This window comes from Mycobacterium sp. 852002-51057_SCH5723018 (genome assembly GCF_001667035.1).
In the GTDB taxonomy this organism is placed as follows: domain Bacteria; phylum Actinomycetota; class Actinomycetes; order Mycobacteriales; family Mycobacteriaceae; genus Mycobacterium.
Window position 1 is genome coordinate 1 of the sequence record NZ_LZIR01000108.1, and the last position, 57,671, is coordinate 57,671.

The window sequence follows — 57,671 nt, forward strand, 5'->3', positions numbered from 1 at the left end:
ACGATTTTCTAGGTGGCCTCGCGGGTCTGGGTGGTGCCGCTGTTCTTGGTGGGCTGGGAGTTCTGGGTGCGGGCGCTGGTGTTGGTGGTCAGGCCGGCTTGGGTGGCGGCGCTGGTCTGGGTGGTCAGGTTGGTCTGGCTGGTCAAGCGGGGTTGGGCGGCAGCGCTGGTGTTGGTGGTCAGGCCGGCCTGGGTGGCGGCGCTGGTGTTGGCGGTCAGGCCGGGTTGGGTGGCAGCGCTGGTGTTGGTGGTCAGGCCGGCCTGGGTGGCGGCGCTGGTCTTGGTGGTCAGGTTGGTCTTGCTGGTCAGGCCGGGTTGGGTGGCAGCGCTGGTGTTGGTGGTCAGGCCGGCTTGGGTGGAGCCGCCGGCGTTGGCGGTCAAGGCGCGCTTGGCGGTGAGGCTGGTCTTGGCGGTGGGGCCGCATTGGGCGCTGGCGCCGGCCTCGGTGGCGGCGCAGGGTTGGCTGGAGGAGGCGGCTTTGGCGGCGGCGCTGGCGCGCAGGCAGGCGTCGGTTTGGCGGGTGCGGTCGGCGGCCGCGCCGGCGGTGGCTTGGGCGGTCAGGCTGGCGGCGGCGCGGGACTCGGAGGCAGCGCCGCAGCCGGCGCCCAAGCAGGCTTCGGCGGCCAGGCCGGCATTGGTGCCGGCGGCCAGGCGGGCCTTGGTGCGCAGGCCGGCGGCGCATTCGGCGCCGGTGCTGGTAGCCAGGTCGGTTTGGGTGGCCAAGCCGGTCTGGGCACTGAGGCCGGATTAGCCGGCCAGGCGGGTCTCGCGGGCCAGGCGGGTCTTGCCGGCCAGGCGGGTCTCGCCGCCCAGGGCGGCTTCGGCGCTGGCGGCGGCGGCGCCGGCGGTGGCGGTGTGGGTGGTCAGGCCGGTCTTGCCGCGGGCGCTGGGCTGGCCGGCGCGGGCAACGTCGGCGGCCTTGCAGCCGGTGGGAGCAACGCGGCGCTCGCGGCCGGGACGAGCGGCCAAGCGGGACTGATCGCCAGCGAAGGTGCCGCCTTGAACGGTGCCGCCACCCCACACGTGGCCGGCCCGCTCGCAGGCGTCGGCGTTGGCGGTCAGTCCGGCGCCAGCGCCGCGGGTGCCGCCGGACTGGGCGTCGGCGGCGAGCGCAGCAATGCCATCCTGAGCGGCGACACGACCGCCCTGGGCGGCGGCCACGTGTCGACCCAAACGGCCACCCCGTCCGTCGCCGGTGGGGCAGGCGTAGGCGGACACGCCACCGGCGGCGGCACCGCGGCGGGTGCCTTCGCCGCCCCAACCCCCACCGGGGGCGCAGGTCTCGACAGCCACGCCGGCGGCGGCGCCACGGCGGGTGGGTTCGGCGCCCCGGCTCCGGCCACGGCCGCTGGCCCTGGTCTCGATGGCCACGCCGGCGGCGGGACCGCGGCCGGCGGCTTCGGCGGCCCCGCCCCGACTCGCGGCCCCGCCCCGACTGGCGGTCCCGCCCCGACCGGCGGTCCCGAGACGGCCGGCGGCCCTGGTGCCTTGGCCGGAGGAGCCGGCGGCGGTGCTCACGGCCAGATCCTCGGGCAGGAGGGCGCCACGCTCGGCGCTAGCGGCCCGGTCAACGCTGGGGGCGTCCCCGCCCAGCACACCCCGGCGGCTCCCGGGGCACAAGGCCCGGTTATTCAGGGCGGCGGCGGTGCCGGCGGCACGGTTCCCGGGCACGCGACGCCTCCGTCCAACCCCGGGCCTGTCATCCAGAGCCCCGGCGGTGGCCCCGTCAACCACGGCGGCACCGGCACACCGGTGATCCAGCAGCCGGCGCACTCGCCGGCTCCGGCCGACCACTCGCCCGCGCCGGTGCAGCACGCGCCCGCACCGGTGCAGCACGCGCCGGCGCCGGTCCAGCACGCGCCCGCACCGGTTCAGCACGCGCCGGCCCCGGTCGAGCACGCGCCCGCCCCGGTTCCGCACACGCCGGCCCCGGTCGAGCACTCGCCGGCCCCGCCCCCGCACAGCCCGTCGGTGTTCGAGGGCACCCCGCACGCGCCCGCGCCGGTGCACGCTCCGGTGCCGGCCCCGCACCCAGCGCCCGCGCACCCGGTTGGGCCACACGGTTAACGATCCGATCGCATGGCGAGACGGCGGGGGCTTTTTGGTCCCCGCCGCTTCGCGAATACCGTGATGTCAGTGCATCGCAGCGAGAAAGTGGGGCAGCACGGTGACCCAACCCGACGACCCGCGGCGGATCAACGTCATCGTCGAGTTGATCGACCACACCATCGCCATTGCCGAACTCAACGACCGCGCTGACCTGGCCGAGCGGCTGACCCGATGCCGCGAGCGCATACTCGACCCGCAGATCCGGGTGGTGATCGCCGGGCAGCTCAAGCAGGGCAAGAGCCAACTGCTCAACTCGCTGCTGAACTTGCCGGTGGCGCGAGTCGGCGACGACGAGGCGACCGTGGTGATCACCGTCGTCAGCTATGGGGACCCGCCGTCGGCCCGGCTGGTCGTCGCCGCCGGACCCCACGGCGAGCCGGCGGCCATCGACATCCCAGTCGACGACATCAGCACCGACCTGCGCCGAGCCCCCCAAGCCGGCAACCGGGAAGTGCTGCGCGTCGAGATCGGCGCGCCCAGCCCGCTGCTGCAGGGAGGGCTGGCCTTCATCGACACGCCCGGCGTGGGCGGCCACGGGCAGCCGCACTTGTCAGCGACGCTCGGCCTGTTGCCGGACGCCGACGCCCTGCTGATGGTCAGCGACACCAGCCAGGAACTGACCGAACCGGAGATGCGGTTCATCGGCCAGGCCTATCAAATTTGCCCGGTCGCGGTGTTGGTGGCCACCAAGACCGACCTCTACCCGCACTGGCGCGACATCGTCAACGCGAACACCGCACACTTGAACCGCGCCCGCGTGCCGATCCCGATCCTGCCGGTCTCGTCGCTCTTGCGCAGCCACGCCGTCACGCTCAACGACAAAGAACTCAACGACGAGTCCAACTTCCCGTCGATCGTCAAGTTCCTCAGCGAGCAGGTGCTCTCCCGCCAGTCCGACCGGGTACGCGATCAGGTCCTGTCCGAAATCCGTTCGGCCGCAGAGCAATTGACGATGGCCGCCGGCGCCGAGCTGGCCGTCATCGACGACCCGGACTTCCGGGACCGCCTCGGCAGCGACCTGGAGCGCCGCAAGCGCGAAGCGCAGGACGCCCTCGACCAGTCCGCGCTGTGGCAACAGGTGCTCAACGACGGATTCACCGACCTGTACGCCGACGTCGACCACGACCTGCGCGCCCGCTTCCGCGCCCTCACCGAGGACATCGAGCGCCAGATCGATACCTGCGACCCGACCCGGCACTGGGCCGAGATCGGCTCGGAAGTGGAGGACGCGGTCGCCGCGGCCGTCGGGGACAACTTCGTCTGGGCCTACCAGCGGGCCGAAGCCCTGGCCGACGAGGTGGCCCGCTCGTTCGCCGACGCGGGCGTGGACTCGGTGATGTCTCCCGAACTGACCGGTCGCCTGATGGGCGGCGAGTTCGGCCGGCTCAGCTCGGTGGCCGAGCTGGAGTCCAAGCCGGCGGGCAAGGCCCAGAAGGTGGTGACCGGGCTGCGCGGCTCCTACGGCGGCGTGGTGATGATCGGCATGCTGTCATCGGTGGCCGGGCTGGGGCTGTTCAACCCGCTGTCGGTGGGCGCCGGGCTGGTATTGGGCCGGATGGCCTACAAGGAGGACAGGGAGCACCGGCTGCTGCGGGCGCGGGCCGAGGCCAAGACCAACGTGCGGCGCTTCGTCGACGACGTCTCGTTCGTGGTCGGCAAGGAACAGCGGGATCGGCTCAAGACGATCCAACGCCGGCTGCGCGACCACTACCGCGACATCGCCACCGAACTCACCCGGTCGCTCAACGAGTCCTTGCAGGTCACGATCACCGCCGCGCACATCGAGGAAACTGAGCGTCACAATAGGGTCCGTGAGCTGGAGCGGCAGTTGAACATCCTGGGCCAGGTCATCGACAACGTGGACAAGCTGACGCCCCCGCTGACCGTAGGACGGTCGTGACCACCAGCGATCAGGTCCGCGCGATTCTGGGCGGAACCATCCAGGCCTATCGGGGCGAACCGTCGTATCGGCAGCGCCCCGACGTCTTCCACGAATTGGACCGCATCGGCGCCCGGCTCAACGAACCCATCCGCATCGCGCTGGCCGGCACCCTCAAGGCCGGAAAGTCCACTCTGCTCAACGCTTTGGTGGGCGAAGACATCGCGCCGACGGATGCCACCGAGGCCACCCGGATCGTGACATGGTTCCGGCACGGCCCGACGCCCAAGGTCACCGCCAACCACTGGCGCGGACGGCACTCCAACGTCCCGATCAACCGCAACGGCGGCCTGACCTTCGACTTCCGGACACTAAACCCCGCCGAGGTGGCCGACCTGGACGTCGAGTGGCCGGCCGAAGAACTGGTCCATACCACCATCATCGACACCCCGGGAACGTCGTCGCTGACGCGCGAAATCTCCGAACGGACGCTGCAGCTGCTGCTCCCGCCCGATGGGGTGCCGCGGGTGGACGCGGTGGTGTTCCTGTTGCGCACTCTCAACGCCGCCGACGTCGCGCTGCTCAAACAGATCGGCCACCTCGTCGGCGGCGCCGCCGGAGCGCTGGGCATCATCGGTGTGGCGTCGCGGGCCGACGAGATCGGCGCGGGCCGCATCGACGCGATGCTCTCGGCCGCCGACGTGGCCAAGCGCTTCACCCGGGAGATGAATCAGACCGGCATCTGCCAGGCGGTGGTACCGGTGTCCGGGCTGCTCGCGCTGACCGCGCGCACGCTACGCCAGAGCGAATTCATCGCGCTGCAGAAGCTCGCCGGCGCCGACCACGCCACGCTCAGCAAGGCCATGCTGAGCGTGGACCGCTTCGTGCGCGCCGACAGCCCGCTGCCCGTCGACGCGGCGACCCGCGCGCAGCTGTTGGAGCGGTTCGGCATGTTCGGCATCCGGATTTCGCTCGCCGTGCTGGCCGCCGGGGTCACCGACGCGGCGGGACTGGCCGCCGAACTGCTGGAGCGCAGCGGGCTGGTGGCGCTGCGCCGCGTCATCGACCAGCAATTCGCGCAGCGCTCCGACCTGCTCAAGGCGCACACCGCGCTGGTGTCGTTGCGCAGGTTCGTCGAGGCGTTTCCGATCGTGGCGACGCCGTACATCCTCGCTGATATCGACCCGCTGCTGGCCGATACTCACGCCTTCGAGGAGCTTCGGCTACTCAGCCAATTGCATTGCCGCCCAACAACTTTGAACGACGACGAGATGGCCTCACTGCGCCGCATCATCGGGGGGTCGGGCACCGACCCGGCGGCCAGGTTGGGGCTGAACCCCCACGATCCCTACGGGCAGGAGGGTCCGCGCGCGGCATTCGCCGCGGCCCAGCGCTGGCGCCGCCGCGCCGAGCACCCGCTCAACGACCCGTTCACCACCCGGGCCTGCCGCGCGGCGGTGCGCAGCGCCGAGGCGATGGTCGCCGATTTCGCCGCGCGCGGCTACGACATGTCCAACGTGCAGCCGCGTTAGCCCCCCGGGACCACCGGTTGCGGCACGATCGGTGGCAGGGGTAGCAGCCTTGGCCGGGAGGTCGTCGCAGGCGCGGTGGTGGTCGCCGGCACGTCGGTGGTCCGGGCGCCGGTGGTGGTGGGCGCGGCGGTCGTGGTCGGCGCCGCCGTCGTGGTCGGAGGCGGCGAGTTGGTTGGCGTCGGGGGCGGCGGCTGCGCGGACGACGGCGGTGGTGGCGGCGGCGGGAGCACCGTCACGGTGGTGCTGTCGTTCGGCCCCGTGATGGTCACGGTCTGCGATGTTTGCGGTGCCGGCGGCTCGTTCGGTGGGGTGGTGTTGACCGGGTTGGTCTTGGTGTGGCCCAGGGTCAGCGCCAGCACGACGGCGACCAGCACGGCCGCGAGCGCGCCGACCACGCTCAAGACCAGCGCCGTGCGCTTGTACCACGGCAGGGGCGCGCTCGCGGCGGCGTGGCGCCCACTGTCATCGAAATCCGTTGTCTCACGGGTGTATTCGCCGGTGGCGTCGCGGCCGATGTAGGGCACCGGTTCGGCCGCCTCGTCGGCGTCCTGCGACCACGCCAGCGGTGCGACGCCCGGGGCGACGCGGGCGGTCTGGACCAGTTCGGTGGGGGTCTCGACGACGGGGCTGGCGGCGGTGGCGACTCCCGTCGCGCCTTGCCGCTGACCGAGCACCGCGGCGCCGGCGGCGGCGCTGACCGCGGGCTGGGGCGCGGTATGGATCGGGACCTGCAGGCGGTCCGACAGGCGCGCGGCGAGCAGCGGGATGCTGGCACCGCCGCCGACCGCCGCCACGGCCGCCAGGTTGGAGCGGGTGATCCCGTTGCGCTGCAACGTTTCTTCCAGGCGGGTGAGGAAGCGGTCCAGCGGTTCGGCGATGAGTTGGTCAAACTCGCTGCGGGACAACCGGAGGTGCCCGGACCCCATCGCGACCGACGTCACCGCGGCCGTCGAGAGTTGCTCCTTGGCGCGCCGGCATTCGCTGAGTAGGCGCGACTGTGAGCCGATTCGTGCGGTGCTGCCCAGGTCGGTGCTGGTGGCATCGGAGGCGCCGGACCGCACGTAGTCACCGATGAGCTGATCGATTGCGTCGCCGGAGAATTCCGAGTGTCGCACCGTCGGACCGATCTGCTGAAAGTTCGACGCGCCGTTCGCCAGGGTGACGCTGGTGCCGCTGGCGCCGAAGTCGCACAACGCGACGACGCCGCCCGTCGGGAATCCCGGGGTGCCATGCAGCGCCGCGAGGGCGGCCGTGGCGTCGGAGATCAGCACGGGTGATACACCGTCGCGCTTGAGATCGGGCTGGGCGAAGAACTCGTCGCGCAGGGCGTTGGCCTGCGCCTCGGACCAGTAGGCAGGGACCGCGACGGTGACCGGCGACCCGTAGCCGACCGTGCGCGCCATCGCTTCGATCGCTTCGACCGTCAGGACCTCGCCCAAGTACTTCGTCCCGTCGGCCGCCACCAAGGGGGCCCGGTCACCGACCCGCTCGACGAAACCGCGCAACACCAGGCCCGGCTCAGTGAGATTGGGGTTTTCCTCCGGTAGGCCGATTTCGGTTGGCCGGTGTTCGAACAGCGTCAGCACGGAACTGCGGATCACCGGGGCGCTACCCGCGCGGGCAGCAACCAGGTTGGCCGCGCCGATCGACAACCCGAGCGCCTCGCTCATATCGCATACCCCCGTGTTCGTCGGCGCACTGGCGATGGCGCGGCGGTCGGCACCAAAACGGTCATGGACTCCAGCGAGTCTAGGAGCGCGGGCCGGGTCACCGGCCGGGCGGCAGCGTGATCGCCGGTAGCGACGGCAGCGTGATCACCGAAGGCATGTGTGGGAAAGCCCCGCGCGACGGCGCCTTGGTCGTCGTGGCCGTGTCGATGGTGGTCGTTGGCGTGGTCGACGGATTGGTGCTGTCCGTCGACGAGGGCGTGGTGGTGGCGGTCGTAGTGGTGGCGGTGGTAGCCGGCGGAGCCGTCGTTGTGGTGGTCACCGCCGTCGGAGTCGCGCGGTCGTGGACCAGCTGGTTGACACCCCAGACGATCACCCCGACAAGAAACGCGATCAGCACACCCCAACCGACCAGCGCGATCGGTTTGCGCCAACCCGGGACGTCCTCCATGACCGCCGAGGGTATCGGCGAGGGCCGCGCGCACATCGTCGCCACGCACGCCGCTACCTATCAGCCGTCAAAGCTTGATCCGATCGCAACCGGCGCGCTAGGACAGGCCCGGCGGCAGCGTGATCACGGTCGGCACCTCGGGGATGGTGATCACCGACGGCAGCGGCGGCATGTGATGACGATGCGTGGGCTGCTGCTGGGTCGGCTGGCGCGTCGGCTGCTGGGTGGGTTGCTGTGCCGGTGGCTCGGACGCGCTGCTGGGGGGCGGTTCGGTCGTCGTCGACGGCCCGGTGCTGGTGGTGGCCGGCGGTGTGGTGGTGCTGGTGGTGCTCGGCGCGGTCGTGCTGGTGCTCGGGGTGTGGCCGGTGCCTTGGTCACCCCCGATCAGCTCCATGAGGCCGTAGACGATCAACGCGATCAGGACCAGGACCGCGACCACCCACGCGATGATTCCGACGGGCCTGCGGTACCAGGGTGTGGGCTCGGTTTCCTCGTCGAACGGGTCGGGGGCTCCGGGCGGCCACGCCTCTTCAGTCGGAGGTTCCGCAGGCGGCGGCGCGTTCGGCGGGGGTCCGCCCGAAGGCGGCGGTCCGCCGTAATCGCGGTACTGCGTCTGCTGATTGCGGAAGTTGTCCGGTGGGCCGTTGGGTGCCACGGCACCGATGGTACTGACGCGACCTGTGGCAGTTCAGAACGTGTTGACCTTCTCGACGCTGACGAACATGCCGTGGTGGGTGCGGTCGTTGGTGAACCGGGTTCCCTCGGCGGTGGCGCTGATGGTCCAGCCCTGTGCCGCATACGTCTTGTAATCGATGGTGACCGTCGGGATCGCGCCGAGGTTACCCAGCACCCACTGCACGTTGCCGCCCGCGCTGATGCTGACGCCGTTGGCGTGCTCACCGTCCTGCAGGGGCGAGTTGGTGAACGGGGCCTCGCACCCGACGGTGTCCTTGTTGATCTGGCAGCGGGTTATGCCCGACTTGGTCTCGATGAAGACGTAGCCGTTGTGGTCGGGCGGCAACGGGATGGCGCCGGCCGGCGCGGTGGGCGTCGGCGGTCCGGAAGGGCCGGTGGTCGGGGCCGGACTCGGGCTGGTGCTCGGCGCCGGGTTCGTCGTGCTCGGTCGCGGCGTGGGAAAGGTGGGTTCGGTGGGGCCGGCACCGGGGGTGGCGACCGGCTTGCCCTCGATGATGGAGCTGCAGCCCGATACCAGCACCAGGCCGGCCAGCGCGGCCGAGAGCAGCATCGAGCCACCGGGCAGACCCCGCCGCGCCTTCTCCGATAACTGCACGCCCAACTCCCGAGAAATCAGAAATATCAGGGCTTAGAGTACGCGCGGGCCAGCGAAAGTTACTGCAATCAGGCAGGTATCGATGCAGAGCCGATGGCGCGGGGTTACCGAGGCGTGACCGCCGAGGAGCGCATCGCCTCGGCGGCCCGGTGCGCGGCGGCAACGATGCCCTGATAACCGGTGCAGCGGCAGAAGTTTCCCGACAGTCCCTCGCGGATCTCCGCGTCGCTGGGATTCGGATTGTCGCGCAGCAGTGCGGTCAGCGAAGTCACGAAACCCGGCGTGCAGAAGCCACATTGCAGCCCGTGGCACTCCCGCAGCGCCGACTGCACGGGCGACAGGGTGCCATCCGGCGACGCGATGCCCTCGACCGTCGTCACCTCCGTGCCCTCGGCCTGCACGGCGAACATCAGGCACGAACGCACGGCCGCGCCGTCCAGCAGCACCGTGCATGCCCCGCACGCCCCGTGCTCGCAGCCGAGATGGGTGCCGGTCAGTCCGCACTTGTCCCGCAGGAAGTCCGCGAGCGTCATGCGCGGTTCGACGGTGGCCGCGATCGGAGTCCCGTTGACCGACAACTGGACCGGTTGTTCATGCATTGCTTGCCCCCGCGACGGCTTCGGCTACGGCCTCATCAATGGCCTCTTGAATGGCCTCGTTCCAGGCGCGCGCGACCATCGTCGCGCCCACCTTGGTGCGATACGACGCCGACCCCTGGAGGTCGGACGGAACGTCATCGAGTCCGGTCATCGCGGCCCGTCCGATCTCCTCGGGCACCAGATCGCCGACCGGCTTGCCGACGGCCGCGGCCTCGGCCGCCCTCGCGCGCCGGACCGTCGACCCCAGTCCGAGCAGCCCGATCGCGCAGCGAGAGACCGCGTCGTTGTCGTCGAGCTGAACGGCGACCAGCGCCCCCGCGATCGCGAAGTCGCCGTGCCGGCGCGCGAACTCTTCCACCGCGAATCCGGATCTACCCGGCCACACCGGAAACCGGACCCCGGTCAGCACCTCGTCGGGTTCCATCGTGGTCTCCCACACGCCGGCGAAGAAGTCGGCGGCGGCGATCTCGCGCGGCCCGCGCGGCGACAGCACCTCCATCACCGCGTCCAGCGTCAGCGCCACCGCCGGGTATTCGCCGGCCGCGTCGGCGTGGGCGACCGACCCGCCGAGGGTGCCGCGGTTGCGGATCTGGAAGTGCCCGACGAACGGCGTCACCCGGGTCAACAGCGGAACTGCCTGGCGCACTTGGTCATCGGCGCCCACCGTAGTCTCGGTGGTTCCCGCGCCGATCCGCAGTTCCTGACCCCGGCGCTCGATGCCCTGCAGCTCGCCCAGCCGGGAAATGTCGATGAGGTGGTCGAAGTAGGCCAGCCGCATCGCCAGCATCGGCACCAGGCTCTGGCCGCCGGCCAGAATCTTCGCGTCGTCGCCCAGCTCGGCCAGCAGGGCCACGGCGTCCTCGATGGTGTCGGGGCGGTGGTAGTCGAACGATGCGGGCTTCACCGGTCCGCCTCGCTCAGCAGCGCCGCGATCGACGCCGGGCTGGCCGGTAGCCGGGTGATCGTCACGCCCAGCGGCGCGAGCGCGTCGTTGATCGCGTTGATCACGGCGGGCACCGAGCCGATGGCCCCGCCTTCGCCGGCGCCCTTGTAGCCGCCGGGCCCGGGACCCGGGATCTCGACGTGACCGAACTCGATGGGCGGCACCTCGGTGGCCGTCGGCAGCAGGTAGTCGACGAATGTGGTGGCCAGCGGGTTGCCGTCGTCGTCGTAGGCCAGGTCCTCCATCAGCGCGCCGCCGATGCCCTGCACCGTCCCGCCCGCGATCTGTCCCTCCACGATGGTCGGGTTGATCATGGGCCCGACGTCCTCGCTGACGATGTAGCGCAGCAGCGTGACTTTGCCTGTGGCGACATCGACTTCGCAAGTGCATGCGTGCGTCGCGTTGGACCACAGGATGGGCGCCGTGGCGACGTAGCGGGCGGTGGCCTCCAGGTCCAATGACATCCCGGGGGGCAGCGCCTGCGGCGAGTAGTAGGCGAGGTAGGCGAGCTGTCCGAAGCTCACCTGCCTGGACGGGTCGCCGCGCACCGCCGCGGCCGAATGTGCCAGCTCCACTTCGGATTCGGCCACCTTGAGGTGGTGGGCGGCCAGCGCGACGATCTTGTCGCGCAGGATCTTTCCCGCCTCGCCGACGGCCCCGGCGGTCATCGGGCCGCTGCGGCTTCCCTGCGTCCCGGCCCCGTACGGCGTGACGGCGGTGTCGCCCTGGATGGTGGCCACGTCGTCGATGTCGGCGCCCAGCGCGTCGGCGGTCAGCTGAACGACGGTGGTTTCCAAGCTGTTTCCGCTCGAGCCGCCGTTGACGTAGACGTTGATCTTGCCCGTCGGCTCCATCCGGATGGTGCAGCCCTCGGCGCCCAGGTGGCCCGTCGCCGCGCCGGTCGGCTCGATGTATGCCGAGAAGCCCAGGCCCAGGTAGCGTCCCTGCGCCAGCGCTTCGGCCTGCTCCTTGCGAAACCCTTCGTGGTCAAGGATTTTCACCGCCTGCTCGAACGTCTCGATCGGGGCGACGTGGTCGTACGGCATGCCGTTGGGGTTGAAGTACGGCATCTCGTCGCGGCGCAACAGGTTGCGGCGGCGCAGCTCGACCGGGTCCAGCTCGAGCTTGCGCGCGGCGATGTCGAGCAGGACTTCGCGCGCCAGCGTTTCGTACTGCCACGGACCGCGGTAGGCGGCCAGCCCGCTGGTGTTGGAGAAGACCGTCTGGTAGTTGAAGCTGGCCTTGGGCACTCGGTAAGGCCCGGGGAAGAACATGCCGATGGCGGCCGTGGTCAGCACCGGGTAGGGCGTCGGGTAGGCGCCGACGTCCTGAACGAAGTCGATGTCTGCCGCGAGGATGGTGCCGTCGTCGTCGAACGCCATCCGGCCGGTGCCGTCGACGTGCCGGGCCTGCCCGGCCGACATCAGGTTCTCGCGCCGGTCCTCGATCCACTTCAGCGCCGCCGGCACCTTGCGGGCGGCCAGCATGATGCACATGTCCTCGCGCATCGGCACCACCTTCTGGCCGAAGCCGCCGCCCGTGTCGCGCATGATGACCCGAACCCGTTGCGCCGCAATGCCTAACAGTCGCGCGCAGAAGGCACGCAACTCGTGCGGCGTCTGGGTGGACGCCCACAGGGTCAGCTCCCCGGAGGCCGCCGACCACTCGACCACCAGCCCGCGCGTCTCGATCGGCACCGGCGCGTAGATCTGTTGGTATATCTGCTCTTTCACCACACACGGCGCCGAGGCGAACAGCTCTTCGTCCGGCGGCGCCCCGCCCATGCCGCCCGCGACGTTGTTCGCGTAGCTGTCGTGCACCAGCACGTCCGAGGCCTGCGCTGCGGTGAAGTCGGTGATGGCGGGCAGCGGCTCGTAGTCGACGTCGATCAGCTCGAGGGCGTCCTCGGCGACATACCGGCTCTCGGCGACGATCAGCGCGACCGGGTCGCCGACGAACTTCGCCTCGCCCTCGGCCAGCGGCGGGCGCGGGGTGTCGGGGACGTCCTTGCCCGCGACGGCGTGCCACGCCTCCTTGACGTCGGGATTGAGGTCGGCGGCGGTGAACACCGCGCGCACGCCGGGCAGCTCCAGGGCCGCCGAGGCGTCGATCCCGTTGATCCGGGCCCGCGCGAACGGGCTGCGCACGAAGCAGGCATGCAGCATGCCGGGCCTCGCAACGTCGTCGACGAAGCCGCCCCGTCCGGTCAGCAGGCGGCCGTCCTCCACCCGTTGGACGCGGGTCCCGGCGTAGCGGGGGGCCGGCCCGGAAGACACCGCCGGGCCCTCGTGGACGTCCTGAGTCATCGCGCTCCATTGCCGTCGCCGAATGAGAAGCTCAATGTCATCATAGGAGAGTGCCGTTATCACAGTCGAGAGGCCCGGTGCCGCGACACGTCGGGGTCCTGCTCGCCGCGGGCGCCGGCCGGCGCTACGGCAAGCCGAAGGTGCTGGTGGACGGCTGGCTGGACGCCGCGGTCGGCGCCCTGCGCGACGGCGGGTGCGACGACGTCGTCGTGGTCCTCGGCGCGGCCGAGGTCCCGGTCCCGCCAGGGGTCAGCGCGGTCGTCGCACCGGACTGGGATCGGGGGCTGAGCGCATCCGTGCGCGCCGGGCTGGCCGAGGCCGACCGCCTGCGGGCCGACTATGCGGTGCTGCACGTCATCGACACCCCCGGCACGGGTCCCGACGTGGTGGCGCGGCTGCTGGCCCGCGCGGCGGCGTCGCCCGGCGGCCTGGCGCGTGCGTACTTTGGCGACCGGCCCGGACACCCGGTGGTGCTGGCGCGCCAACACTGGCCGGCGGTGCTGGCCCAGCTATCCGGGGATCAGGGCGCGGGCGCCTATCTGAGCGGCAGGGACGACGTCGAGAGGGTCGACTGCGGCGACCTGGCCGATGGCCGCGACATCGACGCGCCCTAGGCCGCCACCGGCGGGTCGGTGGAGGGGGTGGGCTCCGCGGTTTCCTCGGCGATGGCCCTGACCCGGTGCCGGACCAGGAACCAACCGCCGGTGAGCGCCGGAACGCCGACGATCATCGCGCCCAGCAGCCAGGGGCCCTGCACCTTGTCGAACAGCATCAGCACCACGACGCCCACCAGGAACGCCAGCGTGAGATAGCCGCTATAGGGGGCCAGCGGCATCCGGAAGTCGGGCCGTTGCACCCTGCCGGCCTTGGCCAGCCGGTAGAGCTGCAGCTGGCTCGCCACGATCGTTCCCCAGGCGAACACGATGCCCACCGCGGCGATGTGCAGCACGATTTCGAACGCCTGGCTGGGTTTGACCGCGTTGAGCACGATGCCCAGCAGGCCGACCGCGGCGGTGAGTAGGATCCCGCCGTACGGCACGCCGTTGCGCGACATCGGCTCGGTGAACTTCGGGCCGCTGCCGTTGATCGACATCGACCGCAGGATGCGGCCAGTCGAATACAGCCCGGCGTTCAAGCTCGACAGCGCGGCGGTGAGGACCACCAGGTTCATCAGGCTGCCCGCTCCGCCGAAACCGATCTTGGAGAAGAAGGTCACGAACGGGCTGACGTGATCCCGGTAGGCGGTGTAGGGCAGCAGCAGGCCGAGCAAAATGGTCGACCCGATGTAGAAGACCGTGATGCGGAAGACCACCGAGTTGATCGCGCGCGGCATGATCTTCTCGGGGTTTTCCGTCTCCCCGGCGGCGATGCCCACCAGTTCGATGGCGGCGTAGGCGAACACCACGCCCGAGGTGACGAGCACGAGGGGCAACAGGCCGGTCGGTAGCAGCCCCCCGTGGGTGTCCCACAGCCCGGTACCGGTGTTGTGACCGTCGACCTTGAAGCGCCCGATCAGAAAGACCGAGCCGACGACCAGGAACGTCACCAGTGCCAGCACCTTGACCAGCGACGCCCAGAACTCCAGCTCGCCGAAGAGCTTGACCGAGATCAGGTTCATCGACAACACCACCACCAGCGCGATCAACGCCAGCGTCCACTGCGGGATGACGTGGAACGCCGGCCAGTAGTGGCAGTAATGCGCGATCGCGGTGGTGTCCACGATTCCGGTCATCGACCAGTTCAGGACGTACATCCAGCCCGCCACGAAAGCCAGCTTCTCCCCGAAGAATTCGCGGGCGTAGGACACGAACGATCCCGACGACGGGCGGTGCAGCACGAGCTCGCCGAGCGCGCGCAGGATCAGGAAGACGAAGATGCCGCAGATCGCGAAGACCAGGAACAGCCCCGGCCCCGCCGATGCGAGCCGGCCACCGGCACCGAGGAAAAGGCCGGTTCCGATCGCGCCGCCCAGCGCGATCATCTGGACCTGGCGGTTCTTCAGGCCCTTGTGATAGCCCGTGTCTTCGCGTGTGAGCCGCGCGGCGGCGCTGTCTAGCGGTGGCATCGAGCTCCTGCCGTGGTGCTCCGGGAAAGCTCAGGCTAACCCATCGATTCACCACATGCTGGCTAACAACCGGCTAACTTCGTATGCCCAGCAACCGCTCGGCGTTGCGGTGGCTGATGAGCGCGCGATCGTCGTCGCCGAGGGCGAGATTGTCGAGGAACGCGCGCGCCGCCTTCATCGACCAGAAGGGGTAGTCGGCCGAAAAGCACACCCGGTCGACACCGACCTGGGCGACCAGGTTGGCATAGGTGGCCTCGTCGTTGAAGCTGGCGAAGGTGTAGTGCAGGTTTCGCCGCAAGTAGGTGCTGACGGGGTGTTGCAGACCGGTCAGTTCGGGTGTGAGCGTGGCGTCGAACCGCGGCAGCATGAAGGGGATCCCCTCGCCCATGTGCCCGATGACGAATTGCAGCGACGGGTGGCGGTCGAACACACCGCCGACGATCAGGCGCAGCACGTGCGTGGCGGTGTTGATGTGCCAGCCCCAGCCCACGGTGGCCAGCGCGAACGTGACCTTGTCGGCAAATCCCGCGTAGCTGGATTCGATGACGCCCGCCGGCGGGATGGTCGGGTGCAGATAGATGGGGACCTGCAGCTCCGCCGCGTGCGCCAGGACGGGGTCGAAGAACGGATCGTCCAGGTAGCGCCCCTGGCTGTGGCCGTTGATGACCGCGCCGAGAAAGCCGTGCCGGCGCACCGTGCGGTCGAGCTCCGCGGCCGCCTCGTCGGGCGCGCTGACGGGCAACGTGGCGAACCCGGCCAGCCGGTCCGGGTACCGCCCGACCGCCGCGGCGAGCTCGTCGTTGCAGTTGCGCGCCAGCCCGACCGCCTCCCGCCCGTCCAGCTGTTCGACGCCGGGTGCCGCCAGCGACAGCACCGCCAGGTCGACGCCGGCTTCGTCCATCGCCGCGATGCGGCCGTCACCGAGGTCGCTGATCGGTTCGACGATGCCGGCGCGCGACGCCAGCCAGCGGCCCGGACCGTTCAGGAATTCGGTTGTGGCGTAATGCTCTTCGAGGGCGATGGTCCGCATGTCGCGCCTAGCCCGCCAGCACCCTGGCTGCGGCGCTCCAGTACGGCAGCTCGTCGCGCTTGGCGGCCAGCCGGATGGTCTTGGTGTAGCCGTACTCCGCCAGCGTCTCCTGGGCGTGCTCCCGCCCGAAACCGCTGTGGCCGACGCCGCCGAACCCCGTGCCGATGGAGATCCGGTGATAGTTGTTGACGAAGACGGCCCCGGCCCGGATCCGCCGGCTGACCCGGAGCGCCCGATCGCCGTCCTGGGTGAACACCGACGCAACCAGTCCGAACGGCGTGGCGTTGGCGATCCGCACCGCCTCGTCCTCGTCGGTGAACGGCAGCAGGGTGACCACCGGGCCGAAGATCTCGTCGCGGGCCACCCGCATCCCGGGGGTCACCTCGGTGAGCACGGTCGGCGCGACGTAGAAGCCTTCGGCCAATCGGGGGTCGTCGGGCAGCGGCGCCTGGGCGGCGATGCGGGCGCCCTCGGCCACGCCGATCCGCAGGTAGTCCAGGACCTGCTTCTGCTGCGCCCGGGTGACCAACGGCCCGACGTCGGTGGCCGGGTCGGCGCCGTCGCCCACCCGCAGGCGGCTCACCGCGGCGCAAAGCTTTTCCTCGAATTCGGCATAGATGCTGTCCTGCACCAGGATCCGCGACGATGCGGTGCACGCTTCGCCCTGGTTGAAGAAGCCGCCGTCGACGGCGGCCAGCAGCGCCTCGTGCAGATTGGCATCGTCGAAGACGACCAACGGGTTCTTGCCGCCCAGCTCCATCAGCGTGGGGGTGAGGTTGCCCGCCGCGGTCCGCAGCACCGCGGCACCGGTCCTCGGCGATCCGGTGAAGGAGACCTTGCCCACCAGTCGGTGCCCGGCCAGTGCGGCGCCCACCTCGCCCCGGCCGGGCAGCGCGTGCACCACCCGGTCGGGCAGGACCGACTGGATCAGTTCCACCATCCGCAGCACCACCGAGGGCGTCTGCTCCGGCGGCTTGAGCACGACGGCGTTGCCGACGGCCAGCGCCGGGGCGATCTTGCCCGCGGTGTGGATGGGCGGCCAGTTGAACGGAACGATGGCGGCGATCACCCCGTACGGTTCCAGCGTCGTCACGTCCAGGACCGGGCCGTAGTCGCGGGCCTGGTTGGGCAGCACCTCGACCAGGCTGCCGAAGTACTCGAAGATGGCGATCGCGGCTTCCACGTCGAAGTTGCGGGCCTGGGTGATCGGCTTGCCCATCTCCAGCGTCTCGAGCGCGGCGATCTCGTCGGCGTGGGCGCGGATCACCTCGGCGATCTGACGCAGGTATCGGCCGCGCTCCCGCGCCGGCCGCTGCTTCCAGGCCAGATGTGCGGCGTGGGCCCGGCGAACCGCCTGGTCCACCTCGTCGGGTCCGGCCCCCTGGACCACCGCCACGGTCTGACCCGTCGCCGGGTTCTCGACCACGAACTGGTCGTCGGTGGACGCCGAAGACCAGCGGGTTCGGGTCCTGGTCAGGGGCAGGGCAGTGTGCTGAGTCATACGGGCACCGTCCGGGTGAGGGGTGGGATGTGAACGGCGAATGGTTCTGCCGAACGCTACGTCGACAGGTGGTATCTCAGCCAACGAGATTTCCTGATGAACGTCATCATCAACGGTGATAATGGCTCGGTGGAGCTTCGCCACCTGGAGTACTTCCTTGCCGTCACGGACAACCTGAGCTTCACCCGCGCCGCCAAGCGGCTTCATGTCGTGCAATCCGGAGTGTCGGCGACGATCAAGGCCCTCGAACGCGAACTCGGGGCGGAACTTTTCGTCCGGGGCCGGGCCGGGGTGGCGCTCACCCCCGCGGGCCAGGAGTTGGCGCCGCACGCCCGGGCCGCCATCGACGCCGTCCGGGCGGCCAAGGAGGCCGTCGCCGCCACCCGCGGGGCTATCAGCGGCACCGTCAAGCTGGGGACATTGATGTCGATCAACAACGTTGACCTGCCGACGCTGCTGGCCGACCTCCGTGCCCAACATCCCGGCGTGCTGGTCCAGATCCGTTTCGCCCGGGCCGGTTCGGCGGGCCTGGCGCAGCAGCTCCGCGACGGCACTCTCGACGTCGCCTTGCTCGTCTTCCCCGACGGGCCGCCGCCCGACCTGCACACCCGCCTCGTCGCCGCCTTCCAGCTGCTTCTGATCGTGCCGGCCGGCCACCCGCTTGCCGGGCGGGAGTCGGTGCCGGTGGCCGAGCTGGCCGGGATGTCGTTCGTCGACGGCCCGCCCGGATATGGCAACCGGGCCGTGGTGGACCGGGCCTTCGCCGCCGCCGGGGTGCAGCGCACGGTCGCGCTCGAGGTCGCCGACATCGCCACCACCGCGACGCACGTCCGCAACGGCCTGGGCATCGGCTTCCTGAGCCGGTTCATCCTCGACGAGATCGGCGATGACGGCCTGGCGACGGTCCGGATTTCCGACTACGACATCCGCTGGCGCCTCTACGTCGCGATGTCGGCGACCCGGTCGCCCAGCGCCGCCACCCGCGCGGTGTTCTCCCTGATCGAGGACATGATCCCGGACCCAGCGCGGTGAGCCTGCGCTGACGGCGTCGAGTGTGCATCGACGGCGTTCACTGTGCGCCTAGGGCGCCCGCCGCCGGCGTGTCGTCACCGTGGACGCACATTCAAGATCCCCAGGCGCGTCGGGCGTCCGCTGAGACCACCCGGGAACAAGACGGCGGCGGCCGCCGTTAAGATGGTCGACAAGTTGAGTGAACCAGGCTCAAGACTGGGTTGACACCCCGGCGTCCGGAAGGGCAGGCTTGAGCGGGGTTCACTCAGCATAGTGCAACGACAACAAGCTCTACTACTCAGGAGGCATCACTATGGCTCGTGCGGTCGGCATCGACCTCGGGACCACCAACTCCGTCGTCGCAGTTCTGGAAGGTGGCGACCCCGTCGTCGTCGCGAACTCCGAGGGCTCGCGGACCACCCCTTCGATCGTCGCGTTCGCGCGCAACGGCGAGGTGCTGGTGGGCCAGCCAGCCAAGAACCAGGCGGTGACCAATGTCGACCGCACCATTCGCTCGGTCAAGCGGCACATGGGCACCGACTGGTCTATCGAGATCGACGGCAAGAAGTACACCGCTCCGGAGATCAGCGCGCGCGTGCTGATGAAGCTGAAGCGCGACGCCGAGGCGTACCTCGGTGAGGACATCACCGACGCGGTCATCACCGTGCCCGCCTACTTCAATGACGCCCAGCGTCAGGCGACCAAGGACGCCGGCCAGATCGCCGGCCTGAACGTGCTGCGCATCGTCAACGAACCCACCGCGGCGGCGCTGGCCTACGGCCTGGACAAGGGCGAGAAGGAACAGACCATCCTGGTCTTCGACCTGGGCGGCGGCACGTTCGACGTCTCGCTGCTCGAGATCGGCGAGGGTGTGGTCGAGGTGCGCGCCACCAGCGGTGACAACCACCTCGGTGGCGACGACTGGGACCAGCGCATCGTGGACTGGCTGGTCGACAAGTTCAAGGGCACCAGCGGCATCGACCTGACCAAGGACAAGATGGCCATGCAGCGGCTGCGTGAGGCCGCCGAGAAGGCCAAGATCGAGCTGAGCTCGAGCCAGAGCACGTCGATCAACCTGCCTTACATCACGGTCGACGCCGACAAGAACCCACTGTTTCTCGACGAGCAGCTGACCCGGGCGGAGTTCCAGCGCATCACCCAGGACCTGCTGGACCGCACCCGCAAGCCCTTCCAGTCGGTGATCGCCGACACCGGTATCTCGGTCTCGGACATCGACCACGTCGTGCTGGTGGGCGGATCCACCCGGATGCCTGCGGTGACCGACCTGGTCAAGGAGCTCACCGGCGGCAAGGAGCCCAACAAGGGTGTCAACCCCGATGAAGTTGTGGCGGTGGGGGCGGCTCTTCAGGCAGGTGTCTTGAAGGGCGAGGTGAAAGACGTTCTGCTGCTTGATGTCACGCCGCTGAGCCTGGGCATCGAGACCAAGGGCGGCGTGATGACCAAGCTCATCGAGCGCAACACCACGATCCCGACCAAGCGGTCGGAGACCTTCACCACCGCCGACGACAACCAGCCGTCGGTGCAGATCCAGGTCTACCAGGGTGAGCGCGAGATCGCTTCGCACAACAAGCTGCTCGGCAGCTTCGAGCTGACCGGCATCCCGCCGGCCCCGCGCGGCGTCCCGCAGATCGAGGTCACCTTCGACATCGACGCCAACGGCATCGTGCACGTCACGGCCAAGGACAAGGGCACCGGCAAGGAGAACACGATCAAGATCCAGGAGGGCTCGGGCCTGTCCAAGGAGGAGATCGACCGGATGATCAAGGACGCCGAGGCGCACGCCGAGGAGGACCGCCAGCGTCGCGAGGAGGCCGACATCCGCAACCAGGCCGAGACGCTGGTCTACCAGACGGAGAAGTTCGTCTCTGAACAGCGTGGCGCCGAGGGCGGTTCGAAGGTCCCCGAGGACACGCTCAACAAGGTGGACGCCGCGGTGGCCGACGCCAAGGCGGCGCTGGGCGGCACCGACATCTCCGCGATCAAGTCGGCCATGGAAAAGCTCGGCCAGGAGTCGCAGGCGCTCGGACAGGCCATCTACGAGGCGACCCAGGCCGAGGGTGGACCGGCCGGCGGCGGCGACGCGTCGGCACCCGGCGGCTCGGCCGGCTCGGCTGACGACGTCGTGGACGCGGAGGTGGTCGACGACGACCGGGAGGCCAAGTGACCGACGGAAACCCACAAGAACAGGTGACTGTCACCGACAAGCGGCGCATCGATCCCGAGACCGGCGAGGTTCGGCACGCCCCTCCCGGCCCCGAGCCGGGAGGGACGGCGCCGGGAGGGACGGCGCCGGGCGGGTCCGGAGGCGGCAAGGCCACCGAGACGGAATCCAAGGTCGCTGAGCTGACCGCCGACCTGCAGCGGGTGCAGGCCGACTTCACCAATTACCGCAAACGGGCGCTGCGCGACCAGCAGGCCGCCGCGGACCGGGCCAAGGCCGCCGTCGTCGGCCAATTGCTTGGCGTGCTCGACGATCTGGATCGGGCGCGCAAGCACGGCGACCTCGAGTCGGGCCCGCTGAAGTCGGTGGCCGACAAGTTGATGAGCGCGCTGACGGGTCTCGGCCTGACGGCGTTCGGTGCGGAAGGCGAGGACTTCGATCCGGTCCTGCACGAAGCCGTGCAACACGAGGGCGACGGGGCCGACGGCTCCAAGCCGGTGATCGGCACCGTCATGCGGCAGGGCTACAAGCTCGGCGAGCAGGTCCTGCGTCACGCCCTGGTCGGCGTCGTCGACACCGTCACGGGCAACGAGCCAGCGGTCGCCGGGGCCGAGCCCGACGAAGGCGTCGCCGAAACCGGACAGCCCGAAACGGACGATAACGCCGACACTTCCGGTGACTAGGCACAGAATCGAGGACAAGTACATAGAGAAAGGTGAGAGGGGGTGACGCGACATGGCCCAGCGTGAATGGGTCGAAAAGGACTTCTACAAGGAGCTGGGCGTCTCCTCTGACGCCAGCCAAGAAGAGATCAAACGCGCCTACCGCAAGCTGGCGCGCGACCTGCACCCGGACGCCAATCCCGACAACCCGGCCGCCGGCGAACGCTTCAAGGCGGTGTCGGAGGCGCACAACGTGCTGTCCGATCCGGCCAAGCGCAAGGAGTACGACGAAACCCGCCGCCTGTTCGCCGGCGGCGGTTTCGGCGGACGCAGGTTCGACGGTGGAAGCGGCGGGTTCAGCTTCAACGTCGGCGGGGACGGTGCCGACTTCAACCTCAGCGACCTGTTCGACGCCGCCGGCCGCAGCGGCGGCGCCAACATCGGGGACCTGTTCGGCGGCCTGTTCGGCCGCGGCGCCAGTCCCCGTCCGAGCCGGCCGCGACGCGGCAACGACCTGGAGACCGAGGCCGAGCTGGATTTCGTCGAGGCGGCCAAGGGCGTGGCGATGCCTCTGCGGCTGACCAGCCCGGCGCCGTGCACGAATTGCCATGGCAGCGGCGCGCGCCCAGGCACCAGCCCGAAGGTGTGCCCCAGCTGCAACGGCTCCGGCGTGATCAACCGCAACCAGGGCGCGTTCGGCTTCTCCGAACCGTGCACCGATTGCCGGGGCAGCGGCTCGATCATCGAGCATCCCTGCGAGGAGTGCAAAGGCACCGGCGTGACGACCCGCACCCGCACCATCAACGTGCGGATCCCGCCCGGCGTCGAGGACGGGCAGCGGATCCGGCTGCCCGGGCAGGGCGAGGCCGGGTTGCGCGGCGCGCCGTCCGGTGACCTGTATGTGACGGTGCACGTGCGTCCCGACAAGGTCTTCGGCCGCGACGGCGACGACCTCACCGTGACCGTTCCGGTCAGCTTCACCGAATTGGCTTTGGGCTCAACACTTTCCGTACCGACGCTGGACGGCAAGGTCGGTGTGCGGGTGCCCAAGGGCACCGCTGACGGCCGCATCCTGCGGGTGCGTGGACGCGGCGTGCCCAAGCGCGGCGGCGGCAGCGGTGACCTGCTGGTCACCGTGAAGGTGGCCGTCCCGCCGAACCTGGAAGGCAAGGCGCAGGAGGCGCTGGAGGCCTACGCGGACGCCGAGCGTGCCAGTGGTTTCAACCCACGCGCCGGATGGGCGGGTAATCGCTGATGGCAAATACCCCGAAGGAACCAGACTCGAGGAGCTTCCTGATCTCGGTGGCCGCCGAGCTGGCCGGCATGCACGCGCAGACCCTGCGCACCTACGACCGCCTCGGGCTCGTCAGCCCGAGGCGCACTTCCGGCGGGGGACGGCGCTATTCGCAGCACGACGTCGAGCTACTGCGCGAGGTGCAGCGGCTCTCCCAGGACGAGGGTGTCAACCTGGCCGGCATCAAGCGCATCATCGAGCTGACCAACCAGGTGGACGCCCTGCAGGCGCGGGTCAAGGAATTGACCGAGGAGTTGGCTCAGGTGCGCGCCAGCCAGCGCCGCGAAGTCGCGGTGCTGCCCAAGAGCACCGCCGTGGTGGTGTGGCAGCCGCGCAAGGCACGCGGCTGACATTCGTCACTGCGTAGGCGGCTACTCGTGTTGCGGCCGAGCGTACTTAACTGGCCGTAGCCCCTGGCAATAGCCGCGAAATCTGGGAAGCTACCTGCATGGCGAGCGCCAAGGCAAGCTCTCGATGGACGGACGCGCGGCTCGATGGCATGCGACAGCAAGGTGATTCGCTGCTCGACGGCAAGGTCGAGGCCGTGCTCAAGGCGGGCGAAATCGACGCGGTCAACGCGATCATGCGCACTTTGGTCAGCAACGATCAGCCGGTGCCGCCGGGTTTGCCCAAAGAGATTCAGGACTACCTGGCCGAGACGCAGCCCCTGCCGCCGTGGGCCGACCTGGACAAGATCAAACGCGGCCAGCAGCTGTTCGAGACATGGGGCGTCCTCATCACGCTCTGCCTGTTCTGCGCGTCGCTGCCCGCGGCGTACGCGGCTGCCAACGGCGTGAAGGTGCTCTACCTGACCGCCCGACTCGATACGGACGCGCGTCGCCGCGTGATGGAGACCGGCCAGTTCCTGATGGACGTGCTCGCCGTCGGCGGCCTCGACGACCATGGCAAGGGCCGGCGCACCATCCAGCGGGTCCGGCTGATGCACTCCGCCGTGCGCAACTTGATCAAGGCCCGCAACGCAAAACAGCCAGGGTTGTGGGACACACCCAACTGGGGCACGCCGATCAACCAGGAGGACCTCGCCGGGACGCTGCTCACCTTCTCCTACGTCGTCGCCGAGCCGATGCCCCGCCTCGGCGTGCGCCTTCCGGCCAAGGACGTCGACGCGTATCTCCATACCTGGAATGTCATCGGACATCTGCTCGGCTTGAGCGACGAGATGATGGTGCACGACAAAACCGATGCCGCCGCGCTGGTCGACGCCATCCGGCGCAGGCAATTCAGGGCGTCGCCCGAAGGGCAGGATATGGCCGCCGCGCTCCTCAAGCTGCTCGACGAACTGACGCCCTTCCACCGATTCGACGACACGATCCCTCCGTTGATTCGCCATCTGATCGGCGACGAGGCCGCCGACCTGCTGCTGGTGCCGAAGTCGGATCTCCCCGAACTCGGGCGGCTCGACGCCGCCACGAAGTGGGTTTACGTGCACGTCTTCGGGCAAAGCCAACGCGAGTCGCCGCGATACCAGGCGATGTCGGAACTGGCGTACCCGTTCGGGCGCAACCTCTTACACGGGATTTTCCGGCTCGAGCGGGGAGGGGAGCGGGCCCCGTTCGCGATGCCCGATCACCTCGCCCGCAGTTGGGAGCTCTCCACGTGACATTGGAGTAGTCGGCTACTCGTGACGGCACCACTCGGCCGCTCCACGCTGGTGCGGACAGCGACTGTAATCGATTGAAATGGAGGGTCTTCCCAGATGTGTCTCCCCGCGCCTGTCGGCCCCGTTGCACTGGACCGCATCGAAGAACCGGGCACCATCGACGATGTCCTGCGCAATATCGATCGGGTAATCGACTGGGCCAAAGAAACACGGAGCGGTATCGGTTACTTCGCCGTCCTCTACCGCCGGATCACTCTCGCCATCCGGGACGCCGTCAACGACGGGAGGTTCCTCGACGGGGCCCGCATCGAGCGGCTCGACGTAGCCTTCGCCAAGCGTTATTTCAACGCGTTGAACGCCTACTTCTACCCGGACGAATTCGAGGGTCTGACGCTTCCGTGGGAAGTCGCATTCGTCGGCGACCCGGACCACCAGGCGATCATCCTGCAGCACATGTTGGCCGGACTGAATGCGCACATCAGCTTCGACCTGGGTCTCGCCCTGCTGTCGGTTGCCGGTGACTGGCCGGACTCGCTGAGGAAAGATTACGACCGCGTCAACGAGCTGCTGTGCGGGCAGATCCCGGGCATCAATAGGGAGGTCCAGCGGTTGTCGCCTGAACTCCGCTGGGCCCGATTGCTGATACCGGACGAGATCCGCGTCATGCAGGGACAGCTGACGAAAATGCGTGAGGGGGCTTGGCTTTTCGCGCGCTACATGGCGATGCATCCGCCGAACGCGAGAGAGAAGACGGTGCACCAGGAGGCATGGACCGCGACACTGAGTTCCTGGTATCTGCAGCCGACCGGGCGGTGGTCGCCGTTCCCGCGGCTCATTCGTGCCGTCGCCAAGCATGAGTGCGACGACGTTCGGAGCAACCTCGATGCGCTGGAAGGAATCTCGAGGCGCCCCGAGAAGGCGGCGAAGGGTCACCGCTGATCTGGCCGCGACGGTGAGTCACGACAGAATCTGCTGCGCCCGTTCGAGTTCCGGCCAATGAGCGGCATCGGTGAAGCGCCTCACCACATCGGCCAACTGCGACCGGCTGCCCTCCCCGAAGATATCGAAAGAATCGATCAGACAGCGCAATTCGAACAACGTTGCGCCTTGGTGGCGTGCGCATTGAATCGCGTCGGCCAGCGCGGTGCGGCGTTCCTCCGGTTCGGCGAAGGTGTGCGCCCGCACGCGGAGCACCTCGGCGTCATAGAAGCGCATGCCCGTCTCTTGCGCATGGCGCAACGACATGTCCAGCCGCTCGCGTGCCTTCTCCGGCCGACCGGCTGCCACCAGCAGGCGTCCGATGACCCCGTCGTGAAAGGTCAGGTAGCTGTTAAGACTCATCCGGCGCGACGCGTCCACCCGGTGCGCCAACTTCTCGGCTTGCTCAGTCAGGGAAGCGGCGTCGGTACCCCCGGCAAGCGCGGCGAGCGCCTTGACGGTGGCGTGTTGGGTCCTGCCGACCCATTGCCACAGGTCGAGCCCCGACTGCTCGCTCAATTCGCGAAGGCGCGCCATCAGAGTGGCCGCCTTCTCAAGCTGCCTCGCCTCCAGCGAAACCCAGGTTTTCATGTAGAGCGTGTGCGCTCGGTTGTGGGCGTTTCGGGGAAAGCCCAGTTCGTCACAGCGGCGCAGCGCGTAGTCGAATTCCGCCTCGGCACATTCGAGGTGCCCGCCGAGCATATGCGTCAGGGCCAGGAAGGTGTGTGCTGTTGTGACCGGGTCGGGGGCAACCCAGAAGGCGGTTTCCAGCACCCGCGGATCGGCGGCCGAACGATTCTCCAGCGCCGTCAGCAGATGCTTCCGCGCGGTGCCGAAATTGCCCTCCAGCCAGCTGACCGAACCCAACGTCGACGCGATGGCCGTGTGATTCCAGGAGCGGGTGCTGGTCGTCCGGGTGGCCAGCGAGTCCAGCAGCCGGTGGGCGCGCCGCAAATCGGCCCGCGGTATGTAGTAGCTGACCAGCGCCCAGAGGGCGCTGAACAATTCGTCCTGATAGTTGCCGGCACTGGCCAGCGCCAGGCATCGCTGAAAATCAGCTGGCCCCTCACCGCTTTGGCTGCCCTGCACGGTGCCCGCCAAGAACCCACGCTCCAGCCGGAGTGCGATTTCCGTGCGGTCCCGCGTTGAGCCCGCCGCGCAGTGCGCTTGCTGCTCGAGCGCCGCGGTCAGGCAAGCGAGTGCCTCGTGGACAGCGCCGCGGCGACGCGCGCTGACCGTGGCCTTCCGGTACGCCTCGACGGCGTCGTCGTACTGGTGGGCTTGCGCGAAGTGGGCGGCGACCACCCGCCAGTCCGATTCGGCGGCCGTTGCCGTGTCGGCCAACGCCCGGGCGGCCCGGTTATGCAGGTAGCGGCGCAGCGATGGCGGGGCCAGCTCGGTCGCCACCTGCCGGAGCAGCTCGTGGCGGAACCGCCAGCCGTGGGTGCCGCTTCGTTCGAGGACGCGCGCCCGCACCAGCTCGGCGACGACGTCGTCGACATCGGCAGTGCGGTCTGCGGCCACCGACCGAAGCAGCTGCAGGTCACCGGCGCGCCCGATCACGGCCGCCGCCTCGACCACTGGCACGACGTCGGGGCGCGCATGCAATCGCGCGAACAGGGGCGCATACAGCGCCTCCGGCACCGCCGGTTCCTCGACGGCCGCGCGCATGCCCGCCACGACGTGCTCGATGTAGAGGGGGATCCCGTCGCACCGGTCGCGCACTTGGCCACGGCGGTCGCGCGACAACGTCGGGTCCAGGGCTTTGATCAAGGTGTCGGACTCTTGATCCGTGAGCGGCTTCAGCTCCAAAACCTCTGCCGCCCAATCCGTGTGAAACCAGTCCCCCTCACGCCCGGTCATCACCACCAGCTCTCGCCCGTCCGCGCGCGAGAGCAGCGAGCCGAGCAACTCCACGGTCGACGAGTCAAACCAGTGGACGTCTTCGGCGATGACCAGGCCCGGTTCGTGATGCAAGCACGACATCACGTACTGGTGCACCGTTTCCCCGATCAACTGATAGAGACCGCGGCCCTCCACGGCGGCCGGGCGATAACCATGCTCGGGTGCAATGCCCAGCACCGGCGCCAACAGTGGCACCGTGCGGGCCGGATCCAGCGAGCACGAGTTCAATTCGGACTCCAGCAGGCGCAGCCGCTCGGCGCCCTCGGTCAGCCGGGTGATCCCGCAGCGTCGTTCTATCAGCCTGCGCACCGGGTGCAGGCCGCTGTCGGTGTGTAACGGTGAGCCCCTGAGCTCAATGACGGCGCCGCCGGACTTCTCGACGATCTGGGCGATCTCGGTCGCGAGCCGCGTCTTGCCGATTCCCGGCTCGCCGCGCAGCACCACGCCCGGAGTGCTCAGCGTCCCCGCGCGGGCCAGGTCCCAGGCGTGCTGCAGCCGGTCCCGCTCACGGTCACGCCCGATCAGGGGAGGCGAGCCGGGTGGCGGCCCATCTGGTCGCTCACCGAGCACCAAAAGAGGGGTGATCGGTGCGTCGACGCCCTTGACCGTGACCGCCGAACGTGTGTGGAGTTCAAACGAGTCACGCAACAGCGGGGCGACGGCCTCGGAGACCACCACCGTGCCGGGCTCGGCCACACTGCACAGACGCGCGGTCAGATTGGCGGCGAACCCGTAGACGTCGTCCTGCTCGGTGTCGAGGTAAACCAGGCCGCGGTGCACGCCGACCCGTACGTCGATGGCCACGCCGAACGTGCGTTGGGCCCGCTGGCTGAGCCGCGTGACCGCGCGGGTGATATCCAGCGCTGCCGCGACGGCGCGACGGACGTCGTGCTCATGCGCCGTGGGGTGGCCGAACACGACCAACAACCCGTCGCCCTTGATCGAGCCGATGTGGCCTTCGTAGCGCTCGACGGCCCGGCGCACCTCCTCGCGGTATCGCCCGACCAGCGTGTGGTACGGCTCCGGATCTAGCCGGGTGGACAGCGCCGTGGATTCGACCAGGTCGGCGAACATGATGGTAAGCCGGCGTATCTCACCGTGGTGGGCCGGAGCGGCGAGAAGATCCTCGGCCTCGGGGTTGCCCCGGTCGACCGCAAGGACTTGCCCGGCCAACGACGTGGCGGTCGCGCGGTCACCCTCGTTGAGGGCCCGCACTGCGCGATCGAGCAAGTCGTCGATCGATTCACCGCTATCGCCAGGGCTCACATGCTCCTCCTGCCCGGGATTGGGACTTTACCCGGCGGACATCGTTCAGCGCATGTTGGCTGGGTCGCCGAATGGGCTCGGCTGAACGCGAATTGAGAACACGGCGACCGCCGGTTCGCCGGGACGCGCGCACCGGTAGCCGCCGCGGCGCAGCGCGTCGGTGGGGGCGGTCATCGGCTCAAAGCACACCACGTCTTTTTCGGGAGCCTTCTCGGGGTCCTCGGCGAGCGGCGCGAAGATCTGCGTCGCCGGGAATCCTCGCTCGAAATGCACTTCGATGCGTCGCCCGCCGCCGGACACCGCGAACACCGCCCCGTCGGCTACCTGGTCGTAGGCGTCGTCAAAAGCATTGCCGCCCAGGCGTTCTCGCTTGGCAGGCTGTTGTTCGGATTCGCCGGTGGGCAGGCCGCGGTCGTCGAGGCCCAGGTGCCGCAGCGGCGGCGTCTCGATGACCCAGTCGCTGCGGGCGACGTCGGGGAGGCGCAGGTAGGGGTGAAAGCCGAAGCACAGCGGTACCGCCAGGTCACCGGTCGCGGTCACCGTCGTCCGAACCGTCAACGTGCGCTCGGCCAGCCGCGCCGTCACCGCGAGAACGTGCGGGTACGGAAAGGTTGCCAGCAAGCGCGCGTCGGCGCCGAAATCGACCTCGGCGCTTAGTTCGTTTCCCGACTCCGCCGTGACCCTCCAGCCCGGATAGGCCGCCAGCGTGCCGTGGATGGGCAACCCGTTGGGGTCGGCACGCACACCGTTTTCGCCGGGCGTCAGGGCCACCGTCACGTTCTCCGCCGTATAGGTGTTGGCGCCCAACCGGTTCGCCCACGGGTACAGGATCGGGATTCCCATCGTCTTGGCCGCGGTCAGGTAGGCGTCCAGGCCGCGTCGCTGGCCCAAAAGCTCTGCGCCCGAGTCGGTCAGCGACGTGCCGATCATGCCGGCCTCGGGCACGAACTGCGCGGCCACCGGCGATGACGGGTCGGTCAGTGTGACAACATGCATGGCTCACCTCCATAGCGGGTCGTGTTGAATGCGTTCGGGCGGAGTGCCTTTGGCGATCAGGGCGGCCTTGGTGGCCTGGACCATCGCCGGTCCGCCGCAGATCAGGATCTGGCGGTCGCCCCAGCCGCCGTATCTGGCCACCACGTCGGGCAGCCGGCCGGTTTGGCGCACGTGCAGGCCGCGCGGCGGCGTGACGTCGGGGTAGTCGGCGGCCCACGGCGGGTCGCCGCCGTACTCCGAGACGGGCGAGACCGACAGCCACGGGTTGTGCTGCGCCACCTGCCACAGGGTGGGCAGGTCGTAGAGCTCGCAGCGGTAGCGGGCGCCGAAGAATAGGTGCACGCGCGGGTTCACCGCGTAGCGGCTGAGGTCCATGATCAGCGCCCGCAGTGGCGCCAGACCGGTGCTGCCGGCCACCATCAGCACGTCCCCGGCGTCGCGGTCGACCCGCAGGCCGCCGTGCGGGCTGGACAACCGCCACCGGTCGCCGGGCCGGGTCTCGTTGACGATGGCGGTGCTCACCAGGCCGCCCGGAACAAGGCGGATGTGGAACTCGATCCCGCCGTCCGGGTCGGCCGGAATCGCCGGGCTCAGGTAGCGCCACCGGCGCGGGCACTGCGGGACATGGACGTCGACGTACTGGCCGGGGTAGTAGTGCATCGGGCGGTCCAGCCGCAGCCGGACGACCGCCAAATCGCGCGAAACCCGGTTGTGTTCGATGACCGTTCCGTCCCACCAGGCCGGGCCCTCCTCGGCCTCGGCGGCCCCGCTCATCACCCCGGTGATCAGGTTGAGCGACTGATGGGCCGCTGCGTCGACGGCGTCGGTCCACGCCTCGCCCAGCCTGCCGCGCAAGGTCGCATACAACGCGCGCCGCAACGTGCCGTAGTGGCTTGGCTGCACGCCGAATTTGCGGTGGTCGCGCCCGAGCTGGGCCAGAAACGCCACCGGCTCCGCGGCGCGCTGGGCCACCAGCTCGCCGTAAACCCAGTGCAGCGCGTGGGCGAAAGCCGCCCGCTGAGCGTGCATTTCGGGCGGGAACAGGTCGCGCACCGAGACGTCGAGGGCGAACCAGTGGGTGTAGAACCGGTGGACGAGCTCGTCGGCCTTGCCGCGACCCGGGTCGTCCTGCCTAAAGGCGTCGCGCAGCACTTGCAGCGCATCGCGGTCCTCTAGGCTCACGGGCCCCGATTCTAGGCTCGGCGCCGACCCCGCAACCGCGCGATTCACCTCACGAACCCCATCCGCACCGAGAGTCACGCCAGAACCGTGGATAGGGAGGTTGGCTATTTTACATGTGTAAAACGGGACGTCGATCCAGGCCCCCGCGCCCGGGGGTGCGTCAAAATTGCTAGAGTTGAGCGGAACAGACTCAACCTTGACGGCGTTGAATAACGCGACAAGCATTTTCCAGACCACCTATTTGACCCCAAACGGAGATCTTCGTGGACTCTTTCAACCCGACCACCAAGACGCAGGCGGCCCTGACGTCGGCCCTGCAAGCGGCCTCGGCCGCCGGCAACCCCGAGATCAGGCCCGCTCACCTGCTGTTGGCGCTGCTGACACAGAACGACGGGATCGCCGCGCCGCTGCTGGAGGCTGTCGGCGTCGAGCCCGCCGCCATCCGCGCCGAAGTGCAGCGGATCCTGGACCGGCTGCCGCAGGCCAGCGGTGCCAGCTCGCAACCGCAGCTGTCGCGCGAATCCCTGGCGGCCATCACCACGGCTCAGCAACTGGCGACCGAGATGGACGACGAATACGTCTCCACCGAGCACCTGATGGTCGGGCTGGCCACCGGCGACTCCGACGTCGCCAAGCTGCTGACCGGGCACGGCGCGTCTCCGCAGGCGTTGCGGGAGGCGTTCGTCAAGGTCCGCGGCAGCGGGCGGGTCACCAGCCCGGAACCGGAGGCCACCTACCAGGCGCTGGAGAAGTACTCGACCGACCTGACGGCGCAGGCCCGCGAGGGCAAGCTCGACCCGGTCATCGGGCGGGACAACGAGATTCGCCGCGTCGTGCAGGTACTGTCCCGGCGCACCAAGAACAACCCGGTGCTGATCGGTGAGCCCGGCGTCGGCAAGACCGCGATCGTCGAGGGCCTGGCCCAGCGCATCGTGGCCGGCGACGTCCCGGAAAGCCTGCGCGACAAGACGATCGTCGCGCTCGACCTCGGTTCCATGGTGGCCGGATCGAAGTACCGCGGCGAGTTCGAGGAACGGCTCAAGGCCGTCCTCGACGACATCAAGAACTCGGCCGGTCAGATCATCACCTTCATCGACGAGCTGCACACCATCGTGGGCGCCGGCGCGACCGGCGAGGGCTCGATGGACGCCGGCAACATGATCAAGCCGATGCTGGCCCGCGGCGAGCTGCGGCTGGTCGGCGCCACCACGCTCGACGAGTACCGCAAGTACATCGAGAAGGACGCCGCGCTGGAGCGGCGGTTCCAGCAGGTGTTCGTCGGCGAGCCGTCGGTGGAGGACACCGTCGGCATCCTGCGCGGGCTGAAGGACCGCTACGAGGTGCACCACGGCGTGCGCATCACCGACTCCGCGCTGGTGGCCGCCGCGACGCTGTCCGACCGCTACATCACCGCGCGGTTCCTGCCGGACAAGGCCATCGACCTGGTGGACGAGGCGGCGTCGCGCTTGAGGATGGAGATCGACTCGCGCCCCGTCGAGATCGACGAGGTCGAGCGGCTGGTGCGCCGGCTGGAGATCGAAGAGATGGCGCTGTCCAAGGAAGAGGACGACGCGTCCAAGGAGCGGCTGGAGAAGCTGCGCGCCGAGCTGGCCGACAAGAAGGAGGAGCTCGCCGAGCTCACCACGCGGTGGCAGAACGAGAAGAACGTGATCGACATCGTCCGCGAGCTCAAGGAACAGCTGGAGACCCTGCGCGGCGAATCCGAGCGTGCCGAGCGCGACGGCGACCTGGCCAAGGCCGCCGAGCTGCGCTACGGGCGGATCCCCGAGGTGGAGAAGAAGCTGGACGCGGCGCTGCCGCAGGCGCAGGCGCGCGAGCAGGTGATGCTCAAGGAGGAGGTCGGACCCGACGACATCGCCGAGGTGGTGTCGGCGTGGACCGGCATTCCCGCCGGCCGGATGCTCGAAGGCGAAACCGCCAAGCTGCTGCGCATGGAAGACGAGCTGGGCAAGCGCGTCATCGGCCAACGGAAAGCGGTTACCGCCGTGTCCGACGCGGTGCGTCGGAGCAGGGCCGGGGTCGCCGACCCGAACCGGCCGACCGGCTCGTTCATGTTCCTGGGCCCCACGGGCGTCGGGAAGACGGAGCTGGCCAAGGCGCTGGCGGAATTCCTGTTCGACGACGAACGCGCGATGGTCCGCATCGACATGAGCGAGTACGGCGAGAAGCACTCGGTCGCCCGGCTCGTCGGTGCCCCTCCGGGCTACATCGGCTACGACCAGGGCGGTCAGCTCACCGAGGCGGTGCGCCGGCGCCCGTACACGGTGATCCTGTTCGACGAGATCGAGAAGGCCCACCCGGACGTGTTCGACGTGCTGCTGCAGGTGCTCGACGAGGGCCGGCTCACCGACGGGCAGGGCCGCACGGTCGACTTCCGCAACACCATCCTGATCCTGACGTCCAACCTCGGGTCGGGCGGCAGCGAGGAGCAGGTGATGGCCGCGGTGCGGTCGGCGTTCAAGCCAGAGTTCATCAACCGGCTCGACGACGTGATCATCTTCCACGGCCTCGAGCCCGGTGAGCTGGTGCAGATCGTCGACATCCAGTTGGCCCAGCTGCAGAAGCGGCTGGCCCAGCGTCGCCTGACACTGGAGGTGTCGCTGCCGGCCAAGCAGTGGCTGGCCCACCGCGGGTTCGATCCCGTCTACGGCGCGCGGCCGCTGCGACGGCTCGTGCAGCAGGCCATCGGTGACCAGCTGGCCAAGCTGTTGCTGGCGGGCGATGTGCACGACGGCGACACCGTTCCGGTGAACGTCAGCCCGGACGGCGACTCGCTGATTTTGGGCTGATCCATCTCGAGCGTCGACTTGTTGTCGGAATCTGCCCCTCCGAAACGCTCAACAAGTCGACGTTCGGGGTGCGCCTCGGTCAATGCGCGCTGTAACGGGGTTGTGACCTGCCGGGCTTCTGTGTTCCGGCCCTGTAGCAGATACCCTGTGTGGGATGGTCCCCCTTTGGTTCACGCTCTCCGCACTGTGCTTTGTCGGTGCCGGGGTGCTGCTCTACGTCGACGTCGATCGGCGTCGCGGGCGCAGCCGGCGCCGCAAGTCGTGGGCGCGGTCGCACGGCTTCGATTACGAGCGTGAGTCGACCGACATCCTGAAGCGCTGGAAGCGCGGCGTGATCTCCACGGTCGGCGACGTGGCGGCCCACAACGTGGTGCTGGGCCAGATCCGCGGCGAGGCGGTGTACATCTTCGACCTCGAGGAGGTCGCCACGGTGATCGCGCTGCACCGCAAGGTCGGCACCAACGTCGTGGTCGATTTGCGGCTCAAGGGCCTGAAAGAACCACGGGAGAGCGACATTTGGTTGCTGGGCGCGATCGGGCCGCGGATGGTGTACTCCACCAACCTGGACGCGGCCCGTCGGGCCTGCGACCGGCGCATGGTCACCTTTGCCCACACCGCGCCCGACTGCGCCGAGATCATGTGGAACGAGCAGAACTGGACGCTGGTCGCGATGCCGGTTTCGTCCACGCGCACGCAATGGGACGAGGGCCTGCGCACCGTGCGCCAGTTCAACGACCTGCTGCGGGTGCTGCCACCGGCGCCCCAGGAGACTCCGCAGGAGGCGGGAGCGCCTGCGGGGCTTCGCAGCGCCGCACCGAGCCGCCCCCTGGCCCCGGCGGCCCGCATGGAGTTGACCTCCAGGCGCCCGCAACAGGATGTGGCCGGGCTGCTGGGCGAGTCGGGCCGCCGCGCCCCCGAGCCGGTGCGCCGCGAGCAGCCGCGGTCCGAGGGCCGCACCGACGCGGTTCGCCGCCCGCCGCCGACCGGCCGCAACGGCCAGCAGGCCGGCAACTACCAGCGCTGACAGCGCGCCCAACGGGGAGCGGGACCGCTCGGACCCCGTCGTTAGACTGTCGCTCATGCCTCGCCCTGTAGCCCTGATCACCGGGCCCACGTCGGGGATCGGCGCCGGCTACGCGCGACGCTATGCGAGCGACGGCCACGACCTTGTCCTGGTCGCCCGCGACGTCGACCGGTTGAGGAAGCTGGCAGCCGAACTCGGGGGCGGCGGCGTCAGCGTCGAGATCCTGCCCGCCGACCTGGCCGACGCCGCCGACCGCGACAAGGTCACCCAGCGGCTCGCCGCGGGGGTGCGGGTCCTGGTGAACAACGCCGGCTTCGGCACCTCCGGCGACTTCTGGACGGCCGACCCCGCCCTGCTGCAGGCCCAGCTCGACGTCAACGTCACGGCGCTCATGCATTTCACCCGCGCTGCGCTGCCCGCCATGCTCGACGCCGGCGCCGGGACCGTCATCAACGTCGCCAGTGTGGCCGGGCTGGTGCCCGGACGCGGCTCCACCTATTCGGCGTCCAAGGCGTGGGTGATCGCGTTCAGCGAGGGCCTGGCCGTCGGCCTGCAGGGCACCGGCGTCGGCGTGCACGCCGTCTGCCCGGGGTACGTGCACACCGAATTCCATGCCCGCGCCGGCATCGACATGGCCAGGCTGCCGTCGTTCCTGTGGCTCGAGGTCGACGACGTGGTCGACCGGAGCCTGGCCGACGTCGCCGCCGGCAAGGCGATCAGCGTTCCCGGCGTGCAGTACAAGGTTCTCGTCGCCGCCGGGCGGATCATGCCTCGGGGCCTGGCGCGCGCCGCCACCAAGCGAGTCGGCGGCGGTCGTGGGCGGACCTGATCGCGAGGAGCTCGCGCAGCTGGTGCGACGGCTCTCGGTGGTGTACGGCCGCGTCACGCTGTCGTCGGGCAAGGAGGCCGATTACTACGTCGACCTGCGCCGCGCCACCCTGCACCACCGGGCCTCGGCGCTGATCGGCACGCTGATGCGCGAACTCACCGCCGACTGGGACTACGTGGTGGTCGGGGGCCTGACCCTGGGCGCCGACCCGGTCGCGACGGCCGTCATGCACGCGCCCGGGCGCCCGATCGACGCGTTCGTCGTGCGCAAGTCCGCCAAAACCCATGGCCTGCAACGCCTTATCGAAGGATCCGAGGTGTCCGGCAAGCGGGTCCTGGTGGTGGAGGACACCAGCACCACCGGCGCCTCGGCGCTGACGGCGGTGCACGCCGTCCAGGACGCGGGCGGCGACGTCATCGGCGTGGCCACCGTGGTGGACCGCGACACCGGCGCCGCCGAGGCCATCCAGGCCGAGGGACTGTTGTACCGCAGCGTGCTGGGCCTGGCCGACCTGGGCCTGGGTTAGGCCGCATTGCGCCGTTTGATCGCGTTCATCGCCTGCCTGGCCGTGGGCCTGGTGGGGTGTTCGGGCTCCAACCGCCCCGTTCGGCCCTACGGCGCCCAGGGCGCGCGCATCGGCGAGTCGCTGGCGCTGCTGGGCTGGAACATGTCGGTGTCGAACCTGCGCTGGGACGGCGATTATGTGCTGATCGACGTGGACGCGTCGCCGGCGGATCCCCATGCGCCGCACGCGAAACCCGAGGACATCCGCTTCGGGCTCTACGGCGCGCTGGCGCACCCGCTGGAGGCCGGCGGCCTGGGCAGCTGCGATAACGCCGCGGCAAGCGTGCACGACGTCAAGAACCCGCTGTCGGCGCCGCCGGACCGGCTCACCGGTGCGGTTTGCCTTGGGCCGCTGAAAGATCGAAGCCAGGTGCGCGGGGTGTACAGCTACTCGCCGCGCGACCGCATCCCGAACAGCTCGTCGGCCTACCCGGTGGCGTTTCCGGTGGGCTTGCTGCCGACCAACGCCAACGACACCGGCCTGGTGGTCAAGACCGTCAGTCTGTCGGCGTGGCGCGCCGACGGCACCCCGGTGACCAAGGCGCAGCTCGGCGACCCCGCGGCGTTCACCGGCAACGGCTACATGCTGCTGGGCCTGGAAGCCGACGCCCTCGCGGCGCGGTATCGCGACGACTCCGCCGCCCGCGGCGGCCCGATGATGCTGCTCGCGTCGCCGACCGTGCCGGGCCGGGGGTTGAACCCGGCCTGCGCGACGTACGGGTCGTCGGTGCTGATCCTGCCCGACGCGTCGCAGGACTCGGTGCACGTCAGCGCGTCGCTGTGCACCCAGGGCGAGATCAACGAGGCGCTGCTGTACGCGACCGTGGCGGTCGACGGTACCCACGCCGGTGTGTGGACGCAGCGATGACCGAACCCGGGCCCACCGAGTGGGGGACACCGTCCGGCGGCGTCGGCCCATGGCCGGGCGACCTTCCCGACGACCCTCGGTATGACCGAAACCTGTTGCGCGACGGCGACACTCGCAACGTCGTCGACGCCTACCGGTACTGGACGCGGGAAGCGATCATCGCCGACATCGACCGGCGCCGGCACCCCCTGCACGTGGCGATCGAGAACTTCGGCCACGACGCCAACATCGGCTCGGTGGTGCGCACGGCCAACGCCTTCGCGGTGGACACCGTGCACATCGTCGGGCGGCGGCGCTGGAACCGCCGCGGCGCCATGGTGACCGACCGCTACCAGCGGCTGTGCCATCACGACAGCACCGCCGCGCTGCTCGACTTCGCGGCCGGCGCCGGTTTGACCGTCGTCGCGGTCGACAACGTGCCCGGTGCGGCGCGCCTGGAGGAGACCGCGCTGCCGCGCGAGTGCCTGATGGTGTTCGGTCAGGAGGGCCCCGGCATCACCGACGACATCCGCGCCGGCGCGGCGTTCACGGTGTCGATCGCCCAATTCGGTTCGACCCGAAGCATCAACGCCGGCGTCGCCGCCGGGATCGCGATGCACGCGTGGATCCGCCGGCACGGGGACCTGTCACGCGCCTGGTAAGCGCCGTTCACCGCAATGAGTGTGCGTTGACGGCTTTCGGTGTGAATTGCCGGCGGGGATTTCGGCCTATTTCGCACCCAGGCTTCACACCGAAATCCCGGGGCGCACACTTGCTTCGGCTTGCCCTCCCGCCACGGAAATTTCCAGGGTTTGGCCGAACTCCCCGCGGGCGAGGGCGTGCGCTTACTTTGAATGGGTGCGCGACGTGCTTGCCGAGCTGATAAAGATCTGGCGTGCCGGGGACATCGCGGGGCTCGGGACGGTGGTGCGAACCTTCCGGTCCGCGCCCCGGCCGCCGGGCGCCTCGATGGTGGTGGCGCCGGACGGTTCAGTGACGGGCTCGGTGTCGGGCGGCTGCGTGGAGGGCGCCGTGTACGAGCTAGCCGCCGAGGTTGCGAAGACGGGGACGCCGCGGCTGGAACGGTACGGCGTCAGCGACGGCGACGCGTTCGCGGTCGGGCTCACCTGCGGCGGCGTCATCGACATCTTCGTCGAGTCGATATCGCGGGCGACGTTTCCCGGGCTCGACGCCCTCGCCGACGACATCGGCGAGCATCGCCCGGTCGCGGTCGCCACCGTCATCGCCCACCCCGACGCCGACCGGGTAGGGCGCCGGGTCGTCGTGCGGCCGGACACGGTGGCGGGATCGCTTGGTTCGGCGCGCGCCGACGCCGCGGTCGCCGACGACGCGCGCGGCCTGTTGGCGGTGGGCCGCAGCGAGGTCATCGAGTACGGCCCCGACGGCCAGCGGCTGGGCGAAGGCATGGAGGTCTTCGTGTCCAGCTATGCGCCGCGCCCGCGGATGCTGGTGTTCGGTGCCATCGACTTCGCGGCGGCCCTGGCGCAGCAGGGGTCGTTCCTCGGCTACCGGGTCACCGTCTGCGACGCCCGCGCGGTGTTCGCCACGCCGGTGCGCTTCCCGACCGCCGACCACGTCGTCGTCGACTGGCCGCACCGCTACCTCGCCGCGCAGGCCGAAGCGGGCGCCATCGACCGGAACACGGTGATCTGCGTGCTCACCCACGATCCGAAATTCGACGTGCCGGTGCTCGAGGTGGCGCTGCGGCTCGGCGTCGGGTACGTGGGCGCGATGGGGTCACGCCGCACGCACGACGACCGGATGGACCGGCTGCGCGCCGCGGGGCTGAGCGACGACGCGCTGAGCCGGCTGTCCAGCCCCATCGGCTTGGACCTGGGCGCCCGCACCCCGGAGGAGACGGCGGTGTCGATCGCCGCCGACATCATCGCCAAGCGCTGGGGCGGCGGGGGCCGGCCCCTGACGCAGACCGCGGGCCGAATCCACCACGATGTGCGGGACCCGACTCTACGGCCGTAGTGACGGCCGTACTCTGATCCGCAACGCGTTCATCGGCCGCACACGAGAGGACCCACCGCATGAAGATCGCCAACCAGTTCACCGTCAGCGCACCCATCGAGCAGGCCTGGGACGTGCTGTGCGACCTGGAGCAGGTGATCCCGCTGATGCCGGGAGCCCAGCTGACCGGCCACGAGGGCGACGACTACCTCGGCAAGGTCAAGGTCAAGGTGGGGCCGGTGACCAGCGAGTTCAGTGGCAAGGTGCGCTTCGTCGAGCTGGACCGCGAAAAGCATCGGGCGGTCATCGACGGCAAAGGCAAGGAATCGCGGGGCACCGGCAATGCGGCCGCGACGGTCACCGCCCAGCTGCACGAGGATGGGGACCGCACCAGCGTCACCGTCGACACCGACCTGAAGATCGCCGGCAAGCTGGCCCAGTTCGGCAGCGGGATGCTGCAGCAGGTTTCGGAGAAGCTGCTGGGCCAATTCGTGGAATCGCTCGAGGCCGAGCTGGCCGCGCAGAGCGCTGCGAGTCCAGCGACCCCGGCGAGCCCCGCGGCACCATTCGATATGGCGGCCGCGGCCGCCGCTGCCGAGCCGGAGCCCATCGACCTGCTGAACCTCGCCGGCGGCGGGCAGCTCAAGAAGTACGGTCCGGCCGCGCTGGCCGTGCTCGCCGCGCTGGTGCTGGGTTGGGTACTGGGCCGCAGAAGGTAGCTGTCTCCGAGCACCCCGGCCTTGGCTTGCCATAGCGCCGTAGCGGGTACCAGAGGTGCGTGGAAATCGCCACCGAAACCGACTTCGCCTGGGAGCAACCATCGGGCCGACGACGCGGATCGCACCAATGGCTGGTGCTGGCCGTCATCGGCGTCGCGCAATTGATGGTGGTGCTCGACACCACCATCGTCAACATAGCGTTGCCTTCCGCGCAGGCGGCCCTGCATTTCGGCACCGAGAGTAGGCAGTGGATCATCACCGCCTATTCCCTTTCCTTCGGCAGCCTGTTGCTGCTCGGCGGGCGCCTCTCCGATATCGTCGGGCGCCGCCGCACGCTGCTGGTCGGCTTGCTCGGGTTCGCCTTCGCCTCAGCGGTTGGTGGTGCGTCGAGTGGCTTTGCGATGCTGGCGATCGCGCGAGCCCTCCAGGGTGTCTTCGCAGCGGTGCTGGCCCCGGCGGCCCTGTCCACTCTCAACGTCACTTTCACCGACGCCAAGCAGCGCGGCAAGGCACTCGCCGTGTATGGCGCGATTGCCGGCGGCGGCGCTGTCGTCGGGCTGCTGCTCGGCGGCGCGCTCACCGAATGGCTGTCGTGGCGATGGTGCCTTTATGTGAACTTGATCTTCGCGATCGTCGCCGCCGCCGGCGTGCTGGTTTTCGTTGCGGCCCGAGACGACCGCGGCAGCGTGGTCCGGCTCGACTGGCCCGGCGTCATCACCGGCTCGGCAGGCCTGTTCTGCTTGGTCTATGGCCTATCCAACGCCGAAACGGACAGTTGGAGCGCGCCGCTGACCATTGTGATGTTCATCGGTAGTGGCCTGCTGCTTGTTGCGTTCGGGGTGATCGAGACACGAGCGGCCGCCCCGCTGCTGCCGCTGCGGATTGTCATGGACCGCAACCGCGTTGGCGCATATCTGGCCATCATGATCGCCTTCTGCAGCATGTTCAGCGCCTTCCTGTTCCTGACGTACTACGCCCAGCAGAACCTGGGCTACAGCCCGCTGAGGACGGGCGTGGCGTTCCTGCCGCTGGCCGGGGGCGTTGCGGTGGCGGCCGCCGTGGCCAACGCCCGATTGATCCCGAAGCTGGGTCCGCGACGTGTGGTCCCGCCCGGGATGCTCATCGCCGCTTTTGGCATGTTTTTGCTGGCCCACCTGGATATTCACTCGACCTATGCGGGCAACGTGCTCGGCCCGCTCCTGCTCCTTGGGGTGGGCATGGGGCTGACTTTCGCTCCGGCAATCGCCACCGCAACCGCCGGCGTCACCGATGCGGACGCCGGAGTGGCCTCGGCGATGGTGAACACCAGCCAGCAGATCGGTGGTGCCATTGGAACGGCCGCGCTTTCAACGATTTTCGCATCGGCCCTCAGCCACTATATGACCAGTCATAGGTCGCCGAGCCCCGCCCTGCGAGCCGCGGCCGCGATCCACGGCTACACCGTCGCGTTCGGCGTCAGCTGCGCCTTGTTCGTGGCCGGCGCGGGGGTTACCACGCTGCTGCTGCGGGGGACGCCCGTCGGCGATGAATCGGATGAATCGGGCCGACCGAAGTCCGCGGCACCGGGCGCAACCGCCCGCATCATCCCCAGGCAAATACTCGATCTCAAGCGACAGATCGCGCGCTTGGAAGCTGAAAACCACTACCTCGCCAACGAATTGAGATCGCGGCGCCCGAAGGAGCGCCCGAAGACGCAGCCCCGGCCGGCATCGCACCCACGCCGCGCCAAGCCAATAGCATTGGGCCCCAGTCTGTTTGGGATAGTGGCGGGAATTGCGGTGATTTTGGTCGCAATCATGGCGGCAACGTCGCATCGATCGCACTCGTACGATGAGGTCGTGCGGAGCTGTGTTGCCAAAACAAAAGCGCAGGTCGAGCATTATCGGCCCGGCGCACTCAACCAACTGGCCAACCTGCGCGACTGCGAATCCGTCAACCGACGTTAGCTCGGTGCGCTGCGCCGGCTAATCCGGCATCGCCCCGATGAGCCGCTCGGTCGTCAGCGGAAGTGACCGAACCCGCACACCAAGCGCATCGTAGACCGCGTTGGCGATCGCGGCGGCTGTCGGGCCTTGGGCGCACTCGCCGATGCCGAGCGGCGGATTGCCCTGGCCGCCAACGAGTTCCACCTCGACCGCGGGCACCTCGGAGAACCGCAGGATCGGGTAGGTCTCCCAGGTGTCGCTGGTGACGTTGAAGCGGTCGAAACGCACCCGCTCCTTGAGCGTCCAGCTGGTGGCCTGCACGGCGCCGCCCTCGATCTGGTTGGCCGCGCCGTCGGGATTGATGATCAGCCCCGCGTCCACCGCGATGACCAGCCGGCGCACCCGGACCTCCTCGACCGCCTCGACCTCCGCGACCACCGCGCAGTAGGCGGCCGAATTCTTGTACCGCGCATACCCAACGCCATGACCGACCGAATCGCCCCGCGTCCGGTCCGCCCAGCCGGCCCGCACCGCCGCCGCCTGCAGCACCGCCCGCCCGCGCGGATCCGACAGGTGCGCCAACCGGAACTCGACCGGATCGCGGCCCGCGGCCGCCGCCAGCTCATCCATAAACGACTCCGCCGCAAAGACATTGACGAACGCGCCCAGCGAACGCAGCGCCGAGGTGCGCAGCGGCATCTCGGTCAGCAGGTGGTTGATCACCCGGTAGGACGGAAAGTCATAGCCCGGCACTGAGTTTCGCCCGGCGCCACCTCCCCACTGCACGGGCGGCTCGCCGCCGGCCCGGATCGGCTCACCGCCGGCGCGTTCACTGGCCGCCAGCAACGCGTTGGTCGGCGTCGTCCCGGGGCGGCCCATGTAGCTGCCGCTGAAGATCTCGTGGTGCCAGCCCAGGACGGCGCCGTCGTCGCCGCAATCGGCGGCGATCTCGACGACGGCGGCGGGCCCGAGCGGCGCCCACGCCAGTTCGTCGGGGCGCGACCAGACCAGGTGCACCGGCCGGCCGGGCACCGCGCGCGCCAGCAACGCCGCGTCCATCGCGGCGTCGTCGGCGCCGTTGTGCCCGTAGCACCCGGCCCCTTCGACGTGGCGGACCACCACCCGTTCGACCGAAAGGCCAAGCGCGGCGGCCAGTTCCCGTCGCAGCGCGTGCACACCCTGGCTGTGCGACCAGACCTCCAGGCGGCCGTCGTCGGACCAGAGCGCCGCCGCCGACGAAGGGCCGATCGACCCGTGCGCCAGATAGGGCCGGTGGTAGCGGGCCGAGTGTGACCGCGCTGGCCCCGGCAAACCGGCGGCCTCCTTGGCCGCGAGCACCGAGGTCTCGGCCGCGGCCGACACCAGAAATGCGGGCAGATCGTTTTCGTCCGGCAGCGTCGGCCGCTCGTCCCAGGCGGCGTCGCGGCGCAGCCGCTCGGCGGCGCGCACCGCGACCTCCTCGCGGTCGGCCACCACCCCGAGGAATTCGCCGTCGCGCACCACGGTGATCACCCCGGGCAACGCCAGCGTGGGCCTGGTGTCCAAAGCGTCTGGATCACGCAGCTTTGCGCCGCGCGACGGTGGGCGAACCACCCGCCCGTACAGCTGGCCGTCCAGTTCCAGGTCGTGCAGGAAGCGCGGCCGCCCGGTGAGCTTGTCGGGCAGGTCGAGCCGCGCGACGGCGGTGCCGACCACCGCGTAGTCCGACTCCGGCTTGGGCGCGGCCTCCCCGTCGGCCGGCCGGTCCAGCAGCGTGTCGTCGGCCAGCTCCCAGTAGCTGGTGGCCAATTTCTCCGGCCCGCCCGGTCCGATGATGTCGCCGTCCGCGACGTCCAGCTCGTCGGGCGCCACGGCCAGTTTGGCCGCCGCGGCGTCGAGGTAGATCGCCCGCGCCTCGGCGCAGGCCTGGCGCAGCGCCGCGCCCGACTGCTGGATGGACCGGCTGCCGGCGGTGAAGCCCTCGTCGGGGCTGCGGTCGGTGGCCGCGGCGATCATCCGCACGCGGTCGACGTCGACGTCGAGCTCCTCGGCGGCGATCTGCGCCAGCGCCGTCAACACGCCCTGACCCAGCTCCACCTTGCCCGAGCGCACCTCGATCACGCCGTCGGAGGTGATCCGAACCCATTCGCCGAGAACGGGATTGGCGGCCAGCGACTCCGGCAGGTCAGGCATCGGCGGATCCCCGCATCTCGGCCGCGGCGTTCAGCACCGCCGCGACCACCCGATTGTGCGAGCCGCAACGACACAGGTTGGGGTCCAGCGTGGCGCGGACCTCGGCCTCGGTCGGGTCGGGTTTGGCGTCCAGCAGCGCCGCGGCCGCCACCACGATGCCCGACATGCAATACCCGCACTGCGCCGCCTGCCCGGCGATCAGGGCGCGGGCCACCGGGTGCGGCTGCCCGTCGGCGCCCAGCCCTTCGACCGTGCGGATCGACTTGCCGGCCACCGACCACAGCGGGGTGTCACACGAGTAGATGGGCCGGCCGTCGGCCAGCACGAAACACGCGCCGCACAACCCCACCCCGCAGCCGAACCGCGTGCCCTTCAGTCTCAGGTGGTTGCGCAGCACGTACAGCAGCGGTGTGTCGTCTTCGGCGCGAACCTGGTGCCGCCGGCCATTGACGTCCAGATCTGTCAAAGTCCTGTCTTCTGTCACGGGCTCCAGCATCCTCCGGCCGCCCGCATGCGGCAGGATCGACAGGTATGGATCAGCTGTGGGTCAACCGGGCGGCCAGCTCCGAAGCCGCTGTCGCGCAAAGGCACTTCAAGCGGCTGTGGGCGCTGCCGGGCACCCAGCTGGGGGTGGTGGCGTGGCCGGCGGCCCGGCGCGACCGGTTGTTCGGCACCTGGCACTACTGGTGGCAGGCGCACCTGCTGGATTGCCTGGTCGACGCGCAGTTGCGCGATCCGCGGCCGGACCGGCGCGCCAGGATAAACCGGCAGGTCCGGACGCACCGGCTGCGCAACAACTTCCGGTGGACCAACAGCTACTACGACGACATGGCGTGGCTGGCGCTGGCGCTGGAACGCGCCGACCGGCTGGCCGGCGTCACGCGGCGGCGGGCGCTGCCCAAGCTCACCGAGCAGTTCGTCAACGCGTGGGTGCCCGAGGACGGCGGCGGCATCCCGTGGCGCAAGCAGGACCAGTTCTTCAACGCCCCGGCCAACGGCCCGGCCGGCATTTTCCTGGCCCGCTATCCCGCCAGTGGGGATCGGCTCAAGCGGGCCGAGCAGATGGGCGATTGGATCGACCGCACCCTGATCGACCCGGAGACGCACCTGGTGTTCGACGGTATCAAGGCCGGCTCGCTGGTCCGCGCGCAGTACAGCTACTGCCAGGGCGTGGTGCTCGGCCTGGAGACCGAGCTGGCAGCGCGCACCGGCGCGGAAGTCAGGGCCCGGCACGCGGCGCGGGTGCACCGCCTGGTCGCGGCCGTCGGCGAGCGCATGGCGCCGTCGGGGGTACTGCGTGGCGCCGGCGGCGGGGACGGCGGCCTGTTCGGCGGCATCACCGCGCGGTACCTCGCGCTGGTCGCGACCGCGCTGCCCGGCGACTCCGCCGACGACGCCGTGGCCCGCGACACCGCCCGCACCATCGTGCTGGCCAGCGCGAAATCGGCGTGGGACAACCGGCAGACGGTCGACGGGCTGCCCCTGTTCGGCGCGTTCTGGGACCGCGACGCCGAACTGCCCCCGCAGAAGTCCGGGGCCGGCCAGGAGGCGCAGTTCGTCGAGGGTGCGGTCAACGCCTCGGCGATCGCCGAACGCGACCTGTCGGTGCAGCTTTCGGGGTGGATGCTGATGGAGGCCGCCTGTAACGTCACCGCCGTGAGCGAGACGAAATGACCGGACCCGGCAGCTGGACCCCCGATGACGAAACGCTGGCCGCGGCCAACCTCACCCGCTTCATGGCCTGGCTGGCCGAGACCGGGCGCGGCCAGTACGGCGACTATCACCAACTCCTGCGCAAGTCGGTGGAGGACATCGACTGGTTCTGGGACGCCGTCTGGAACTTCTTCGACATCCGGGCCGACAGCCGGCCGACCGCGGTGCTCGGCAACCGCGCCATGCCCGGCGCCGAGTGGTTTCCCGGCGCCACCATCAACTACGCCACCGAGGTGTTCCGGCGCGCCACCGACGAGCGCCCCGCGCTGATCGTCGTGGGCGAGGACGGCTCGAGCGAGTGGTCGTGGGCGCGGCTGCAGCGTGAGACCGCGGCGTTCGCGGCCTACCTGCGCGGGCTGGGCGTCCAGCCCGGCGACGCGGTCGTCGGCTACCTCCCGAACGTCCCCGAGGCCGTCGTCGCCACCCTGGCCGCGGCCTGCGTGGGTGCGATCTGGGCGGTGTGCAATCAGGACGTGTCCGTCGACGGTGTGATAGCCAGATTGGGTCAGGTGCAGCCCGCCGTGCTGGTGGCCACCGACGGATCGGTGTACGGCGGCAAGCGCATTGATCGCCGCGGCGAGCTGGCCACGATTCGGGGGGCGATGCCCACGCTGCGGGCCACCGTGGTCGTGCCGCGGCTCGGCGCGGACCCCGACGACGACACCGTGGCATGGGCGACGGCGGTCGCCGACGAGGCCGACCTCGACATCACTGCCGTCCCCTTCACGCACCCGCTCTGGGTGATGTTCTCGTCCGGAACCACCGGGAAGCCGAAGGGCATCGTGCACGGGCACGGCGGCGTCGTGCTGGAGCACCTGAAGTACCTGAGCCTGCAACTGGACCTGCACCCCGGCGACCGGTTCCTGTGGTACTCGTCCACCAGCTGGATGATGTGGAACCTGCTGGTGTCGGGGCTGTTGGCCGACGCCACCATCGTGCTCTACGACGGCAGCCCAACGCATTTGGGCACCGACGGCCTGTGGCGGGTCGCCGCCGAGGCCGGCGTCACGGTGCTCGGTGCCGGCGCCGGCTACCTATTGGCTTGTGCGAAGGAGCAATTGAAGCCCGGCGCGTCCTACCCGCTGGACGCGGTGCGCGCGGTGGGTTCGACGGGTTCGCCGCTGCCCGCCTCGGGGTTCCGCTGGGTGCACGAGGGGCTCGGCCGTTCGGTGCCGGTGATCTCGATGAGCGGCGGCACCGACGTCTGCACGGCCTTCATCGGCGGCTGCCCGATCCTGCCGGTGGAGGCGGGCGAGCTGTCGAGCATCTGCCTGGGCGCGGCCATCGAATCCTGGTCCGGCGAGGGGAATGCGGTCATCGGGCAAGAGGGCGAACTGGTGATCACCAAGCCGATGCCGTCGATGCCGGTGTTCTTCTGGAACGACGACGACGGCAGCCGTTACCGCGCCGCCTACTTCGACAAGTACCCAGGCGTGTGGTGTCACGGAGACTGGATCACCATCACCGACCGCGGATCGGTGGTGGTACACGGCCGTTCGGACGCCACCCTGAACCGGATGGGCGTTCGGATGGGCAGCGCCGAAATCTACAACGCGGTAGAGGGCATGCCCGAGGTGCGCGACTGCCTGGTGGTGGGCGTCGAGCAGGACGACGGCGGCTATTGGATGCCGCTGTTCGTGGCTCTCGACGAGGGCGTGACCCTCGACGACGAACTGCGGTCGAGGATCGCGGCGGCCATTCGCCAGCACGCCTCGCCGCGGCACGTGCCCGACGACGTGCTCGAGGTTCCGGGCATCCCGCGCACGCTGACCGGCAAGCGGCTGGAAATCCCGATCAAGCGGATCCTGCTCGGCGCGGCCCCGGGTGAGGCGGTGCAGCAGAGTTCGATCGACCGGCCGGAGCTGCTAGACGCTTTCGTTGCGTACCGCAGAAGTCGCGTCTGAGTCGGGCTCCTGGTTGGCCGAGCGAGCGGCGCGGCGGCGACCCTGGAACCCGCGCCACGCCGCGATCATGGCCGGCAGCAGGGAAACGACCAGGATGCCCAGGATGATCTTTTCCAGATTCTGGTGCACGAACGGCACGGTGCCCAGGAAGTAGCCCGCCAGTGTCGCGCCGCCGCCCCAGGCGATGCCGCCGACGATATCGAACCCCAGGAACACCGGGTAGCGCATGTAGGACACCCCGGCGACCACCGGGACGAACGTCCGCACGAACGGCGCGAACCGGGCCAGGATGACCGCCCACGGCCCGTACTTCTCGAAGAACGCGTGCGACTCGCTCACGTAGTGCTTCTTGAAGAACCTCGAGTCTTCCTTCTTGAACAGCGCCGGCCCGATCCGCCGCCCGATGAAGTAGCCGGTTTGGTCGCCCAGGATCGCGACCACCGCGACCGCGGGGGCCAGCACCCAGATGCTCGCCGGCGGGTTCGGGTGCGCGGCCAGCAGCCCGCCGGTGAACAGCAGCGATTCGCCGGGCAGCAGCGGAAACAGCAGCCCGGTCTCGATGAAGACGATGACCAGGATGCCGGGCAGGACCGCGGAGCCGAAGACGCCGTTGGCGCCCAGCCAGTACATCGGGTCGAGGATGTCCGGCAGGGCCGTCACGGCGGTGCTCACGGTGTCTCAACATACCGGTGTTGCGATACTTGGTAGGCCGAGTCGCCAGGAGGAACGCATGCCCATCGCAACGCCCGAGGTCTACGCCGAGATGCTGCGACGCGCCAAGGAGAATTCCTACGCCTTCCCGGCCATCAACTGCACGTCCTCGGAGACGGTCAACGCCGCCATCAAGGGCTTCGCCGACGCCGGCAGCGACGGCATCATCCAGTTCTCCACCGGTGGTGCGGAGTTCGCCTCCGGCCTCGGGGTCAAGGACATGGTGGCCGGAGCGGTGGCGTTGGCCAAGTTCACCCGCAGCATCGCCGCCCGATACCCGGTCAACGTCGCGCTGCATACCGACCACTGCCCCAAGGACAAGCTGGACACCTACGTGCGGCCGCTGCTGGCGATCTCGGGCGAGCGGGTGGCCGCCGGCAAGGACCCGCTGTTCGGATCCCACATGTGGGACGGCTCCGCGGTGCCGATCGAGGAAAACCTGGCCATCGCCCGGGAGCTGCTCAAGGAGGCTGCGGCCGCCAAGATCATCCTCGAGGTCGAGATCGGCGTGGTGGGGGGCGAGGAGGACGGCGTCGCCAACGAGATCAACGACAAGCTCTACTCCACCCCGGAGGACTTCGAGAGGACCGTCGACGCGCTGGGGCACGGCGAGCACGGCAAGTACCTGCTGGCCGCGACGTTCGGCAACGTCCACGGCGTCTACAAGCCCGGCAACGTCAAGCTGCGCCCCGACGTGCTGGCCCAGGGCCAGCAGGTGGCGGCGGCCAAGCTGGGTTTGCCGGAGGACGCCAAGCCGTTCGACTTCGTGTTCCACGGCGGTTCGGGCTCGCTGAAGTCTGAGATCGAGGAGGCGCTGCGCTACGGCGTGGTGAAGATGAACGTCGACACCGACACCCAGTACGCCTTCACCCGCCCGATCGCGGGTCACATGTTCACCAACTACGACGGCGTGCTCAAGGTCGACGGCGAGGTGGGCGTCAAGAAGGCCTACGACCCGCGCGGCTACCTCAAGAAGGCCGAGGCCTCGATGACCGAGCGCGTCGTGCAGGCCTGCAACGACCTGCACTGCGCCGGAAAGTCGGTGAGCTCGGTCTAGCCGCGCCGCCAGGTCCGAACATGCGACTGGCTGCACACTCGGCAGCGGGTTAGCCGCTGGGCGACTGGCAGATCTTCCACTGGTCGTCGCGGTACTGCAGGTCGAGGCTGCGGGTCGAGCGGAGCGACGGGTCGTAGGCCATGAACGTGGTGATGTTCGCCTCGGCGTGCTGGCCGTTGACGACGACCTGGTCGATGCTGGCGATCACCGGATACTGCTTGGCCGCCGACACCCGCTGGTAGGTCTCCTGCCACGCGTGTTCGTCGTAGTCGACGTACCCGTCGCGGGCGGTCCCGCAGGTGATGGTGCGCAGCGCGGTCAGATCGCCCCGCTGCACGGCGACGTCGTACTGGGAGATGGTGTGCCGAACCTGGTCTTCCTCAGAGGCTTTCGGGTGTTTACTGCGGGTCAGCAGCACGGTGCCCAGGATCGCGATCGCCGCCAGCGCAAGCACGATCACCACGATCGCCAGCACCCAGCCCCAGTTGAATTGCCGCGACGTACGTAGCTTCGCGCCCAGCCGCGGCGGAATCGACTGCGGCACAGCGGCTTTGGAAGGAATGCCGAACTGTTGGGTCGCGCCGTCGGCTCCCGGCGGCGAGGCGAAGACTTCGGTGGCCGGCTCCTGCGGAGTGGCGATGATCGCCGTCTCCTTCGCGTCGAAACCGGGTGCGGTGAAACGACGTTCGCGCTGCTGGCCTCCGGCCGGCTCGGGATCGCTGCGCGGGTCGGCCTTGTTGATCACCACGGTCTCTGTCTCGGCGTCCCTGGGCACCATCGGGACCTCTTCGGCCGGCTCGACGGCCCGCTCGTCGCCCGGCTCGCCGCGGGATTCCTGTGGATCGAACTCAGGCCCGGGTGCATTAGGCATGGGTGAAGCTTAGCGACCCGGCACCCGTAGACGGCAAAATAGACGCCATGACGTCGATGGGAGATCTTCTCGGACCCGATCCGATCCTGCTGCCGGGCGACAGCGAAGCCGAAGCGGAGCTGCTGGCCAACGAAAACCCGAGCATCGTGGCCGCCGCGCACCCGACGGCGTCGGTCGCGTGGGCTGCGCTCGCCGAGGAAGCAATGGCTGAGGACAGGGCCGTCACGGCCTACGCGTATGCCCGCACCGGCTACCACCGCGGCCTGGACCAGCTGCGGCGCAACGGCTGGAAGGGGTTCGGCCCCGTGCCGTACGCCCACGAACCCAACCGCGGTTTCCTGCGTTGTGTCGCGGCGCTGGCGCGCGCCGCCGACGCGATCGGCGAGACCGACGAGTTCCTGCGCTGCGTGGACCTGCTCGACGACTGCGACCCCGCGGCCCGCGCGGCGTTAGGGCTCTAGAGGGGCTCTAGAACGTCCTAGAACGTCTCCGTGCAGCCGCCCTTGCGGTCGGGCGACTCGATCTGCACGGTGGCGTGGTCCAGCCCGCGCGCCGACAGCACCGCGCGGGCGTCGTGCAACACGCGGGCGGAGTCGGCGTCGCTGGTCAGGTGCGCGGTGCACATGTCCTTGCCGGGCGACAGCGTCCATACGTGCAGGTCGTGCACGTCGGTCACGCCGTCGACGGCACCCAGCGCGGTGCGCAGCTCCTCGACGTCGATGTGGGCCGGCGACGTTTCGGAAAGGATCCGCAGCGCCGCGCGGGCCAGCGAAACCGCGCGGGGCAGGACCCACAGGGCGACCAGCACGGCGACCACCACGTCGGCGTAGGGCCAGTGCGTGGTCACGGTGACGATGCCGGCGATCAGCACGCCCAGGCTGCCGACGGTGTCGGCGACGACCTCCATGTAGGCGCCCTTGACCGCCAGGCTTCCCTCGGAGTGGGAACGAAGCAGCAGCGCCACCACGAAATTGGCGGCCAGGCCGGCCAGCGCCACCGCGATCATCGGCACGCCGGGAACGGACGGGGCTTCCTTGAGCCGCTCGATGGCCTCGTAGAGGATGAACAGCGCCACCCCGATCAGCAGCGCGGCGTTGGCGACGGCCGTGAAGACCTCCGCCCGATGCCAGCCATAGGTCCGCGCCGGCGACGAGCTGCCGCGCTGGGCGAGGATGACGGCGGCCAGGCCCATGAAGACCGCGACGACGTCGGTCAGCATGTGTCCGGCATCGGCCAGCAGCGCGATCGAGTTGATCAGCAACGATGTGGTCAACTCCACGACGAAGAATGCCGCCAGGATCGCCGCGGCGATGATCATGCGGGGGATCACCCGAGACGAGCCAGCCTCGGCGGGGGTGTGATTGTGGCCGGCTCCCATAGCCCTTGCAATATATGCGTAAGCGCGCATATATTGCAAGGGCTAGAACCAGGCGCTCCAGAAGCGGGTCAGCGAGTTGCCGGCGCCGGCCAGCCGGTGCGGCACACCGGAGAAGTCGAACAACCACAGCACGAGCCCGAAGAACCACTGGTTGACCACCGGCGCCAAAAGCAGAAACAGCAGGATGAGGAAGCCGTACTGCTTGGCCGGCGCCAGCGCGCGCTGCGTCTGGGGGCTCAGGTGGGGTTCCAGGGCGTCGTACCCGTCCAGCCCCGGAATGGGCAGCAGGTTCAGCAACAACGCCGTGAGCTGGAGGAATCCCAGGAAGGCTACCCCTGCCCACAGCACCGCGTGGGCCGGGTCGTACAGCAGCCGGGTCAGCACCAGCAGCAGCACCGCGAGCGCCAGGTTGGCCGCCGGTCCCGCCAGGCTGACCAGGCTGCGGCGGGTGGGCGTCATGAACCAGGTCCGCACGTACACCGCGGCACCCGGCAGGCCGATCCCGCCCAGGGCGATGACCACCATCGGCAGCAGCAGCGACAGCGCGGGGTGGCTGTAGCGCCGTGGATCCAGCGTCAGGTAGCCGCGCACCGCGACGTCGTGGTCGCCGAAGCGCCACGCCGTCATCGCGTGCCCGAATTCGTGCAGGCACAGCGAAACCAGCCAGCCGGCGATCACGAAGATGAACACCCCGGCATAGGACAGCGGCCGCACGCTGGACCCCGCCAGCCAGGCCAGCACGCCGCCGACCGCCGTCACCCCGACCAGGCCCAAGAAGATGGGACTGGGTCGCACCGATTCGTGTTGCCGGGCGCCGAAGCTCACCGCTCGAAATTACCGGACCTTGCGCGATGCGGGGCGACCAACGCCGCAGCCGTGACCGAGCAGCCGGAGGGCCACCGTTCTGTTCACGATCGCCAGTCCCGTCTGGATTCCCGCCGCTGTCGCGGGCGCAGCGACCAGGAGACTACGGCCAGTCCCGCGAAGATCAGGGGACCCATCAGCGTCTTGGCCCCATCGCCGACCCAGACATGCGAGGCCGTGGCCCCGACGTAGATGAACATCAGACCCGCGTATGCCCACTCCTTGATCAGGGGCAAACGCGGTGCCAGAAGTACGACGCCGGCCGCGACGTAGCAGACGCCGAGAATGGTCATGAAATACAGCGGATACCCGAGATGGGTCACGACGCGCGTGAACGGCTGCAGGCGCAGGGCCCCCATCACCCCGCCCGCGAAACACTCGGCGGCCAGCGCGGCGGTTGCGGTCCAGTAGATCCAGGTGCGGCGACCGGAAGCGGAAGGTGTCATTCGGCAAAGCCTCCTCACACCCTTCGACACCCGTCGGCCTCACGATGTGACCAGCAGCCAGCCCTCCACGTGGCGGTAGAACGTCGATCGGCGCGCCGCCCGCGGCGCCGCGACCCCGTCGCGCACCACGGTGACACCGGTGCTGCCCAGCTGGGCGGCGCGGCCGGCGACCCATCGGCGCCAGATCCCGCTCCGCACCGACGCCCGCAGGCCCGGCATCGCCGGCGTCGGCTCGACCCACACTGCGGCGACCTCGCCGTCGAACAACGTGACGTCGTCGACCACCGCCTCCCCGTGGAGCAGCCGCCGGTCGTCGGCGGGCAGCCAGCAGGCCCGGCCCACGATCGCCGACCCGGTCTCGTCGCGGATCAGCGTCACCCGCCGGGCGGAGCCGCGCCGGGCGCGCCGCGCCGCGCGCCGTCCGGCCGGCAGCCGGTACACCCGGGTCGCCGGGGTGCGGCGCCGCGGCACGTACGCCACCTCGATGTCGAGCCGCTCGGCGCGCAGCAACCGGCTCAGCACGGCGGCCAGGTCGGCGTCGCCGCCGACCACCACCAGCCGCTGGTGTGGCCCGATCGCGGCGTCGACATCGTCCGCGCCGTCGGCCCGATGGGTCGGCAGGCCGCTCAGGGCCCCCGGCACCCGACGACCGCCGAACACGACCACGGCCACGGCCACGCCATTCATGCGTTCCTCGCTACCTCCTGGGATAGTCTGGGTCACCGGCTGGACCACAATAGACAGGCGCAATCAGGTGGGAGCAAAGTCATGCCGGCAGTCGTCCTCATCGGCGCCCAATGGGGTGACGAGGGCAAAGGTAAGGCCACTGACCTGCTCGGCGGGCGCGTGCAGTGGGTGGTGCGCTACCAGGGCGGCAACAACGCCGGGCATACCGTCGTCCTGCCCAGCGGCGAACATTTCGCGCTGCACCTGATCCCGTCCGGCGTGCTGACGCCCGGCGTCACCAACGTGATCGGCAACGGCGTGGTGGTCGACCCCGGGGTGCTGCTCGACGAGCTCGAAGGCCTCGAAGACCGCGGCGTGGACACCTCCAAGCTGCTGATCTCGGCCGACGCTCACCTGCTGCTGCCCTATCACGTGGCCATCGACAAGGTGACCGAGCGCTACATGGGCAACAAGAAGATCGGCACCACGGGCCGCGGCATCGGGCCGTGCTACCAGGACAAGATCGCCCGCATGGGGATCCGGGTCGCCGACGTGTTCGACCCCGAACAGCTGACCCACAAGATCGAGGCCGCGCTGGAACTCAAGAACCAGATCCTGGTCAAGGTTTACAACCGCAAGGCGCTGGATCCCTACCAGGTGGTCGAGGCGCTGCTGCAACAGGCGAAGGGATTCAAGCACCGCATCGCCGACACCCGCCGGCTGCTCAACACCGCACTGGAGGCCGGCGAAACGGTCTTGCTGGAGGGCTCGCAGGGCACCCTGCTCGACGTCGACCACGGCACGTATCCCTATGTGACGTCGTCGAATCCGACGGCGGGTGGCGCGGCCGTCGGGTCCGGGATCGGCCCGACGCGCATCACGACCGTGCTGGGCATCCTCAAGGCATACACCACCCGCGTGGGCTCGGGCCCGTTCCCCACCGAGCTGTTCGACGAGTACGGCGAGTACCTGTCCAAGACGGGCGGCGAATTCGGTGTCACCACCGGGCGGCGCCGGCGCTGCGGCTGGTTCGACGCCGTGATCGCCCGCTACGCCACCCGGGTCAACGGCATCACCGACTTCTTCCTGACCAAGCTCGACGTGCTGTCCAGCCTGGAGACGGTGCCGGTGTGCGTCGGCTATCGGATCGACGGGACGCCCACTTATGACATGCCGATGACCCAAAGCGATCTCGCCCGCGCGGAGCCGATCTACGAGGAACTGCCGGGTTGGTGGGAGGACATCTCGGACGCGCGCGAGTTCGACGACCTGCCCGCCAAGGCGCGCGACTACGTGTTGCGGCTGGAAGAGCTTGCCGGAGCACACATCTCGTGCATCGGCGTCGGTCCCGGACGCGATCAGACCATCGTGCGCCGCGACGTCCTGGCGGCCCGCCCGTGACGGATTTCGATCCGCGACAACTCGATCCCGACTACGAACATCACGGCGGCTTTCCGGAATACGCCCCGGCCACCCCGGGGCCGGGATTCGGCCGGTTCGTCGCGGCCATGCGCCGGCTGCAGGACCTGGCCGTGTCCGCCGACCCCGGCGACGACGCTCAAGACGTATGGGACGAGGCGGCCGACCGCGCCGCGGCGCTGGTGGAGCTGCTGGGTCAGTATCAGGCCGAGGAGGGCAAGGCGCCGGCCGGGCGGACGCCCGACCTGCCCGGCATGGGCAGCCTGCTGCTGCCGCCGTGGAGTCTGGCCCGGTATGCGCCCGACGGCGTCGAAATGACCGGACACTTCAGCCGCTTTCACGTCGGCGGCAATCACGCGGTGCACGGCGGCGTGCTGCCGCTGCTGTTTGACCACCTGTTCGGGATGATCAGCCACGCCGCGGGGCGGCCGATCAGCCGGACGGCGTTCCTGCACGTCGACTACCGCAAGATCACCCCGATCGATGCGCCGTTGCTGATGCGGGGCCGCGTCACCAGCGCCGAGGGCCGCAAGGCGTTCGTGTCCGCGGAATTGGTCGATGCAGACGACGCCCTGTTGGCCGAGGCCAACGGCCTGATGGTGCGGCTGCTGCCCGGCCAGCCCTGAGAAGGTGCGCCGCCCCCGCTCGCGGCGGACCTATCCTTGAGCGGTGACTGACCCCCCGACCGACGGACAGGACGAGAAGACGACGGCGCTCACCGTGCCCGAGCCGGCGCCCGAAGCCCAGCCCGAATCCCAGGCCGCGGCCCGGACTCGGGTGATGTTGCTGGGGTCCGGCGAGCTCAGCCGGGAGCTGGCGGTCGCCCTGCGCCACCTCGGCGCCCAGGTGATCGCCGCGGAAGATGACCGCGAGCGACCGCATTCGCCCGCCCACGGGGTGGCGGACGAGTCGCTGACCATCCCGTTGACCGATCCCGGCGAGGTGTCCGCCGCGATCGGGCGGCTGCGGCCGGACTTCGTCGTGACCGCCACCGGCGCGATCGCCGTGGATGCCCTCGACGCGCTGGCCGCGGGGCAGGAGCGCGATCGCCCCGAACTGGTGCCCAACGCGCGCACCGCCCGGCTCACCGCCGACCGGGAGGCCCTGCGCCGGCTGGCCGCCGACGAGCTGGGCCTGCCGACCGCGCCGTTCTGGTTCGTCGGCTCGGTCGGCGAACTGCAGGCGGTGGCCACACACGCCGGGTTTCCGTTGCTGGTGAAGCCGGTGTCCGGGCGCGGGCACTCCGTGGTCGCCGGACCCGACGACGTCGAGCCGGCCTGGCGGCGCGCGGTCGGCAGCGGACCGGGGGCACGGCAGCGCGCGATGGCCGAAACCGTGGTCGAGGTCGAGTTTGACGTCACCCTGATCGTGGTGCGCAGCGAAGGCCCGAACGGTCCGCAGATCGAGTTCTGCTCACCCATCGGCCATCGCGACGCCGACGGTGTGGTGCTGGAATCCTGGCAGCCCCAGCAGATGAGCGCGGCCGCGGTGGACGCGGCCAAGTCGATCGCCGCGCGGATCGTCAAGGCGCTCGGCGGCCGCGGCGTCTTCGCCGTCGAATTGATGATCAAAGGCGACGAGGTGTACTTCGCCGACGTCACCGCCCGCCCGCACCCGAGCGCCTGGGTGACCCTGCGGAGCCAGCGGCTTTCGGCGTTCGAGCTGCAGGCCCGCGCCATCCTCGGGTTGCCGCTGGACACGATGATGATGTCGCCGGGCGCCGCCCACCGGATAGAGCCCGGCCCCGGCGCCGGGTCTCCCACCGCCGCCGCGCTGACGGCCGCGCTGGCGGTCCCGGAAAGCGACCTCCGCGTCTTCGGGCTGGGATCGCCGTCCGCCCACAAGCTGGGCGTTGCACTGGCCACGGCGCCCGATGTGCGGACCGCCCGCGACCGCGCCCGACAGGTGGCGTCGGCCCTGAATATGCGAGACTCGGGCGGGTGAGCTACGCAGGAGACATCACGCCTCTCGAGGCGTGGAAGCTACTCAGCGATAACCCCCGCGCCGTGTTGGTCGACGTCCGAACCGACGCCGAATGGCGATTCGTCGGAGTCCCCGACCTGTCCAGCATGGGCCGCGAGGTGGTCTACATCGAGTGGAATTCGAACGACGGCAGGCGCAACGAGAACTTCGTCGACGAGCTGCGGGAGCAGGTCCCACCCGCCCAAGCCGACGAGGAGCGGCCGGTGGTCTTCTTGTGTCGCTCGGGCAACCGCTCGATCGGCGCGGCCGAGGCGGCGACCGAGGCGGGCATCGCCCCGGCCTACAACGTGCTGGACGGTTTCGAAGGTCACCTGGGCGCGACCGGGCATCGCGGCGAAACGGGCTGGCGCGCGGTGGGGTTGCCCTGGAAGCAGGGATGAAACGGGGATGAAGCCGCAATGACCGACGGCCCCTCGGTCCGCACGCCCAAGGAGCTGCCCGACGGCGTCAGCCAGGCCACCATCGGCGTGCGCGGCGGGCTGCTGCGGTCCGGCTTCGAAGAGACCGCCGAGGCGATGTTCTTGACGTCCGGCTACGTCTACGAATCGGCGGCCGTCGCGGAGCGCTCGTTCACCGGCGAGCTGGACCACTTCGTCTACTCACGGTACGGCAACCCGACGGTGACGATGTTCGAGGAGCGGCTGCGCCTGATCGAGGGGGCGCCCGCGGCGTTCGCCACCGCCAGCGGCATGGCCGCGGTGTTCACCTCACTGGGCGCGCTGCTGGCCGCCGGTGACCGGCTGGTCGCGGCGCGCAGCCTGTTCGGGTCGTGTTTCGTGGTGTGCAACGAGATCCTGCCGCGGTGGGGCGTGCAGACCGTCTTCGTCGACGGCGACGACCTGTCGCAATGGGAAAAGGCGCTGGCCGACCGCTCCGAGCCCACCGCGGCGGTGTTCTTCGAGACCCCGTCGAACCCGATGCAATCGCTGGTCGATATCGCCGCGGTGACCGAGCTGGCCCACGCCGCGGGCGCAAAAGTGGTGCTGGACAACGTTTTTGCCACACCGCTGCTGCAACAGGGTTTTCCGCTGGGCGTTGACGTGGTGGTGTACTCGGGCACCAAACACATCGACGGTCAGGGCCGGGTGCTGGGCGGCGCCATCCTCGGCGACAAGGAGTACATCGACGGCCCGGTGCAGAAGCTGATGCGGCACACCGGCCCTGCGATGAGCGCATTCAACGCCTGGGTGTTGCTGAAAGGCCTTGAAACGATGGCCGTTCGGGTCGAGCACAGCAATTCCTCGGCGCACCGGATCGCGGAATTCCTCGAGACCCATCCGGCGGTGAGTTGGGTGCGCTACCCGTACCTGGCATCGCACCCGC

Annotated in this window: 52 protein-coding genes (1 of these 52 running past the window's edge); 29 read left to right on the forward strand and 23 right to left on the reverse strand. The window is 69.6% G+C overall.

The window, feature by feature from the left end; genetic code table 11:
- Positions 1–8 precede the first annotated feature (8 nt).
- Positions 9–722, reverse strand: a complete 714-nt coding sequence (locus A5764_RS28975) for a hypothetical protein (RefSeq protein ID WP_067116880.1) — start codon at positions 720–722, stop codon at positions 9–11.
- A 24-nt stretch (positions 723–746) separates the two neighbouring features.
- Positions 747–1,160 carry a hypothetical protein gene (locus A5764_RS29895; RefSeq protein WP_156664798.1) on the reverse strand — a complete coding sequence of 138 codons (414 nt, stop codon included), beginning with the start codon at positions 1,158–1,160 and terminating at the stop codon, positions 747–749.
- Between A5764_RS29895 and A5764_RS29900 the strand changes: the two genes are divergently transcribed.
- The 3 genes from A5764_RS29900 to iniC all read left to right on the forward strand — a co-directional run bounded on the left by A5764_RS29900 (position 1,161) and on the right by iniC (position 5,519).
- Entirely contained in the window at positions 1,161–2,066 is a 906-nt protein-coding gene (locus A5764_RS29900; protein ID WP_156664799.1) for a hypothetical protein, read from the forward strand.
- A 100-nt stretch (positions 2,067–2,166) separates the two neighbouring features.
- Positions 2,167–4,008, forward strand: a complete 1,842-nt coding sequence (locus A5764_RS21515) for a dynamin-like GTPase family protein (RefSeq protein ID WP_067116885.1) — start codon at positions 2,167–2,169, stop codon at positions 4,006–4,008.
- Complete coding sequence (iniC, locus tag A5764_RS21520) at positions 4,005–5,519, forward strand: isoniazid-induced dynamin-like GTPase IniC (RefSeq protein ID WP_067116886.1); 1,515 nt, start codon at positions 4,005–4,007, stop codon at positions 5,517–5,519. Before A5764_RS21515 ends, iniC begins: the two co-directional genes overlap by 4 nt.
- On the opposite strand, the gene A5764_RS21525 is transcribed toward iniC, so the two are convergent.
- From A5764_RS21525 to A5764_RS21555, 7 genes are all read right to left on the reverse strand, one after another.
- Positions 5,516–7,189, reverse strand: coding sequence for an Hsp70 family protein (locus A5764_RS21525; RefSeq protein ID WP_067116888.1), 1,674 nt, complete (start codon positions 7,187–7,189; stop codon positions 5,516–5,518). The two genes, iniC and A5764_RS21525, sit on opposite strands and share 4 nt — an antisense overlap.
- Before the next feature lie 97 nt (positions 7,190–7,286).
- Entirely contained in the window at positions 7,287–7,637 is a 351-nt protein-coding gene (locus tag A5764_RS21530) for a hypothetical protein (RefSeq protein ID WP_156664800.1), read from the reverse strand.
- A gap of 97 nt (positions 7,638–7,734) precedes the next feature.
- Entirely contained in the window at positions 7,735–8,292 is a 558-nt protein-coding gene (locus A5764_RS21535; RefSeq protein WP_067116893.1) for a hypothetical protein, read from the reverse strand.
- Positions 8,293–8,325: 33 nt separating this feature from the next.
- Positions 8,326–8,883 (reverse strand): hypothetical protein, encoded by a 558-nt coding sequence (locus A5764_RS21540; protein ID WP_156664803.1) that lies wholly within the window; start codon positions 8,881–8,883, stop codon positions 8,326–8,328.
- A 149-nt stretch (positions 8,884–9,032) separates the two neighbouring features.
- A complete protein-coding gene (locus A5764_RS21545) occupies positions 9,033–9,527 on the reverse strand; it encodes a (2Fe-2S)-binding protein (protein WP_067116898.1) in 495 nt (164 codons plus the stop codon).
- The gene (locus A5764_RS21550) at positions 9,520–10,431 is read right to left on the reverse strand and encodes a xanthine dehydrogenase family protein subunit M (protein WP_067116901.1); all 912 of its coding nucleotides are present in this window, start codon (positions 10,429–10,431) and stop codon (positions 9,520–9,522) included. Before A5764_RS21550 ends, A5764_RS21545 begins: the two co-directional genes overlap by 8 nt.
- Positions 10,428–12,776, reverse strand: a complete 2,349-nt coding sequence (locus A5764_RS21555; RefSeq protein ID WP_067116903.1) for a xanthine dehydrogenase family protein molybdopterin-binding subunit — start codon at positions 12,774–12,776, stop codon at positions 10,428–10,430. The genes A5764_RS21550 and A5764_RS21555 overlap by 4 nt, the downstream gene beginning before the upstream one ends.
- Positions 12,777–12,826: 50 nt before the next feature.
- Here A5764_RS21555 and A5764_RS21560 point away from each other — a divergent pair, with 50 nt between their 5' ends.
- Positions 12,827–13,390 carry an NTP transferase domain-containing protein gene (locus tag A5764_RS21560; protein ID WP_231989779.1) on the forward strand — a complete coding sequence of 188 codons (564 nt, stop codon included), beginning with the start codon at positions 12,827–12,829 and terminating at the stop codon, positions 13,388–13,390.
- Here the strand turns inward: A5764_RS21560 and A5764_RS21565 are convergent.
- From A5764_RS21565 to A5764_RS21575, 3 genes are all read right to left on the reverse strand, one after another.
- Entirely contained in the window at positions 13,387–14,841 is a 1,455-nt protein-coding gene (locus tag A5764_RS21565) for an amino acid permease (RefSeq protein WP_067116909.1), read from the reverse strand. The genes A5764_RS21560 and A5764_RS21565 overlap by 4 nt on opposite strands.
- A gap of 73 nt (positions 14,842–14,914) precedes the next feature.
- Positions 14,915–15,871, reverse strand: coding sequence for an amidohydrolase family protein (locus A5764_RS21570; RefSeq protein WP_067116912.1), 957 nt, complete (start codon positions 15,869–15,871; stop codon positions 14,915–14,917).
- Positions 15,872–15,878: 7 nt separating this feature from the next.
- Positions 15,879–17,372, reverse strand: a complete 1,494-nt coding sequence (locus tag A5764_RS21575) for an aldehyde dehydrogenase (RefSeq protein ID WP_067116917.1) — start codon at positions 17,370–17,372, stop codon at positions 15,879–15,881.
- Between the two features lie 96 nt (positions 17,373–17,468).
- On the opposite strand from A5764_RS21575, the gene A5764_RS21580 reads away from it, so the two are divergent.
- The 7 genes from A5764_RS21580 (at position 17,469) to A5764_RS21610 (ending at position 25,081) form a co-directional block, all read left to right on the forward strand.
- Positions 17,469–18,404: a LysR family transcriptional regulator gene (locus A5764_RS21580; RefSeq protein ID WP_231989780.1), complete on the forward strand. Its 936-nt coding sequence runs from the start codon at positions 17,469–17,471 to the stop codon at positions 18,402–18,404.
- Between the two features lie 292 nt (positions 18,405–18,696).
- Positions 18,697–20,568, forward strand: a complete 1,872-nt coding sequence (gene dnaK / locus A5764_RS21585) for a molecular chaperone DnaK (RefSeq protein WP_067116920.1) — start codon at positions 18,697–18,699, stop codon at positions 20,566–20,568.
- Positions 20,565–21,248: a nucleotide exchange factor GrpE gene (gene grpE / locus A5764_RS21590; RefSeq protein ID WP_067116929.1), complete on the forward strand. Its 684-nt coding sequence runs from the start codon at positions 20,565–20,567 to the stop codon at positions 21,246–21,248. Before dnaK ends, grpE begins: the two co-directional genes overlap by 4 nt.
- Positions 21,249–21,300: 52 nt before the next feature.
- Positions 21,301–22,482 (forward strand): molecular chaperone DnaJ, encoded by a 1,182-nt coding sequence (gene dnaJ, locus A5764_RS21595; protein ID WP_067116933.1) that lies wholly within the window; start codon positions 21,301–21,303, stop codon positions 22,480–22,482.
- The gene (locus tag A5764_RS21600; protein ID WP_067116936.1) at positions 22,482–22,871 is read left to right on the forward strand and encodes a heat shock protein transcriptional repressor HspR; all 390 of its coding nucleotides are present in this window, start codon (positions 22,482–22,484) and stop codon (positions 22,869–22,871) included. The genes dnaJ and A5764_RS21600 overlap by 1 nt, the downstream gene beginning before the upstream one ends.
- A gap of 149 nt (positions 22,872–23,020) precedes the next feature.
- Positions 23,021–24,142: an oxygenase MpaB family protein gene (locus A5764_RS21605; RefSeq protein ID WP_067116937.1), complete on the forward strand. Its 1,122-nt coding sequence runs from the start codon at positions 23,021–23,023 to the stop codon at positions 24,140–24,142.
- Positions 24,143–24,238: 96 nt separating this feature from the next.
- Positions 24,239–25,081, forward strand: a complete 843-nt coding sequence (locus tag A5764_RS21610) for a DUF5995 family protein (protein ID WP_067116939.1) — start codon at positions 24,239–24,241, stop codon at positions 25,079–25,081.
- A gap of 18 nt (positions 25,082–25,099) precedes the next feature.
- Here A5764_RS21610 and A5764_RS21615 read toward each other — a convergent pair whose 3' ends face one another.
- Genes A5764_RS21615 through A5764_RS21625 form a run of 3 tightly spaced genes read right to left on the reverse strand, consistent with a single transcriptional unit; the run spans position 25,100 to position 30,469 of the window.
- Entirely contained in the window at positions 25,100–28,291 is a 3,192-nt protein-coding gene (locus tag A5764_RS21615) for an adenylate/guanylate cyclase domain-containing protein (RefSeq protein WP_067116942.1), read from the reverse strand.
- 45 nt (positions 28,292–28,336) lie between these two features.
- Positions 28,337–29,287, reverse strand: coding sequence for an aldose 1-epimerase (locus A5764_RS21620; RefSeq protein ID WP_067116945.1), 951 nt, complete (start codon positions 29,285–29,287; stop codon positions 28,337–28,339).
- A gap of 3 nt (positions 29,288–29,290) precedes the next feature.
- Positions 29,291–30,469, reverse strand: a complete 1,179-nt coding sequence (locus A5764_RS21625) for an FAD-binding oxidoreductase (protein ID WP_067116947.1) — start codon at positions 30,467–30,469, stop codon at positions 29,291–29,293.
- Positions 30,470–30,732: 263 nt separating this feature from the next.
- Between A5764_RS21625 and clpB the strand changes: the two genes are divergently transcribed.
- The 9 genes from clpB (at position 30,733) to A5764_RS21670 (ending at position 41,185) form a co-directional block, all read left to right on the forward strand.
- Entirely contained in the window at positions 30,733–33,279 is a 2,547-nt protein-coding gene (gene clpB, locus A5764_RS21630; RefSeq protein ID WP_067116949.1) for an ATP-dependent chaperone ClpB, read from the forward strand.
- A gap of 154 nt (positions 33,280–33,433) precedes the next feature.
- Positions 33,434–34,303 carry a trehalose monomycolate transport factor TtfA gene (gene ttfA / locus A5764_RS21635; protein WP_067116950.1) on the forward strand — a complete coding sequence of 290 codons (870 nt, stop codon included), beginning with the start codon at positions 33,434–33,436 and terminating at the stop codon, positions 34,301–34,303.
- A 55-nt stretch (positions 34,304–34,358) separates the two neighbouring features.
- Positions 34,359–35,132: an SDR family oxidoreductase gene (locus tag A5764_RS21640; protein WP_067116955.1), complete on the forward strand. Its 774-nt coding sequence runs from the start codon at positions 34,359–34,361 to the stop codon at positions 35,130–35,132.
- Positions 35,119–35,658 (forward strand): orotate phosphoribosyltransferase, encoded by a 540-nt coding sequence (gene pyrE, locus A5764_RS21645; protein ID WP_067116958.1) that lies wholly within the window; start codon positions 35,119–35,121, stop codon positions 35,656–35,658. The genes A5764_RS21640 and pyrE overlap by 14 nt, the downstream gene beginning before the upstream one ends.
- A gap of 6 nt (positions 35,659–35,664) precedes the next feature.
- Positions 35,665–36,564, forward strand: coding sequence for a hypothetical protein (locus A5764_RS21650; RefSeq protein ID WP_067116961.1), 900 nt, complete (start codon positions 35,665–35,667; stop codon positions 36,562–36,564).
- Entirely contained in the window at positions 36,561–37,205 is a 645-nt protein-coding gene (locus tag A5764_RS21655) for an RNA methyltransferase (RefSeq protein ID WP_067116964.1), read from the forward strand. Before A5764_RS21650 ends, A5764_RS21655 begins: the two co-directional genes overlap by 4 nt.
- Positions 37,206–37,401: 196 nt before the next feature.
- Positions 37,402–38,541 carry an XdhC family protein gene (locus A5764_RS21660; RefSeq protein WP_067116968.1) on the forward strand — a complete coding sequence of 380 codons (1,140 nt, stop codon included), beginning with the start codon at positions 37,402–37,404 and terminating at the stop codon, positions 38,539–38,541.
- A 59-nt stretch (positions 38,542–38,600) separates the two neighbouring features.
- On the forward strand, positions 38,601–39,239 hold the full coding sequence (locus A5764_RS21665) for an SRPBCC family protein (RefSeq protein WP_067116971.1): 639 nt from the start codon (positions 38,601–38,603) through the stop codon (positions 39,237–39,239).
- 134 nt (positions 39,240–39,373) lie between these two features.
- The gene (locus A5764_RS21670) at positions 39,374–41,185 is read left to right on the forward strand and encodes an MFS transporter (RefSeq protein WP_231989781.1); all 1,812 of its coding nucleotides are present in this window, start codon (positions 39,374–39,376) and stop codon (positions 41,183–41,185) included.
- An 18-nt stretch (positions 41,186–41,203) separates the two neighbouring features.
- On the opposite strand, the gene A5764_RS21675 is transcribed toward A5764_RS21670, so the two are convergent.
- Positions 41,204–43,336, reverse strand: coding sequence for a molybdopterin cofactor-binding domain-containing protein (locus A5764_RS21675; RefSeq protein WP_067116977.1), 2,133 nt, complete (start codon positions 43,334–43,336; stop codon positions 41,204–41,206).
- Positions 43,329–43,820 carry a (2Fe-2S)-binding protein gene (locus A5764_RS21680; protein WP_197501664.1) on the reverse strand — a complete coding sequence of 164 codons (492 nt, stop codon included), beginning with the start codon at positions 43,818–43,820 and terminating at the stop codon, positions 43,329–43,331. Before A5764_RS21680 ends, A5764_RS21675 begins: the two co-directional genes overlap by 8 nt.
- A gap of 47 nt (positions 43,821–43,867) precedes the next feature.
- Here A5764_RS21680 and A5764_RS21685 point away from each other — a divergent pair, with 47 nt between their 5' ends.
- On the forward strand, positions 43,868–45,010 hold the full coding sequence (locus A5764_RS21685; RefSeq protein ID WP_067116982.1) for a glycoside hydrolase family 76 protein: 1,143 nt from the start codon (positions 43,868–43,870) through the stop codon (positions 45,008–45,010).
- Positions 45,007–46,953 carry an acetoacetate--CoA ligase gene (locus tag A5764_RS21690; protein WP_067116984.1) on the forward strand — a complete coding sequence of 649 codons (1,947 nt, stop codon included), beginning with the start codon at positions 45,007–45,009 and terminating at the stop codon, positions 46,951–46,953. Before A5764_RS21685 ends, A5764_RS21690 begins: the two co-directional genes overlap by 4 nt.
- Here A5764_RS21690 and A5764_RS21695 read toward each other — a convergent pair.
- On the reverse strand, positions 46,915–47,625 hold the full coding sequence (locus tag A5764_RS21695) for a VTT domain-containing protein (RefSeq protein WP_067116986.1): 711 nt from the start codon (positions 47,623–47,625) through the stop codon (positions 46,915–46,917). The genes A5764_RS21690 and A5764_RS21695 overlap by 39 nt on opposite strands.
- Positions 47,626–47,683: 58 nt before the next feature.
- Here A5764_RS21695 and fbaA point away from each other — a divergent pair, with 58 nt between their 5' ends.
- Positions 47,684–48,721: a class II fructose-bisphosphate aldolase gene (fbaA, locus tag A5764_RS21700; RefSeq protein WP_067116989.1), complete on the forward strand. Its 1,038-nt coding sequence runs from the start codon at positions 47,684–47,686 to the stop codon at positions 48,719–48,721.
- A gap of 49 nt (positions 48,722–48,770) precedes the next feature.
- On the opposite strand, the gene A5764_RS21705 is transcribed toward fbaA, so the two are convergent.
- Entirely contained in the window at positions 48,771–49,592 is an 822-nt protein-coding gene (locus A5764_RS21705; protein ID WP_067116991.1) for a hypothetical protein, read from the reverse strand.
- Positions 49,593–49,639: 47 nt separating this feature from the next.
- On the opposite strand from A5764_RS21705, the gene A5764_RS21710 reads away from it, so the two are divergent.
- Positions 49,640–50,053, forward strand: coding sequence for a DUF3151 domain-containing protein (locus A5764_RS21710; protein WP_067117115.1), 414 nt, complete (start codon positions 49,640–49,642; stop codon positions 50,051–50,053).
- Between the two features lie 17 nt (positions 50,054–50,070).
- Here the strand turns inward: A5764_RS21710 and A5764_RS21715 are convergent, their stop codons facing one another.
- The 4 genes from A5764_RS21715 to A5764_RS21730 all read right to left on the reverse strand — a co-directional run bounded on the left by A5764_RS21715 (position 50,071) and on the right by A5764_RS21730 (position 52,967).
- A complete protein-coding gene (locus tag A5764_RS21715; protein WP_067116995.1) occupies positions 50,071–50,970 on the reverse strand; it encodes a cation diffusion facilitator family transporter in 900 nt (299 codons plus the stop codon).
- Positions 50,971–51,012: 42 nt separating this feature from the next.
- Complete coding sequence (locus tag A5764_RS21720; protein ID WP_067116998.1) at positions 51,013–51,795, reverse strand: site-2 protease family protein; 783 nt, start codon at positions 51,793–51,795, stop codon at positions 51,013–51,015.
- An 83-nt stretch (positions 51,796–51,878) separates the two neighbouring features.
- Positions 51,879–52,280, reverse strand: a complete 402-nt coding sequence (locus A5764_RS21725) for a DoxX family protein (RefSeq protein WP_067117001.1) — start codon at positions 52,278–52,280, stop codon at positions 51,879–51,881.
- A gap of 39 nt (positions 52,281–52,319) precedes the next feature.
- Positions 52,320–52,967, reverse strand: coding sequence for a peptidase M50 (locus A5764_RS21730; RefSeq protein ID WP_067117004.1), 648 nt, complete (start codon positions 52,965–52,967; stop codon positions 52,320–52,322).
- Between the two features lie 81 nt (positions 52,968–53,048).
- Between A5764_RS21730 and A5764_RS21735 the strand changes: the two genes are divergently transcribed.
- The 5 genes in view from A5764_RS21735 to A5764_RS21755 are tightly spaced (at most 43 nt apart) and all read left to right on the forward strand, a layout consistent with a single transcriptional unit that may run on beyond the window.
- Positions 53,049–54,347 carry an adenylosuccinate synthase gene (locus tag A5764_RS21735; protein ID WP_067117007.1) on the forward strand — a complete coding sequence of 433 codons (1,299 nt, stop codon included), beginning with the start codon at positions 53,049–53,051 and terminating at the stop codon, positions 54,345–54,347.
- Complete coding sequence (locus A5764_RS21740) at positions 54,344–54,991, forward strand: PaaI family thioesterase (RefSeq protein ID WP_067117010.1); 648 nt, start codon at positions 54,344–54,346, stop codon at positions 54,989–54,991. Before A5764_RS21735 ends, A5764_RS21740 begins: the two co-directional genes overlap by 4 nt.
- Before the next feature lie 43 nt (positions 54,992–55,034).
- Positions 55,035–56,309 carry a formate-dependent phosphoribosylglycinamide formyltransferase gene (purT, locus tag A5764_RS21745; protein ID WP_067117012.1) on the forward strand — a complete coding sequence of 425 codons (1,275 nt, stop codon included), beginning with the start codon at positions 55,035–55,037 and terminating at the stop codon, positions 56,307–56,309.
- Positions 56,306–56,728 carry a rhodanese-like domain-containing protein gene (locus A5764_RS21750; RefSeq protein WP_067117014.1) on the forward strand — a complete coding sequence of 141 codons (423 nt, stop codon included), beginning with the start codon at positions 56,306–56,308 and terminating at the stop codon, positions 56,726–56,728. Before purT ends, A5764_RS21750 begins: the two co-directional genes overlap by 4 nt.
- Positions 56,729–56,746: 18 nt before the next feature.
- On the forward strand, positions 56,747–57,671 hold the 5' portion of the coding sequence (locus A5764_RS21755; protein WP_067117016.1) for an O-succinylhomoserine sulfhydrylase. 314 nt of this gene lie beyond the right edge of the window; 925 of the gene's 1,239 nt are visible here — the first part of the coding sequence; its start codon is at positions 56,747–56,749; the stop codon falls past the right edge of the window.

What these genes read in the sequence shown, in the direction of transcription:
- A5764_RS21525 (WP_067116888.1), bottom strand. Translation starts at nt 7,189, where the DNA reads ATGAGCGAGGCGCTCGGGTTGTCGATCGGCGCGGCCAACCTGGTTGCT.
- A5764_RS21530 (WP_156664800.1), bottom strand. Translation starts at nt 7,637, where the DNA reads ATGGAGGACGTCCCGGGTTGGCGCAAACCGATCGCGCTGGTCGGTTGG.
- A5764_RS21540 (WP_156664803.1), bottom strand. Translation starts at nt 8,883, where the DNA reads ATGCTGCTCTCGGCCGCGCTGGCCGGCCTGGTGCTGGTATCGGGCTGC.
- A5764_RS21545 (WP_067116898.1), bottom strand. Translation starts at nt 9,527, where the DNA reads ATGCATGAACAACCGGTCCAGTTGTCGGTCAACGGGACTCCGATCGCG.
- A5764_RS21555 (WP_067116903.1), bottom strand. Translation starts at nt 12,776, where the DNA reads ATGACTCAGGACGTCCACGAGGGCCCGGCGGTGTCTTCCGGGCCGGCC.
- A5764_RS21565 (WP_067116909.1), bottom strand. Translation starts at nt 14,841, where the DNA reads ATGCCACCGCTAGACAGCGCCGCCGCGCGGCTCACACGCGAAGACACG.
- A5764_RS21570 (WP_067116912.1), bottom strand. Translation starts at nt 15,871, where the DNA reads ATGCGGACCATCGCCCTCGAAGAGCATTACGCCACAACCGAATTCCTG.
- A5764_RS21575 (WP_067116917.1), bottom strand. Translation starts at nt 17,372, where the DNA reads ATGACTCAGCACACTGCCCTGCCCCTGACCAGGACCCGAACCCGCTGG.
- A5764_RS21580 (WP_231989780.1), top strand. Translation starts at nt 17,469, where the DNA reads ATGAACGTCATCATCAACGGTGATAATGGCTCGGTGGAGCTTCGCCAC.
- dnaK (WP_067116920.1), top strand. Translation starts at nt 18,697, where the DNA reads ATGGCTCGTGCGGTCGGCATCGACCTCGGGACCACCAACTCCGTCGTC.
- dnaJ (WP_067116933.1), top strand. Translation starts at nt 21,301, where the DNA reads ATGGCCCAGCGTGAATGGGTCGAAAAGGACTTCTACAAGGAGCTGGGC.
- A5764_RS21600 (WP_067116936.1), top strand. Translation starts at nt 22,482, where the DNA reads ATGGCAAATACCCCGAAGGAACCAGACTCGAGGAGCTTCCTGATCTCG.
- A5764_RS21605 (WP_067116937.1), top strand. Translation starts at nt 23,021, where the DNA reads ATGCGACAGCAAGGTGATTCGCTGCTCGACGGCAAGGTCGAGGCCGTG.
- A5764_RS21610 (WP_067116939.1), top strand. Translation starts at nt 24,239, where the DNA reads ATGTGTCTCCCCGCGCCTGTCGGCCCCGTTGCACTGGACCGCATCGAA.
- A5764_RS21620 (WP_067116945.1), bottom strand. Translation starts at nt 29,287, where the DNA reads ATGCATGTTGTCACACTGACCGACCCGTCATCGCCGGTGGCCGCGCAG.
- ttfA (WP_067116950.1), top strand. Translation starts at nt 33,434, where the DNA reads ATGGTCCCCCTTTGGTTCACGCTCTCCGCACTGTGCTTTGTCGGTGCC.
- A5764_RS21640 (WP_067116955.1), top strand. Translation starts at nt 34,359, where the DNA reads ATGCCTCGCCCTGTAGCCCTGATCACCGGGCCCACGTCGGGGATCGGC.
- A5764_RS21655 (WP_067116964.1), top strand. Translation starts at nt 36,561, where the DNA reads ATGACCGAACCCGGGCCCACCGAGTGGGGGACACCGTCCGGCGGCGTC.
- A5764_RS21665 (WP_067116971.1), top strand. Translation starts at nt 38,601, where the DNA reads ATGAAGATCGCCAACCAGTTCACCGTCAGCGCACCCATCGAGCAGGCC.
- A5764_RS21675 (WP_067116977.1), bottom strand. Translation starts at nt 43,336, where the DNA reads ATGCCTGACCTGCCGGAGTCGCTGGCCGCCAATCCCGTTCTCGGCGAA.
- A5764_RS21685 (WP_067116982.1), top strand. Translation starts at nt 43,868, where the DNA reads ATGGATCAGCTGTGGGTCAACCGGGCGGCCAGCTCCGAAGCCGCTGTC.
- A5764_RS21690 (WP_067116984.1), top strand. Translation starts at nt 45,007, where the DNA reads ATGACCGGACCCGGCAGCTGGACCCCCGATGACGAAACGCTGGCCGCG.
- fbaA (WP_067116989.1), top strand. Translation starts at nt 47,684, where the DNA reads ATGCCCATCGCAACGCCCGAGGTCTACGCCGAGATGCTGCGACGCGCC.
- A5764_RS21705 (WP_067116991.1), bottom strand. Translation starts at nt 49,592, where the DNA reads ATGCCTAATGCACCCGGGCCTGAGTTCGATCCACAGGAATCCCGCGGC.
- A5764_RS21710 (WP_067117115.1), top strand. Translation starts at nt 49,640, where the DNA reads ATGACGTCGATGGGAGATCTTCTCGGACCCGATCCGATCCTGCTGCCG.
- A5764_RS21715 (WP_067116995.1), bottom strand. Translation starts at nt 50,970, where the DNA reads ATGGGAGCCGGCCACAATCACACCCCCGCCGAGGCTGGCTCGTCTCGG.
- A5764_RS21725 (WP_067117001.1), bottom strand. Translation starts at nt 52,280, where the DNA reads ATGACACCTTCCGCTTCCGGTCGCCGCACCTGGATCTACTGGACCGCA.
- A5764_RS21730 (WP_067117004.1), bottom strand. Translation starts at nt 52,967, where the DNA reads ATGAATGGCGTGGCCGTGGCCGTGGTCGTGTTCGGCGGTCGTCGGGTG.
- A5764_RS21735 (WP_067117007.1), top strand. Translation starts at nt 53,049, where the DNA reads ATGCCGGCAGTCGTCCTCATCGGCGCCCAATGGGGTGACGAGGGCAAA.